The sequence below is a fragment of the Enterobacter sp. KB-280D8 genome (assembly GCF_041399405.1).
Classification (GTDB): domain Bacteria; phylum Pseudomonadota; class Gammaproteobacteria; order Enterobacterales; family Enterobacteriaceae; genus Enterobacter; species Enterobacter cloacae_N.
Map to the genome: position 1 here is coordinate 1020976 of NZ_JBGKEC010000001.1, position 57671 is coordinate 1078646.

At 56.1% G+C, this 57671-nt stretch carries 56 protein-coding genes (2 of these 56 only partly in view); 20 read left to right on the forward strand and 36 right to left on the reverse strand.

Annotation, left to right across the window (positions count from 1 at the left end; genetic code table 11):
- The 5 genes from AB8818_RS04960 to AB8818_RS04980 form a co-directional block, all read left to right on the forward strand.
- On the forward strand, positions 1–379 hold the 3' portion of the coding sequence (locus AB8818_RS04960; RefSeq protein WP_371199813.1) for a DNA cytosine methyltransferase. Its footprint begins 356 nt before the window's first position; only the last 379 of its 735 coding nucleotides appear in the window; its start codon lies beyond the left edge, outside the window; its stop codon occupies positions 377–379.
- 10 nt (positions 380–389) lie between these two features.
- The gene (locus tag AB8818_RS04965; RefSeq protein WP_371199814.1) at positions 390–941 is read left to right on the forward strand and encodes a phage N-6-adenine-methyltransferase; all 552 of its coding nucleotides are present in this window, start codon (positions 390–392) and stop codon (positions 939–941) included.
- 455 nt (positions 942–1396) lie between these two features.
- Complete coding sequence (locus AB8818_RS04970) at positions 1397–2836, forward strand: colicin-like pore-forming protein (RefSeq protein WP_371199815.1); 1440 nt, start codon at positions 1397–1399, stop codon at positions 2834–2836.
- Positions 2837–3594: 758 nt separating this feature from the next.
- The gene (locus tag AB8818_RS04975) at positions 3595–3867 is read left to right on the forward strand and encodes an excisionase (protein WP_023300430.1); all 273 of its coding nucleotides are present in this window, start codon (positions 3595–3597) and stop codon (positions 3865–3867) included.
- Positions 3836–4921 (forward strand): tyrosine-type recombinase/integrase, encoded by a 1086-nt coding sequence (locus AB8818_RS04980; RefSeq protein ID WP_371199816.1) that lies wholly within the window; start codon positions 3836–3838, stop codon positions 4919–4921. The genes AB8818_RS04975 and AB8818_RS04980 overlap by 32 nt, the downstream gene beginning before the upstream one ends.
- Before the next feature lie 319 nt (positions 4922–5240).
- On the opposite strand, the gene AB8818_RS04985 is transcribed toward AB8818_RS04980, so the two are convergent.
- Genes AB8818_RS04985 through yobA form a run of 3 tightly spaced genes read right to left on the reverse strand, consistent with a single transcriptional unit; the run spans position 5241 to position 6838 of the window.
- Positions 5241–5579 (reverse strand): YebY family protein, encoded by a 339-nt coding sequence (locus AB8818_RS04985; RefSeq protein ID WP_192984903.1) that lies wholly within the window; start codon positions 5577–5579, stop codon positions 5241–5243.
- Positions 5580–5595: 16 nt separating this feature from the next.
- On the reverse strand, positions 5596–6465 hold the full coding sequence (copD, locus tag AB8818_RS04990; RefSeq protein ID WP_116339112.1) for a copper homeostasis membrane protein CopD: 870 nt from the start codon (positions 6463–6465) through the stop codon (positions 5596–5598).
- Between the two features lies 1 nt (position 6466).
- Positions 6467–6838, reverse strand: coding sequence for a CopC domain-containing protein YobA (yobA, locus tag AB8818_RS04995; protein ID WP_116339110.1), 372 nt, complete (start codon positions 6836–6838; stop codon positions 6467–6469).
- 136 nt (positions 6839–6974) lie between these two features.
- Here yobA and AB8818_RS05000 point away from each other — a divergent pair, with 136 nt between their 5' ends.
- From AB8818_RS05000 to exoX, 3 genes are all read left to right on the forward strand, one after another.
- Positions 6975–7205 (forward strand): DNA polymerase III subunit theta, encoded by a 231-nt coding sequence (locus AB8818_RS05000; RefSeq protein WP_013096102.1) that lies wholly within the window; start codon positions 6975–6977, stop codon positions 7203–7205.
- A gap of 110 nt (positions 7206–7315) precedes the next feature.
- Positions 7316–7966: a carbon-nitrogen hydrolase family protein gene (locus tag AB8818_RS05005; RefSeq protein ID WP_163329873.1), complete on the forward strand. Its 651-nt coding sequence runs from the start codon at positions 7316–7318 to the stop codon at positions 7964–7966.
- A gap of 24 nt (positions 7967–7990) precedes the next feature.
- Complete coding sequence (exoX, locus tag AB8818_RS05010) at positions 7991–8653, forward strand: exodeoxyribonuclease X (RefSeq protein WP_116339107.1); 663 nt, start codon at positions 7991–7993, stop codon at positions 8651–8653.
- On the opposite strand, the gene ptrB is transcribed toward exoX, so the two are convergent.
- Together ptrB and AB8818_RS05020 are read right to left on the reverse strand one after the other, a co-directional pair.
- Positions 8650–10710, reverse strand: a complete 2061-nt coding sequence (ptrB, locus tag AB8818_RS05015) for an oligopeptidase B (RefSeq protein ID WP_116339105.1) — start codon at positions 10708–10710, stop codon at positions 8650–8652. The genes exoX and ptrB overlap by 4 nt on opposite strands.
- Before the next feature lie 85 nt (positions 10711–10795).
- Entirely contained in the window at positions 10796–11446 is a 651-nt protein-coding gene (locus AB8818_RS05020) for a tellurite resistance TerB family protein (RefSeq protein WP_192984905.1), read from the reverse strand.
- A 170-nt stretch (positions 11447–11616) separates the two neighbouring features.
- On the opposite strand from AB8818_RS05020, the gene purT reads away from it, so the two are divergent.
- The gene (gene purT, locus AB8818_RS05025) at positions 11617–12795 is read left to right on the forward strand and encodes a formate-dependent phosphoribosylglycinamide formyltransferase (RefSeq protein ID WP_192984907.1); all 1179 of its coding nucleotides are present in this window, start codon (positions 11617–11619) and stop codon (positions 12793–12795) included.
- Between the two features lie 42 nt (positions 12796–12837).
- Here purT and kdgA read toward each other — a convergent pair whose 3' ends face one another.
- The 3 genes from kdgA to zwf form a co-directional block, all read right to left on the reverse strand.
- Positions 12838–13479 (reverse strand): bifunctional 4-hydroxy-2-oxoglutarate aldolase/2-dehydro-3-deoxy-phosphogluconate aldolase, encoded by a 642-nt coding sequence (kdgA, locus tag AB8818_RS05030; RefSeq protein WP_192984909.1) that lies wholly within the window; start codon positions 13477–13479, stop codon positions 12838–12840.
- 39 nt (positions 13480–13518) lie between these two features.
- Positions 13519–15330, reverse strand: coding sequence for a phosphogluconate dehydratase (edd, locus tag AB8818_RS05035; RefSeq protein ID WP_192984911.1), 1812 nt, complete (start codon positions 15328–15330; stop codon positions 13519–13521).
- A 234-nt stretch (positions 15331–15564) separates the two neighbouring features.
- Positions 15565–17040, reverse strand: coding sequence for a glucose-6-phosphate dehydrogenase (gene zwf, locus AB8818_RS05040; RefSeq protein ID WP_116339100.1), 1476 nt, complete (start codon positions 17038–17040; stop codon positions 15565–15567).
- Between the two features lie 358 nt (positions 17041–17398).
- Here zwf and AB8818_RS05045 point away from each other — a divergent pair, with 358 nt between their 5' ends.
- Positions 17399–18268: a MurR/RpiR family transcriptional regulator gene (locus AB8818_RS05045; RefSeq protein ID WP_028013615.1), complete on the forward strand. Its 870-nt coding sequence runs from the start codon at positions 17399–17401 to the stop codon at positions 18266–18268.
- A gap of 139 nt (positions 18269–18407) precedes the next feature.
- A complete protein-coding gene (gene pyk / locus AB8818_RS05050; RefSeq protein ID WP_116339098.1) occupies positions 18408–19850 on the forward strand; it encodes a pyruvate kinase in 1443 nt (480 codons plus the stop codon).
- A gap of 43 nt (positions 19851–19893) precedes the next feature.
- On the opposite strand, the gene lpxM is transcribed toward pyk, so the two are convergent.
- From lpxM to znuA, 3 genes are all read right to left on the reverse strand, one after another.
- Entirely contained in the window at positions 19894–20865 is a 972-nt protein-coding gene (lpxM, locus tag AB8818_RS05055) for a lauroyl-Kdo(2)-lipid IV(A) myristoyltransferase (RefSeq protein WP_028013618.1), read from the reverse strand.
- A 119-nt stretch (positions 20866–20984) separates the two neighbouring features.
- Positions 20985–22304: a murein DD-endopeptidase MepM gene (gene mepM, locus AB8818_RS05060; RefSeq protein ID WP_116339096.1), complete on the reverse strand. Its 1320-nt coding sequence runs from the start codon at positions 22302–22304 to the stop codon at positions 20985–20987.
- 15 nt (positions 22305–22319) lie between these two features.
- Complete coding sequence (gene znuA / locus AB8818_RS05065) at positions 22320–23264, reverse strand: zinc ABC transporter substrate-binding protein ZnuA (RefSeq protein WP_192984934.1); 945 nt, start codon at positions 23262–23264, stop codon at positions 22320–22322.
- 77 nt (positions 23265–23341) lie between these two features.
- On the opposite strand from znuA, the gene znuC reads away from it, so the two are divergent.
- On the forward strand, positions 23342–24097 hold the full coding sequence (gene znuC / locus AB8818_RS05070; RefSeq protein ID WP_014884314.1) for a zinc ABC transporter ATP-binding protein ZnuC: 756 nt from the start codon (positions 23342–23344) through the stop codon (positions 24095–24097).
- A complete protein-coding gene (gene znuB / locus AB8818_RS05075; protein WP_116339092.1) occupies positions 24094–24882 on the forward strand; it encodes a zinc ABC transporter permease subunit ZnuB in 789 nt (262 codons plus the stop codon). The genes znuC and znuB overlap by 4 nt, the downstream gene beginning before the upstream one ends.
- Before the next feature lie 141 nt (positions 24883–25023).
- Here znuB and AB8818_RS05080 read toward each other — a convergent pair whose 3' ends face one another.
- The 7 genes from AB8818_RS05080 to aspS form a co-directional block, all read right to left on the reverse strand.
- A complete protein-coding gene (locus AB8818_RS05080) occupies positions 25024–25479 on the reverse strand; it encodes a hypothetical protein (protein ID WP_166711569.1) in 456 nt (151 codons plus the stop codon).
- A 196-nt stretch (positions 25480–25675) separates the two neighbouring features.
- Entirely contained in the window at positions 25676–26686 is a 1011-nt protein-coding gene (gene ruvB, locus AB8818_RS05085) for a Holliday junction branch migration DNA helicase RuvB (RefSeq protein WP_025756924.1), read from the reverse strand.
- 8 nt (positions 26687–26694) lie between these two features.
- Positions 26695–27309, reverse strand: coding sequence for a Holliday junction branch migration protein RuvA (ruvA, locus tag AB8818_RS05090; protein ID WP_163329867.1), 615 nt, complete (start codon positions 27307–27309; stop codon positions 26695–26697).
- Between the two features lie 80 nt (positions 27310–27389).
- Complete coding sequence (ruvC, locus tag AB8818_RS05095; protein ID WP_003859749.1) at positions 27390–27911, reverse strand: crossover junction endodeoxyribonuclease RuvC; 522 nt, start codon at positions 27909–27911, stop codon at positions 27390–27392.
- Positions 27912–27945: 34 nt separating this feature from the next.
- Complete coding sequence (locus AB8818_RS05100) at positions 27946–28686, reverse strand: YebC/PmpR family DNA-binding transcriptional regulator (RefSeq protein ID WP_003859747.1); 741 nt, start codon at positions 28684–28686, stop codon at positions 27946–27948.
- 27 nt (positions 28687–28713) lie between these two features.
- Positions 28714–29157: a dihydroneopterin triphosphate diphosphatase gene (gene nudB / locus AB8818_RS05105; protein ID WP_061097872.1), complete on the reverse strand. Its 444-nt coding sequence runs from the start codon at positions 29155–29157 to the stop codon at positions 28714–28716.
- A 1-nt stretch (position 29158) separates the two neighbouring features.
- Complete coding sequence (gene aspS, locus AB8818_RS05110) at positions 29159–30931, reverse strand: aspartate--tRNA ligase (protein ID WP_061097871.1); 1773 nt, start codon at positions 30929–30931, stop codon at positions 29159–29161.
- Between the two features lie 264 nt (positions 30932–31195).
- On the opposite strand from aspS, the gene AB8818_RS05115 reads away from it, so the two are divergent.
- From AB8818_RS05115 to cmoB, 5 genes are read left to right on the forward strand one after another with little or no spacing between them, the layout of a single operon-like run.
- Positions 31196–31762, forward strand: coding sequence for a hydrolase (locus tag AB8818_RS05115; protein WP_116339087.1), 567 nt, complete (start codon positions 31196–31198; stop codon positions 31760–31762).
- The gene (locus tag AB8818_RS05120) at positions 31759–32577 is read left to right on the forward strand and encodes a DUF72 domain-containing protein (RefSeq protein ID WP_192984913.1); all 819 of its coding nucleotides are present in this window, start codon (positions 31759–31761) and stop codon (positions 32575–32577) included. The genes AB8818_RS05115 and AB8818_RS05120 overlap by 4 nt, the downstream gene beginning before the upstream one ends.
- Before the next feature lie 51 nt (positions 32578–32628).
- Entirely contained in the window at positions 32629–33024 is a 396-nt protein-coding gene (locus tag AB8818_RS05125; protein ID WP_116339083.1) for an MAPEG family protein, read from the forward strand.
- Positions 33025–33064: 40 nt separating this feature from the next.
- On the forward strand, positions 33065–33808 hold the full coding sequence (gene cmoA, locus AB8818_RS05130) for a carboxy-S-adenosyl-L-methionine synthase CmoA (protein WP_163329865.1): 744 nt from the start codon (positions 33065–33067) through the stop codon (positions 33806–33808).
- On the forward strand, positions 33805–34776 hold the full coding sequence (gene cmoB / locus AB8818_RS05135) for a tRNA 5-methoxyuridine(34)/uridine 5-oxyacetic acid(34) synthase CmoB (RefSeq protein WP_116339079.1): 972 nt from the start codon (positions 33805–33807) through the stop codon (positions 34774–34776). The genes cmoA and cmoB overlap by 4 nt, the downstream gene beginning before the upstream one ends.
- Positions 34777–35038: 262 nt before the next feature.
- Here the strand turns inward: cmoB and cutC are convergent, their stop codons facing one another.
- Positions 35039–35782, reverse strand: a complete 744-nt coding sequence (gene cutC, locus AB8818_RS05140; RefSeq protein WP_192984915.1) for a copper homeostasis protein CutC — start codon at positions 35780–35782, stop codon at positions 35039–35041.
- Positions 35783–35859: 77 nt separating this feature from the next.
- On the reverse strand, positions 35860–36420 hold the full coding sequence (locus AB8818_RS05145; RefSeq protein ID WP_192984917.1) for a VOC family protein: 561 nt from the start codon (positions 36418–36420) through the stop codon (positions 35860–35862).
- A gap of 239 nt (positions 36421–36659) precedes the next feature.
- Here AB8818_RS05145 and argS point away from each other — a divergent pair, with 239 nt between their 5' ends.
- Positions 36660–38393, forward strand: a complete 1734-nt coding sequence (argS, locus tag AB8818_RS05150) for an arginine--tRNA ligase (protein ID WP_116339071.1) — start codon at positions 36660–36662, stop codon at positions 38391–38393.
- Between the two features lie 35 nt (positions 38394–38428).
- Here argS and AB8818_RS05155 read toward each other — a convergent pair whose 3' ends face one another.
- The 16 genes from AB8818_RS05155 to AB8818_RS05230 all read right to left on the reverse strand — a co-directional run bounded on the left by AB8818_RS05155 (position 38429) and on the right by AB8818_RS05230 (position 56798).
- Positions 38429–39568 carry a glycoside hydrolase family 105 protein gene (locus tag AB8818_RS05155; RefSeq protein WP_192984919.1) on the reverse strand — a complete coding sequence of 380 codons (1140 nt, stop codon included), beginning with the start codon at positions 39566–39568 and terminating at the stop codon, positions 38429–38431.
- Between the two features lie 4 nt (positions 39569–39572).
- Positions 39573–41156 carry an MFS transporter gene (locus tag AB8818_RS05160; RefSeq protein WP_163329860.1) on the reverse strand — a complete coding sequence of 528 codons (1584 nt, stop codon included), beginning with the start codon at positions 41154–41156 and terminating at the stop codon, positions 39573–39575.
- 262 nt (positions 41157–41418) lie between these two features.
- A complete protein-coding gene (locus tag AB8818_RS05165; protein ID WP_163329859.1) occupies positions 41419–41811 on the reverse strand; it encodes a flagellar protein FlhE in 393 nt (130 codons plus the stop codon).
- A complete protein-coding gene (gene flhA / locus AB8818_RS05170; RefSeq protein ID WP_116339063.1) occupies positions 41811–43889 on the reverse strand; it encodes a flagellar biosynthesis protein FlhA in 2079 nt (692 codons plus the stop codon). The genes AB8818_RS05165 and flhA overlap by 1 nt, the downstream gene beginning before the upstream one ends.
- Positions 43882–45030 carry a flagellar biosynthesis protein FlhB gene (gene flhB, locus AB8818_RS05175; protein ID WP_041909432.1) on the reverse strand — a complete coding sequence of 383 codons (1149 nt, stop codon included), beginning with the start codon at positions 45028–45030 and terminating at the stop codon, positions 43882–43884. Before flhB ends, flhA begins: the two co-directional genes overlap by 8 nt.
- A 148-nt stretch (positions 45031–45178) precedes the next feature.
- Positions 45179–45823: a protein phosphatase CheZ gene (cheZ, locus tag AB8818_RS05180; RefSeq protein WP_047345948.1), complete on the reverse strand. Its 645-nt coding sequence runs from the start codon at positions 45821–45823 to the stop codon at positions 45179–45181.
- A gap of 10 nt (positions 45824–45833) precedes the next feature.
- Positions 45834–46223: a chemotaxis response regulator CheY gene (gene cheY, locus AB8818_RS05185; protein ID WP_008500431.1), complete on the reverse strand. Its 390-nt coding sequence runs from the start codon at positions 46221–46223 to the stop codon at positions 45834–45836.
- A gap of 17 nt (positions 46224–46240) precedes the next feature.
- Positions 46241–47290 carry a chemotaxis response regulator protein-glutamate methylesterase gene (locus AB8818_RS05190; protein WP_014884341.1) on the reverse strand — a complete coding sequence of 350 codons (1050 nt, stop codon included), beginning with the start codon at positions 47288–47290 and terminating at the stop codon, positions 46241–46243.
- A complete protein-coding gene (cheR, locus tag AB8818_RS05195; protein WP_163329858.1) occupies positions 47287–48153 on the reverse strand; it encodes a protein-glutamate O-methyltransferase CheR in 867 nt (288 codons plus the stop codon). The genes AB8818_RS05190 and cheR overlap by 4 nt, the downstream gene beginning before the upstream one ends.
- 19 nt (positions 48154–48172) lie before the next feature.
- Positions 48173–49774: a methyl-accepting chemotaxis protein IV gene (gene tap, locus AB8818_RS05200; RefSeq protein ID WP_163329857.1), complete on the reverse strand. Its 1602-nt coding sequence runs from the start codon at positions 49772–49774 to the stop codon at positions 48173–48175.
- A 44-nt stretch (positions 49775–49818) separates the two neighbouring features.
- Positions 49819–51486 (reverse strand): methyl-accepting chemotaxis protein II, encoded by a 1668-nt coding sequence (gene tar, locus AB8818_RS05205; RefSeq protein ID WP_116339057.1) that lies wholly within the window; start codon positions 51484–51486, stop codon positions 49819–49821.
- A gap of 84 nt (positions 51487–51570) precedes the next feature.
- Positions 51571–52533, reverse strand: a complete 963-nt coding sequence (locus AB8818_RS05210; protein WP_371199818.1) for a spore coat protein U domain-containing protein — start codon at positions 52531–52533, stop codon at positions 51571–51573.
- Positions 52530–54914: a fimbria/pilus outer membrane usher protein gene (locus tag AB8818_RS05215; protein ID WP_371199819.1), complete on the reverse strand. Its 2385-nt coding sequence runs from the start codon at positions 54912–54914 to the stop codon at positions 52530–52532. Before AB8818_RS05215 ends, AB8818_RS05210 begins: the two co-directional genes overlap by 4 nt.
- Positions 54890–55648, reverse strand: coding sequence for a molecular chaperone (locus tag AB8818_RS05220; protein WP_163329854.1), 759 nt, complete (start codon positions 55646–55648; stop codon positions 54890–54892). Before AB8818_RS05220 ends, AB8818_RS05215 begins: the two co-directional genes overlap by 25 nt.
- Before the next feature lie 16 nt (positions 55649–55664).
- Complete coding sequence (locus AB8818_RS05225; RefSeq protein WP_166711589.1) at positions 55665–56213, reverse strand: spore coat U domain-containing protein; 549 nt, start codon at positions 56211–56213, stop codon at positions 55665–55667.
- A gap of 12 nt (positions 56214–56225) precedes the next feature.
- Positions 56226–56798, reverse strand: coding sequence for a spore coat protein U domain-containing protein (locus tag AB8818_RS05230; protein WP_116339047.1), 573 nt, complete (start codon positions 56796–56798; stop codon positions 56226–56228).
- A gap of 429 nt (positions 56799–57227) precedes the next feature.
- Between AB8818_RS05230 and AB8818_RS05235 the strand changes: the two genes are divergently transcribed.
- Positions 57228–57671 carry the 5' portion of a dicarboxylate/amino acid:cation symporter gene (locus AB8818_RS05235; RefSeq protein ID WP_163329853.1) on the forward strand. It continues 816 nt past the right edge of the window, so only the first 444 of its 1260 coding nucleotides appear in the window; the start codon lies at positions 57228–57230; its stop codon lies beyond the right edge, outside the window.

Below are 57671 nucleotides of genomic sequence, written 5' to 3' on the forward strand. Positions count from 1 at the left end.
ACTCAGAGTTAAAGGTCTTGCCTTGGTCATCGGTGACCTTGCCGAAATGGGGTATGGCTGCGAGTGGTTTCGTCTTTCAGCATCGAACTGCGGAGCGCCCCATGAAAGAGACAGGATGTGGATTGTGGCCTACAGCGAAGGCAACGATCCGCGGCGACTGTCCAAGCGAACGGCTGCGCAGAACTCCAGACTTGCCGAGTGCGATAAAGATGCGTCCGTTGCCGGATGGGTCGCAGCCACACCAAGATGGACAACTGAACCCGGAATGGGTCGAGTGGTTCATGGGCTGGCCCATAGGGTGGACCGAATTAAAGCCCTTGGCAATGGACAGGTTCCTCGAGTGGCAGCAACAGCATTCTCCATCCTCAAAAATTCATAGTGAGGTGAAGATGGATTACGTATACGAAACAAAAACACCAGCGGATCAGCGAGACCTCTGGCGCACTCCACCAGCCCTCTTCGCTGCCCTTAATGCTGAATTCTGCTTCCAGCTTGATGCCGCCGCAGCGCAGCATAACGCGCTGTGCCGGAAGTTCATCACCGCCGAGCAGAACACGCTGGAAACGCCCTGGGCTGATTACCTGAGCATTCCGGGCTACGTCTGGCTGAACCCGCCATACAGCGATATCACGCCATTCGTGAAGAAGGCCGCAGCCGAGAGCGCAAATCAGATCGGCACAGTAATGCTGGTGCCGGCAGATACTTCGGTTGGATGGTTCAAGGAAGCTATCCAGACCGCCAGCGAGGTTCGATTCATCACCGCCGGGCGGCTGGCATTTATCAACCCGATCACCGGTAAGCCCGTCAGCGGAAACAACAAGGGCTCAATGCTCATCATCTGGCGACCGTACCCGCGCACACACTGCCACTTCGCAACTGTGGACCGGGACGAGCTGATGGCTTTCGGGGCGAAACTTCTCGCCTGTCGGGAGGCCGCATGACGCCAGAAACAGAAAACGCCAGTATCAAGGCACTAATCACCAGGTCGCTGTCGCGGCCTTTTTTATTACTGGCGTTCACATTCAGCCGAATTAACCGACAGTTCCGTTAGCAGTAATTATGTCTAGTATTAACATTTTTAGTTGATGTACAGAACCAGTAGGGGAGCATACTTTTTGAATGTTCTCCGATAATTCCGCAACTGCAATTATCTTCGGCAGTCTTAGAATAAGCCAATCTCAATATGATTAGATACATATTCGGCAGCAACACCTTTGGACAGCTTTTAATTTATAATTACCTCATACTTTCGAAATCACATATCAACAACTACCATCACATTTTAGATATAAACATGCTACATAAGCGCAAGGAGAGAAATATACAGGCTTGACTAAAAAATACAGTTGATATAGTTTTTAATTGATTTAACCACAAACTTATAAGGGATATAAATATGGCTTGGACTGGTTTCGGTGGAAGTTGGTCAGATGGTGTTCACAGCGGTGGAGACAGCTCCGGAAGTATTGGAGGCAGTAGTGGAGGTATGCGAGCACCTTCACCTGCCGATATTGCTTCTCAATTTAATAGTTACGGTGGAACACAAATTACAGCATCGCAAGTCTCAAATATTAAAAGTGACGGATCTGGGGGTTATACAGCGAATATACAGGGACAGAATAACACTGTTTCTTCTGAAACTGGCAGTCGAACTTCTAACACCGTGGGCGGATTTTCAGGTGTATTAACCTCTGCGGGCAAAGGAAGCAATAGTAGCGGATCAACAAGTTCAAACGATTCTGTTGCTCCAGGAGGATGGAGTATCAAACCAGGGGATTGGAGAAAATTACCGGACGAATTCGATACGACAGTTGATCAATTCAAATATAAAGTGAAGTTAGATCAATTCGGTAAAGCTACTTCAGTTACGCAAACAGCACCCCGCCCATATACAAAAGCTGAAAATTTGAAAGTTGCAGTAGCAAAATCACAGAATAAAAAACCAAGTGATTTATATCCAGAACTTGATTTTTCTAAAGGAGAACCAGAACGACAGGCCAAGGCAAAAAAAGAAGCTGAAACATCTTGGAAAACATTGCCCCCGAACATTAGAACTTTTGATGTTTATGTTGAAGGCTTTAGATACGCGGTCAAATTAAACGAGCAAGGAACAGTAATCTCAACTACTAAAATAGCTGATCGTCCATACACAAAAGCTGAAAATCTCAAGGTAGCGGTGGCAAAAACAAATAATAAGACACCAGGAGAAATGTTCCCGGAGCTTGATTTTGCTAAATCAGATCCTGAGAGAAAGCAAAAAGCTTCACAAAGCGCACAGGATTTGTTCAGTTCTTTTCCAACTAATGCTATCAGCATAGCTTCCGATTTTTATAAAGCATTAACAGAAAAATTTGGGGATAAACTAACAAAGGAGGCTAAAGCGCTAGAGGCAATGGCAAAAGGTAAAAAATTACGAAATGCATCAGAAGCGATAGCTGCATATGATAAATACAAAGGTAACCTTAACAAAAAATTCAGCGTTGCTGACCGAAACGCAATTGCAAAAGCCCTAGAGTCATTAGACAAAGCCACTATGGCTGCACAGTTACAGAAAATGAGTAAAATGTTCGGTGTAGTTGGCGAAGCAATAGCTTGGGGAGCTTTTGTGAATGGGATCGTAAAAGGTTTTCGAACAGGAAACTGGAACGATGCGATCATTTCTGGTGAAAAGATTGCAGCAACAAAAATTGCATCTTTATTAGTTGTTACTGCATATGCCGTAATAGCAACAACTCCAATCGGAATTATAGGGTTTTCGGCAATCCTCGCTATAACAGCTGCTTTGATTACAGATAAAGCGCTTGAGGATTTAAATAAATTCATCCTTAGCCTTTAAATACGTAGAGCAAGAGATAATTTATCTCTTGCTCATTTTGTATAACACCAAAAAGAGCCCCAAAGGTAATGACAAAACTAAGCACAATGTGAAAACACCGTTATTCCAATACTGAAGAGGAATCTCACCCTTTTTAAACCCACGAAAAAAATTCGCAACGAAAGGGAAAAACAAACTGCTTAATGTACAATATGCAATCAATATTAGGCTTTCCTTTAAATTAAGGTTTGAGCTTGCAAGAACCAGCACAAATACAAGTATGTAGAAACATATGCATAAAAAAAAGTCAGCAAGGTATTTTTTCATTACCATCCTCCCTTTATCACAAAATCAATTATCCTTTCCACAATATTATCATACCCACTTATCAGGTAGCCAGATTAATTGATGGAGGCATGAACAGGATCTTTATAAAGATCGCTAGACATCACAAAACGCTTTCAATTCCAGACTAAGTATGGTCGCCGGTAAAGCGCTGACAGATTCTGGAAGTGGCTACTAGTTCCAAACTGCTGATATTACAAATTATGTAATGACGACAGCGAACATAACTGTGAAAGCCCTAATAGTTTTAACGACTTATCGTGTTTTTTACTTTGACGCACCCAATAGCCAGTTCATAACTGGCTATTGGGTGCGAAAGCACTGCTCCGTTTTCCCTTTTGCCCGGCCCGCGTCGGGCTTATTTTTACCTGATTTCGATTAATCAACACGTCAACGCGGCCTCGCTTATAATGCCTGGCGGCTAAGGAGTTCTCATGGCTAAGCTTCTCAACTTGCAGGAATGGGCTGCTGAGGTCTACACGACTCCCCCATCCCTTTCTACTCTGCGACGATGGACGCGGGAGGGGCGAATTTATCCCGCGCCTGAGCTGCACGGAAAGGAATATAAAGTTCAGCCTGACGCTATCTACGTGGATCCGCGCAAGAAGAATCTGCGCGCTAAACCGAAACACACCAAACTGCCGTCCGGCGGCACCTTACTGGAGAGACTGACTCATGGCGAAAAGGCCAGTACGTTACGACGCTAACCTGCCCCGTAACCTGACCTATCGTAAAAGAGACAGACTTTACAGCTGGCGCAATCCGGTGACCGGGCAGGAGATTTCTCTTGGCCGGATTGATCGCAAGGATGCTGTTGCCCAGGCCATTGAGGCCAACAACTACATCGACCAGAATTACCTTCCCTCTTCTCTCTTGGATCGCATAAAAGACGTGCCCACTTTCACCGTGGCCGCATGGCTGGAGCGTTACGAGGTAATTCTCGAACGGCGTGAGCTGAAACCAAACACGATGAAGGTCAGGCGAAACCAGATCGCCACCATTAAGGAAGAGTTCGGCAAAATTCCCCTCGCTTCTGTCACGACAAAGGACATCGCCTCATTCCTTGAAGCTTACATTCTCTGCGATAAAAAGAGCATGGCTTCCGGGCTCAGGTCTGTGCTGATGGACATCTTCAGGGAGGCGATTGTGGAAGGGCATGTCGAGAGGAACCCGGCAGAACCGACGCGAACGCCGACACCGAAAGTTAAGCGAGAACGCTTGCTGCTCGAACAATTCACGGTCATCCGCCAGGCTGCGTTAACTCATTCTGAATGGGCGCCAAACGCATGCGATCTGGCACTGGTCACCGGCCAGCGGCGGGAGGATATCTCACTGTTCAGGTTCAGTGACATTAAAGACGGGAGGCTTTTCGTTACTCAGGAGAAAACAGGTCACAAACTGGCGCTCCCCCTTGATTTGAGGCTGGACGTCGCCGGGCTTGTGTTGCAGGATGTCATTGAACGATGCCGGGTGAGTAACCCTTCCGACTTCCTGCTTTACTCGCCGGTTCGCCGCGGGGGGAGAAAGCCGGGGCCGCTAACTCCTGACGGACTCACCCAGGCTTTCGCAGAGATACGGGATTCGACCGGGTTAAAATTCGGACCTAACCCACCGCCTTTCCATGAGATCAGGAGTCTGGCGAGCAGGCTATATGAAAAGGAGCGCGGAGAAGAATTTGCTCAGCGTTTACTAGGCCACAAAAATTTAACAATGACCAAAAAATACCTGGACGCACGCGGTGCAGAGTATGTTATGGTTTAGACAGGATATGGAATATTCGAGTAATTTTCGGGGGATTTCGTGTTGAGACCGAAAAAAACCTTGAGAAACAAATAGATAAAAAGAGACCGAATACGATTCCTGTATTCGGTCCAGGGAAATGGCTCTTGGGAGAGAGCCGTGCGCTAAAAGTTGGCATTAATGCAGGCTAAGTCGCCTTGCCTTTTAAGAATAGATGACGACGCCAGGTTTTCCAGTCCACAGCAAAAGTGGACTGAAAAAAAGCGTCAGAGCATCATTAAAAGTGAAAAACCGCAGTGCTTTCGCGAGCATCTGCGGTTTTTTATTGGAAACCTGAACGTCAGCAGAGCTTGTCAGCGCGCTCGATAAACGGTGCCAGGCTCATCTTCTGTCCCGGGTGGGCCGGGTCATCAATCTGAATCACGCTGATTGGCTGACCGCTGCTCTTGCCGCTGGCGACCTGCTGCTCTGCGGTATCATTTAACGGATATTGCACCAGCGTACTCGGGTTGATTGCGTATAACGCATGCCCCGGACGACAGGTCAGCATCACCTCTTCGCGATTGAAGGCCCATTTGTCTTTGCCCACCTCAAAACGGCTGACGGTGATAACCTGCGGTGCCGCCAGAGCGCTTCCCGCGCAGGTCAGCAATAAGAGTGAAAGTACTGTCTTTTTCATTTAATAGTTAACCTTGTCAGAAGGGTTCCCAGGTAGCGAACAGGCTGACCGTTGCCAGAACCAGCGCGCCCAGCACCACCTCTGCCTGTGTCATCCTGATAAAAAGCCGTTGTGCGCGCCCGGAATCTGGACGGAACCGTGGCACCAGAAAATACCGATTTGCCAGCGCAATTGCCACCATCAACGCCACGAGAGCACATTTGAACAACAGAAACTGCACGTAGCCAGACTGCCAGGGAATATGGATGCCCATAATCAACAGCGCATTCACCACGCCGGTGAGCAGCACGCCCGCCACGGCATAATGCCCCACCCGCGAGAAACGCATCATGGTATAGATGGCCGCGTTCTGCCAGCGCCCTTTAGCCAGACGCATGCAGAACAGCAGCGGCAACAATCCCCCCACCCAGGTTGCGGCACACAGCAGGTGAACAGCATGATTGAGACGCTGTATCGCCCCCACCGGACCGTCGCTCATCGCCGCGTGCCCTACCCCTGCCAGAAGGATAAGCTGTCCCATAGCGAGCAGCAGCAGCCGCGAGCCTTTCAGCGGCGCGAGCCACGCGGCGGCAACGGTGATGGCGCCGAGGATGATTTGCCACAGCCAGACGCCGCCAAACCGAGTCCCCAGCACGCTGTGCCAAATTTGCGGGTTAAGTACATCGCCCCAGCCGTTGCCCATTAAGCCACCCTGAAGCATGAACATCAGGATCGCAGCGGCCAGGCTGACAATGGACGCCACTCTCTGCTGGAGCTGGAAACGCCGGGCCATCAGGCGGTGCAGCCCGGAAGGCGCAAACCAGACGCTGTAAAGCGCGTTGCCAAAAACGAGCATCAGCGCCGCAAAATGGATAAAGCGCAACCCCACGTATAACAGTGCCAGCATGCTATTTCACGCTGAAGTGATAGCTGCCTGTGGTTTTATGTCCGTCGACGGAGACCACATGCCAGTCCACCCGGTAAGCCCCCGGCGCCAGCGTCTGTTCCAGCGGAACGGTCAGCTGTGCCTTGTTCTTTTCGTCTCGCGTTGCGGTACCGGTTTTGATCACCTGCTTGTGTGCATCCGTCACCACGACGCCGCTAAATCCGGGCTCAATGCCTTCGGAGAAATTCAGCGTAAGCACCTGCGGTGCCGCCACCTGGCTGTCTGCTGCCGGGCTTTGCTGCTTAAGATGCGCATGCGCCAGTACAGAGGGCGAAAGTATCGTTGAGGCCAGAAAAACCAGCGTACATACCGCGCGGGAAGAGGAAAAACCCATCACAATCATTCCTTTTTGTTATGCCTGTATGCTAAAGAATAACGCTGTATAATAAACGAGTCGAGGATCATCCCGCTCTGCTTGTCATCGTCACGCAATCGCGGTAACGTTGCCGCCGCAAAATAAGGAGAAGGTAATGAAGATCAATCTGGCCGCCCTTCCTCAGGACGAGATGGATAAAGTGAATGTCGATCTCGCTGCCGCTGGCGTCGCCTTTAAAGAGCGTTACAACATGCCCATCGTGGCTGAAGTGGTCGAACGGGAACAACCCGCCCACCTGCGTGACTGGTTTCGCGAAAGGTTAATCGCCCACCGTCTCGCCTCGGTCAACCTCTCCCGCTTACCATACGAGCCGAAAGTTAAATAAGCTTAACGACTCGTTACACTTCCTTACGCGGAATCTGGCAGGATAAGAAAACCCTGGTTAAATTAGGATTATTCTTTAATCCCTGCGACTCAGTGTATAAGGAAGTCACGATGTCACATTGGAATATAGCGGCAGCACAGTATGGCGGGCAGCACCATAGCGTAGATGACCACGTTGCGCACCATCTCCACTTCATTGCCGAAGCAGCACAACATCGGTGCGATTTGCTGGTCTTCCCGGAACTCTCATTAACGGGCCCGGGCACCACGGCACTACCGCCCCCGCCCGGAGACGCTCAGCTACTGCCATTGCTAAACGCCGCCCATTTTTACCGCATTACCCTCATTGCAGGGCTTCCCGTTGAACGAAACGGTCGGCGCCAGAAAGGCCTCGCGCTGTTTGCCCCCTCTCGCGATCGCATTCTGCGTTACCCTCAGGGGAGCGGCGCCAGCCTGGTGCCGGGGGATAAACAGCTCACTATCATGGACGAGCAAGGCGATTCCCCGAATCTTGATCCGCAGGCAACGCTCTTCACCAGCTGCCAGTCGGTGAGGGATTACCGCTGGCGACAGTCTATCAACACCCTGCAGCGCTTTGCGCACAGGTATGCCATCGCGGTATTAATGGCGAATGCCAGCGCGGGCAGCGCGTTATGGGATGAAAAAGGCCAGCTGATCGTTCGGGCGGATAAAGGTGAGCTTCTGTTGACCGGCACGCGCAACGGACAGGGTTGGCAAGGCGATATCATTCCTTTAGGCTAAGCGTTTTAAGCTCAGGAGATTTTCATGCTGCGCGTCATTGATACCGAAACTTGCGATCTTCAGGGCGGAATTGTGGAAGTGGCCTCGGTCGACGTGGTTGATGGAAAAATAGTCAACCCGATGAGCCATCTGGTGCGTCCCGATCGCCCTATTAGCCCACAGGCCATGGCTATCCATCGCATTACAGAATCAATGGTGGCGGATAAACCCTGGATAGAGGACGTTATCCCGCACTACTACGGCAGCCCGTGGTACGTTGCCCACAACGCCAGCTTTGACCGCCGGGTACTCCCCGAAATGCCCGGGGAGTGGATTTGCACCATGAAGCTGGCGCGTCGCCTCTGGCCGGGGATCAAATACAGCAATATGGCGCTGTATAAATCCCGCAAGCTCAGCGTCAGAACCCCTGAAGGGCTGCACCATCACCGCGCCCTGTATGACTGCTATATCACCGCCGCGCTGCTCATCGACATTATGAATATCTCCGGCTGGACGCCGGATGATATGGCAACCATCACCGGCCGCCCTGCGCTGCTGACGACGTTTACCTTCGGCAAATACCGCGGGAGAGCGGTATCGGATATTGCGGATAAAGATCCGGGCTATCTGCGCTGGCTGTACAACAACCTCGACAAAATGAGCCCGGAACTGCGCTTAACCCTGAAACATTATCTGGGCGAAGCTTAACGCTGCGCGCGGCCTGGCAGCGTATCCTGCGCCAGGCCAATCAAAAAGGCATACTCCAGGGCCACCCCTTCGTAAGATTTGAATCGCCCCGATTTCCCCCCGTGCCCGGAGTCCATATCGGTACAGAGCAACAGCAGGTTGTCATCGGTTTTCAGTTCCCTCAGCTTTGCCACCCATTTTGCCGGTTCCCAGTATTGCACCTGTGAATCGTGCAAACCGGTCGTCACCAGCATGTGCGGGTACGCTTTCGCTTCCACGTTATCGTACGGGCTGTACTCTTTCATATAGCGATAATAGGCTTCATCCTGCGGGTTACCCCACTCCTCAAACTCCCCGGTCGTCAGCGGAATGGACTCATCGAGCATGGTTGTCACCACATCAACAAACGGAACCTGCGCAACAATGCCCTTAAAGCGATCGGGGCGCTGATTGATGACGGCACCCATCAACATTCCGCCCGCGCTGCCGCCCATGCCGAAGCAGAGCTGCGGATCGCCATAACCTTGTTCAATTAACGCATCGCAGACGTCGAGATAGTCGTTGAAGGTGTTTTTCTTTTTCAGGAATTTCCCGTCTTCATACCAGTGCTGCCCCAGCTCGCCGCCGCCGCGAATGTGGGCAATAGCGAAAACAAAGCCGCGATCGAGCAGGCTTAATCTGCTGCTGCTGAAGTCGGCATCCATGCTGGAGCCATAGGAGCCGTAGCCGTAGACCAGGATCGGATTTTTACCTTTCTGAAAATGCGCCTTGTGATAAACGAGCGAAACCGGGACCTCAACGCCGTCGCGCGCGGTGACCCACAGGTGTTCGCTGCGATAATTGTCGGAATCAAAGCCCTTCACTTCGGTTTGCTTAAGCACCTGGCGCTGTCCGGTATCCATATCCAGCTCGAAGAGCGTATCCGGAGTGGTCATGGATGAGTAGCCGTAGCGCAGCCGCGACGATTCGGGTTCAGGGTTGAAGCCGATCCACGTGACGTAGGCCGGATCGTCGAACGCAATCCCAATCACCTCACGCGTTTTACGGTTGATCTGCCGGATGCTGGTCAGCCCCCGCTGACGCTCTTCCACCACCAGCCAGTCGGTAAACAGCGTGAACCCTTCCAGCATCACCTGATCCCGCGCGGGGATAAGCACCTCCCACTTGCGCTCGTCGCGCACCTTGGTTTTGTACAGACCAAAGTTTTTGCCCTCGCGATTCGAACGCAGATAAAAGCTGTGCTGGAAGTGATCCAGGCTGTACTCGTGATCCTTGCGGCGCGGCAGGAAGCAGAGCGGCTGGGCATCAGGCAGTTCGGCATCCAGGAGCAGTACTTCCGAGGTGGTGGCGCTGGCCAGGAAGATAATCACATAGTGGCGCGAGGAGGTTTTATGCAGGCTGACATAAAACGTTTCGTCTTTCTCTTCATAGACCAGCTCGTCATCGGCTGAGTCCGTGCCTACGGTATGGCGCCACACCTGATAAGGCAGCAGCGTGGAAGCATGCTTTTTGACGTAGTAGACCGTCTCGGAATCGTTCGCCCAGACAAAATCCGGGGAGACATTTTCCAGCATTTCCGGATACCAGTTGCCGGTTTCCAGATTGCGAAAACGCAGGCCGTACTGGCGACGAGAGAGATAATCCTCCGCCAGCGCCATTATGGTGTTGTCCGGGGAGATGGACATGCCGCCCAGGGTATAAAACTCGCTGTGGGCGGCTCGCTGGTTCGCATCCAGCAGAATGTCCCATTCATCCCACTCGGCGCTTAATACCGACTGTCGCTGATAGATGGGATACTCGTTGCCGGGCTCGTAAATATGGCGATAGCGATAGCCGTTTTTGGTCCACGGCGCGGAGATATCGCGCTGGGGAATGCGCTGCACCATTTCGTTCAGCAGCTGGTCCTGAAGCGCCTGCTGGCTGGACATGACCTTGCGACCATAGTCGTTTTCTTCGTGCAGGTAGTCGAGCACCTCTGGCCGGGAACGCGAATCATCCCGGAGCCAGTAGTAATTATCTATACGCGTATCGCCATGCGTGACGATCGCATAAGGAGTACGTCGGGCTTTCGGTGGCATGTCATCATTCTTTTGAGTTTTACACCCTATAAGGTTGGCAAAACCCGCGCATGATGCAAGCGAAACATGACCACCGGGGCGAGAGTTAGCCCTGTAGCGTCTGTTTTTGCTCCCGGATATCTTTTTCTATCCCTTCGCGTACGTCCTGAGGGATTTTCAGCGCATCGCCGAGGGCGTTGAGATAACTGCGTTCCATAAAGTGATCGATATCGATGGCGGCACAGCTGAGGAAATAAAGTTCCAGCGCTTCTTCCTCATTTTTCACGTTCAGCGCCAGACGCTGCGGATCGAGCGGCTGCTCAATGGCCTGAGCCACCAGCGTTCTGCCCTGCTCTTCAACCCCGGCTTCGCGCAACTGCTGTTCGATAGCCGCTCTCTCTTTATCATCAATGTGCCCGTCGCTTTTGGCGGCAAACACCAGCGCGAGAATAAGCCGCTCCGTGCGCAAATCCAGCGGAGAAGTATGCTCGCCATAGTGAGGTTCATCGCGGTGCGCCGCCCGCACTTTATCCTTGTATTTGTTCCACAGCACGGTGCCAGCGATGGCACCACCACCGGCCAGCAGCGCGCCGGTACCGTACTTCGCCAGCAGCTTGCGTGAGGATTTATTGGCAACCAGCAGCCCTGCCAGCCCGCCGAGTGCCCCCGGTACCAGCAGCTTGCTCAGCCCCTGCTCGCCGGAACCTGACATTTTCTGTCCTAACATGGATTGCAGTTGATTTAACCAGCCTGACATGGATTCCCTCGCTTAACGGTTAACATTTTCCACAGCGTATGCGAGCAGGCGTCAGGAAATGTCCGCTAAGGCTAAAGAAGCGCAAATTTCTCATCTGCCTTTTTGCCCTGCGCAAGACAGACGCAAACGTTTTCGTTTATACTGCGCGCATCTTTTTCAGGGGGAATATTATGACTCGTTTAGGAACCGCGCTGCGGCCTGCGGCGACGCGCGTGATGCTGTTAGGATCGGGTGAACTGGGTAAAGAAGTCGCCATTGAGTGTCAGCGCTTAGGGGTGGAAGTGATTGCCGTAGACCGCTACGCTGACGCGCCCGCCATGCACGTCGCCCATCGTTCTTATGTGATTAACATGCTGGACGGCGATGCCCTGCGTACGCTCATCATGCAGGAGAAACCGGATTACGTCGTGCCGGAAATTGAAGCTATCGCAACCGATACGCTGATCGCGCTTGAGCAGGAAGGCCAGCGCGTGGTGCCCTGCGCCAGAGCGGCAAAACTGACCATGAACCGTGAAGGCATTCGCCGCCTGGCGGCGGAGGAGCTGGGGCTGCCGACCTCACGCTACCGTTTTGCGGGCGACAAAACCGCATTCCTGCAGGCCGTCGAGGAGATTGGCTACCCGTGCATCATTAAGCCGGTGATGAGCTCTTCCGGTAAAGGTCAGAGATTTATTCGCGACAGCAGCGCGCTGGATAGCGCGTGGGATTATGCGCAACAGGGTGGCCGTGCCGGTGCCGGTCGCGTCATTGTCGAAGGCGTGGTGAAGTTTGATTTCGAAATCACTCTGCTCACCGTCAGCGCCGTGGACGGCGTCCATTTCTGCGACCCGATAGGTCACCGTCAGGAAGATGGCGATTACCGCGAATCCTGGCAGCCGCAGCAGATGAGCCCCCTGGCGCTGGAGCGTGCCCGGGAGATTGCCCGTAAAACCGTTCTGGCCCTGGGCGGCTACGGCCTGTTCGGCGTGGAACTGTTCGTTTGCGGTGACGAGGTGATTTTCAGCGAAGTCTCCCCTCGCCCGCATGACACCGGGATGGTCACGCTCATTTCGCAGGATCTCTCAGAGTTCGCCCTGCACGTGCGCGCCTTCCTCGACCTGCCGGTTGGCGGCATCCGTCAGTACGGCCCGGCGGCCTCGGCGGTGATCCTGCCACAGTTGACCAGCCAGAATGTGACGTTTGATAACGTCGAAGGTGCGGTTGGCGCAGGCCTGCAGGTCCGTCTGTTCGGCAAGCCGGAGATCGACGGAACCCGCCGTCTTGGCGTGGCGTTAGCCACCGGGGATAGCGTTGACGAGGCCGTGGCGAGAGCGAAAGCGGCCGCTGCGAGCGTCAAGGTTGCAGGATAAAAAAAACGGGCCGTAAGGCCCGTTTTTCATGCGGCGAATGGCTTACTGCTTCGCGCCTTCAACCGCTTCGCGAGCCAGTTTGGTGATGCGATCCCAGTCGCCCGCTTCCAGCGCATCCGCCGGAACCAGCCATGAACCACCGATGCACAGCACGCTTTTCAGCGCCAGGTAGTCGCGGTAGTTCGCCGGAGAGATACCGCCAGTCGGGCAGAAACGTACCTGAGAGAAGGGACCCGCAATCGCCTGCAGCGCTTTAGTACCGCCATTAGCTTCTGCCGGGAAGAATTTGAACTCTTTCAGACCGTAGTCCATGCCCTGCATCAGTTCTGAAACGGTGCTGATGCCCGGGATCAAAGGAATCGTGCCTTCTGTCGCGGCCTTCAGCAGCGGCTCGGTCAGGCCCGGGCTGATGGCAAACTGTGCGCCAGCTTCAGTTACTTCCGCCAACTGCTGCGCGTTGAGAACGGTACCCGCACCGATTATGGCGTCCGGCACTTCTTTGGCGATAGCGCGGATAGCGTCCATCGCGCAGGCGGTACGCAGGGTCACTTCCAGAACGCGAACGCCGCCCGCAACCAGCGCTTTCGCCATCGGTACAGCGTGCTCCAGCTTGTTTACCACGATAACCGGCACGACAGGGCCAGTGGTCAGGATTGCTTCTGCACTTGTTTTCCAGTTTTTCATCAGAGTTCTCTCTCGCCAGATCGTTAAAATCAAGTCGTCTTAAAACGTAATACAGGTTGCGCCCTGCTCTGCACCGGAGAGTTTCTCACGCAGCGCGCTGAACATTTCGCGTCCGGTCCCCACGCGCGATGCGCTCAGGTCAGGAATATGAGGCTGACGTGCCGCCAGCTCGGCGTCATCCACCAGCAGGGTTAACTCGCCTGTCTGGCCGTTCACGCGGATCATGTCGCCGTCGCGCACTTTCGCCAGCAAGCCGCCGTCGTAGGCTTCAGGCGTGACGTGGATCGCGGAAGGCACTTTGCCGGATGCGCCTGAGAGGCGGCCATCGGTCACTAACGCAATTTTGAAACGGCGGTCCAATAATACACCAAGTGGTGGCATAAGTTTATGTAATTCTGGCATGCCGTTCGCTTTAGGCCCCTGGTGACGCACCACCACCACGCAGTCTTTATCAAGCAGACCGGCGTCAAAGGCAGGCAACACGTCGTGCTGGCTTTCAAACACCACCGCCGGGGCCTCGATAACCTGGTTCTCTTCCGGCACGGCAGACGTTTTCATTACCGCGCGACCGAGGTTGCCGCTCAGTACCTTGGTACCTCCGTGGTGGGAGAAAGGTTTGTCGATAGTGGCAATCACCTGCGGATCCAGAGACGCGGTTGCCCCGTCGCGCCAGTCCAGCTCGCCGTTGTTCAGCCACGGCTCCTGGGTGTAGCGCTGCAGGCCAAATCCGGCTACGGTGTTCACGTCTTCATGCAGCAGACCGCCTTTCAGCAGCTCGCGCATCAGCAGCGGGACGCCGCCAGCGGCCTGGAAGTGGTTGATGTCCGCCGGACCGTTCGGGTACAGGCGAGCCATCAGCGGCACCACGGAGGAAATGTCGGAGAAGTCATCCCAGTTAATCAGAATGCCCGCCGCGCGAGCCATGGCCACGAGGTGCATGGTGTGGTTGGTCGAACCGCCGGTGGCCAGCAGGGCGACGATGCCGTTGACGATGACTTTTTCGTCGACCATTTTGCCCATCGGCATCCATTCATTGCCGTTTCCGGTCAGACGCGTCACCTGACGGGCCGCGGCCTCGGTCAGCGCCTGACGCAGCGGCGCATCCGGCTGGATGAAGGACGACCCCGGAAGCTGCATCCCCATAAACTCCACCACCATCTGGTTGGTATTGGCTGTGCCGTAGAACGTACAGGTTCCCGGCGCATGGTAGGAGGCCGCTTCGGCCTCCAGCAGCGCCTGACGATCCGCTTTCCCTTCCGCATACAACTGGCGGATGCGCATTTTTTCTTTGTTCGGCAGACCGCTCGCCATCGGGCCGGATGGCACAAAGATGGCGGGCAGGTGACCAAATGACAGCGCCGCCATCACCAGGCCCGGGACGATTTTGTCGCAGACGCCGAGATAGAGCGCGCCATCAAACATGTTGTGTGACAGGCCCACCGCCGCGGACATTGCAATTACTTCGCGGCTCAGCAGTGACAGCTCCATACCGTCCTGCCCCTGCGTCACGCCGTCGCACATCGCCGGCACGCCGCCCGCGACCTGACCCACCGCGTTTACGCTGTGCAGCGCCTTGCGAATGATGTTGGGATAGACCTCATAGGGCTGGTGTGCGGAGAGCATATCGTTATAGGAAGTAATAATAGCGATATTGTTACGCAACATGCTTTTCAGGGAGGCTTTGTCATCGGGCTGGCAGGCGGCGAAGCCGTGCGCCAGGTTACCGCAGGCCAGCTGGGAGCGGTGAACGGTGTTGCTCTTCGCCTGTTCAATCCGGGCGAGGTAGGCCGAACGGGTCTCTTTCGAGCGCTCGATAATGCGTTGTGTTACGCGTAACAATACAGGATTCATAAAAGCTCCTTTAATTTATCTGTCCGGGCCCGGGAGTTTACAAAGTCGCTGGCAGTTGTTAACAACGCTGAAACGCTTGCTGTCCGGAGCTCAGGGGCAAAATCACTTCCGGCAGTGTAATAAAAAAAGCTCCGCGGGTGAATCCACGCGGAGCTTAAAAGTATAAAAATTGTGCCACGAGCTGTGTTAGATCATGTTACCGGTAAAATAACACTTTTGGGCTAGTGGATAATCCTACTCAAACTCGTTCCAGGAGCGACCATCGCGGGTGATCATCGCCACCGACGCGACCGGCCCCCAGGTACCCGCCTGATACGGTTTTGGTGCATCCTGATCGGCAGCCCAGGCTTCGGTGATGGAGTCGACCCATTTCCACGCCTCTTCCACTTCGTCGCGACGTACGAACAGCGCCTGGATACCGCGCATGGTTTCCAGCAGCAGACGCTCGTAAGCATCCGCCAGGTGCGTCTGGTTGAACGTTTCGGAGTAGCTCAGATCCAGCTTGGTGGTCTGCAGGTTGTGCTTATGATCCAGGCCCGGTACTTTGTTGAGGATCTGGATATCCACCCCTTCGTCCGGCTGCAGACGAATGGTCAGCTTATTCTGGGGCAGCTCCTGCCAGGACTCTTTGAACAGGTTCAGCTCAGGGTTTTTGAAGTAAACGACAACTTCGGAACATTTCGTCGGCAGACGTTTACCGGTACGCAGGTAGAACGGAACGCCCGCCCAGCGCCAGTCGTCGATATCCACGCGGATCGCCACAAAGGTCTCGGTGTTGCTGGTCTTGTTCGCGCCCTCTTCTTCCAGATAGCCCGGCACTTTTTTGCCTTGCGCAAACCCGGCGGTGTACTGGCCGCGCACGGTCTTCTCGCGCACGTTGGAACGATCGATGCGGCGCAGCGACTTCAGCACTTTAACTTTGGCGTCGCGGATGCTGTCAGCCGTCAGGTCAGACGGTGGAGACATGGCAATCATGCACAGAATTTGCAGCAGGTGGTTCTGGATCATGTCGCGCATCTGGCCGGCCTGGTCAAAGTAACCCCAGCGACCTTCAATCCCCACCTCTTCCGCCACGGTAATCTCCACGTGGTCGATGGTGCGGTTGTCCCAGTTGTTCACAAAGAGGGAGTTAGCGAAGCGCAGCGCCAGCAGGTTCAGTACCGTCTCTTTACCAAGATAGTGGTCGATACGGTAGACCTGGCACTCTTCAAAGAACTCGCCTACCTGGTCGTTGATTTCACGCGAGGTCGCCAGCGACGTACCCAGCGGCTTCTCCATCACCACGCGCGCCGGCTTGGCGTTCAGCTTCGCTTCGCCCAAACCTTTGCAGATAGCGCCAAAGGTGCTTGGCGGCATGGCGAAATAGTTAATGGTGACACGGTTTTTCTGATCCAGCATGGCACCCAGACGGGAAAACGCGCTAACGTCATTGACGTCCAGGTTGCAGAAATCGAGACGACCGCTCAGGGTATCCCACAAACTTTCATCAATTTTTTCCTTCATGAAAGTTTCGAGCGCCTCGCGGACGACTTTGGTATAAGCGTCCTTGTCCCAGTCGGCGCGCCCTACACCCAGGATACGCGTATCCGGATGAATTTGGCCCGCTTTCTCCAGTTGATACAGGGAAGGCAGCAATTTTCGGCGTGCAAGGTCGCCTTTCGCGCCGAAAATGACCAGGTCACATGCCTGGGCTGTTTGCGTTACCGCCATGTCATTCTCCTCAGTTGGATCACCTGGTGCTTCTGCCAGGTATCGTTGTAATTTTATTACAATGCACTGTACTGCTTTTACGTCATTCCCGAAACCATTAGCGCTTATCGTCTCGTGCGATACGGCGATTTTTAGCCATTCAGCCAATTACGGCGACGTAATGACGCAATAGCCGTCGATAATTTGCGCAACAGGGTCATAGCAAAACCCGACATCGATCAAGTAATGAAAAAAAACAACAACATTATCTTGTCGACTGTTACCCTTTATGGAAGCCACAGGGGTAATATCGGCTAATCGAATCAAGATTTCATCAATGCGTGAAATCGTTTCCACCCCCACGAGCGCCTTGTTAACAATGAACATGCTTGAAAAAATCCAGTATCAACTGGAACACCTTAGCAAATCCGAGCGAAAAGTGGCTGAAGTCATTCTGGCCGCGCCCGCTCAGGCAATTCATTCAAGCATCGCCGCTCTGGCTCAGGAAGCTGGCGTCAGTGAACCGACGGTCAACCGCTTCTGCCGGAGTTTGGAAACGCGCGGCTTTCCTGATTTTAAACTGCATCTGGCACAAAGTCTGGCGAACGGCACACCCTATGTTAATCGTAATGTGGATGAAGACGACAGCGTAGATGCCTACACGGCGAAAATATTTGAGTCGGCCATGGCCACGCTCGATCACGTTCGCCAAAGTCTGGATATGAGTTCAGTGAACCGCGCGGTGGATTTACTCACCCAGGCCAAGCGAATTGCGTTCTTCGGACTTGGCTCGTCAGCCGCCGTGGCGCACGACGCCATGAATAAATTCTTCCGCTTTAACGTACCGGTTATTTATTCCGATGACATTGTGCTGCAACGCATGAGCTGTATGAATTGCAGTGAGGATGACGTCGTGGTACTGATTTCGCACACTGGCCGCACCAAAAGCCAGGTTGAGCTAGCGCAGCTGGCCCGTGAAAACGATGCCATGGTGATCGCCCTCACCACCGCCGGCACGCCGCTGGCGCGCGAGGCGACGCTCGCCATTACGCTGGATGTCCCTGAGGATACCGACATGTATATGCCGATGGTGTCCCGTCTGGCGCAGCTCACGGTAATCGACGTGCTGGCGACCGGTTTTACCTTACGCCGGGGCGCAAAATTCCGGGATAACTTGAAGCGAGTCAAGGAAGCGCTGAAGGAATCGCGTTTTGATAAAGAATTGCTTATAAAGAGCGATGTTCCCTGAAGTAGATAACGAAGACGTAACCAATAATTACGATGTAATGATTTTCGGCATTCGGTCCCCTCTTTGCTGCCTTGCGGCAGATGAAGGCCGATTCTATGTTCACGCAACACCAAAGTTGTTTCAGTCAACGGAGTATTACATGTCCAGAAGGCTTCGCAGAACCAAGATCGTAACCACCTTAGGCCCGGCCACCGATCGCGATAATAATCTCGAAAAAATTATCGCCGCTGGCGCCAACGTGGTGCGTATGAACTTTTCTCACGGTACGCCAGAAGACCATAAATTGCGTGCCGATAAAGTGCGTGAGATCGCCGCTAAGCTGGGCCGCCACGTCGCAATCCTCGGCGACCTGCAGGGTCCAAAAATTCGTGTATCAACCTTTAAAGAAGGTAAAGTTTTCCTCAATATCGGCGACAAATTCCTGCTGGATGCCAACCTCGGCAAAGGCGAAGGCGATAAAGAGAGAGTCGGGATCGACTATAAAGGCCTGCCGGCTGACGTGGTGCCCGGCGATATCCTGCTGCTCGACGACGGTCGCGTCCAGCTGAAGGTTCTGGAAGTTCAGGGGATGAAGGTGTTCACCGAAGTCACCGTCGGCGGCCCGCTCTCCAACAATAAAGGCATCAACAAACTGGGCGGCGGCCTCTCTGCGGAAGCCCTGACCGAGAAAGACAAAGCGGACATCGTAACCGCGGCCCAGATCGGCGTTGACTACCTGGCGGTCTCTTTCCCACGCTGTGGCGAAGATCTGAACTATGCGCGCCGCCTGGCCCGCGACGCAGGCTGTGATGCCAAAATCGTCGCTAAGGTTGAACGCGCGGAAGCCGTGTGCGATCAGGATGCCATGGACGATGTGATCCTTGCCTCTGACGTGGTGATGGTTGCCCGTGGCGATCTGGGCGTGGAAATCGGCGACCCTGAGCTGGTCGGTATCCAGAAAGCACTGATTCGTCGCGCACGTCAGCTGAACCGCGCGGTGATCACCGCCACCCAGATGATGGAATCCATGATCACCAACCCAATGCCAACCCGTGCGGAAGTCATGGACGTGGCTAACGCCGTGCTGGACGGGACCGATGCGGTCATGCTCTCTGCGGAAACCGCGGCGGGCCAGTATCCGGCAGAAACCGTGGCCGCAATGGCGCGCGTCTGCCTGGGCGCGGAGAAGATCCCAAGCATTAACGTCTCCAAGCACCGTCTGGATATCCAGTTCGACAATGTGGAAGAAGCGATTGCAATGTCCGCCATGTACGCGGCCAACCATCTGAAAGGCGTTACGGCGATCATCACCATGACCGAATCTGGCCGCACCGCGCTGATGACCTCTCGCATCAGCTCTGGCCTGCCGATCTTCGCCATGTCACGCCACGAGCGTACGCTGAACCTGACGGCGCTCTACCGCGGTGTGACGCCGGTACATTTCGACAGCACCAATGACGGCGTAGCTGCCGCGCACGATGCCGTAAACCTGCTGCGCGATAAAGGTTACCTGGTGTCCGGTGATATCGTCATCGTGACCCAGGGTGACGTGATGAGCACCATCGGCTCAACCAACACCACTCGCGTACTGACCGTAGAGTAAGATCTGATCCCCTCTCCCCTATGGGGAGAGGGGTGACTGTATTTTATTTCCTCGGGTAGAGCTCTTTACGCTTATAGGGTTCCGTCTCTCCCGGCTTCCGCGTTTTCAGCAGCTTCAGTATCCACGTGTACTGTTCGGTATGCGGCCCCACCAGCAGTTCCACCTCTTCATTCATACGACGTGCGATGGTGCGATCGTCCGCGGTCAGCAAATCGTCCATCGGCGGACGGACTTCAATGCTCAGACGATGCGTTTTACCGTCGTAAACCGGGAAGAGCGGGATCACGCGAGCGCGACAGACCTTCATCAGGCGGCCAATCGCGGGGAGCGTTGCTTTGTAGGTAGCGAAGAAGTCGACAAACTCGCTATGCTCGGGTCCGTGGTCCTGATCCGGCAGATAGTAGCCCCAGTACCCCTGACGTACGGACTGAATAAACGGCTTAATACCATCGTTTCGCGCATGCAAACGTCCGCCAAAACGACGGCGTACGGTATTCCAGACAAAATCGTAGATTTTATTGCCCTGGTTATGGAACATGGCCGCCATCTTTTGGCCCTGAGAGGCCATCAGCATCGCCGGAATGTCGACGCCCCAGCCGTGAGGAACGAGGAAAATCACCTTTTCGTCATTGCGACGCATTTCGTCGATGATTTCCAGCCCTTTCCAGTCAACGCGATCGATGATTTTTTCCGGACCTTTCAGTGCCAGCTCCGCCATCATCGCCATGGCCTGCGGTGCGGTGGTGTACATCGCATCGATGATGGCCTCGCGCTCGGCATCGCTTTTTTCAGGAAAACAGTAATAGAGGTTGATCTGCGCACGACGACGCGCGCTTTTACCTAAACGTCCGGCCAGACGGCCAATTTTCCCCAGAACAGGATCGCGCAGCGCGGCAGGCAGCATAGCGATGCCCGCAAAGGTGTAAACCCCCAGCCAGGCGCCCCAGTTGCGCGGGTGGCGAAAGGATTTTTCAAACTCAGGAATGTATTCAATATTATTTTTTTTTGTTTCCATGCTGGTTCCAGGGTCTGGTGACGCAAAAAATTATTCAGATAGTGTAGCGAGGCAGTCGCCCACGCACAAAAGAAAAAGCCGGTGCATACTGACACCGGCTTTTTTCACACAACAAAGGCTTAGTTTAAGCTCAGCTGCGGTATCACCTCTTTCGCCTGCGCCAGGTAATCGGAGCGATCTTTACCTGTCAGGCCTTCGGTGCGCGGCAGTTTCGCCGTCAGCGGGTTCACGGCTTGCTGGTTGATCCACACTTCATAGTGCAGGTGTGGGCCGGTAGAGCGTCCGGTGTTGCCGGAAAGCGCGATACGGTCACCGCGTTTCACTTTCTGGCCCGGTTTGACCAGAAGTTTACGCAGGTGCATATAGCGGGTGGTATAGGTACGACCGTGACGTATAGCCACGTAGTAACCCGCTGCACCGCTGCGTTTTGCCATCACCACTTCGCCATCGCCCACCGACAGCACGGGCGTACCCTGCGGCATCGCGAAGTCTACCCCGCGGTGTGGCGCAACGCGCCCGGTAACCGGGTTCAGACGACGCGGGTTGAAGTTAGAAGAGACACGGAACTGTTTCGCCGTCGGGAAACGCAGGAAGCCCTTCGCAAGTCCCGTACCGCTGCGGTCATAGAACTTGCCGTCTTCAGCGCGAATAGCGTAGTAATCTTTGCCTTCAGAGCGCAAACGCACGCCCAGCAGCTGGCTTTGCTCGCGCTTGCCGTCCAGCATTTCGCGGGACATCAGGACGGAGAACTCATCGCCTTTCTTCAGCTTGCGGAAGTCCATCTGCCACTGCATGGCTTTGATCACCGCGCTGATTTCAGCGCTGGTCAGGCCGGCATCACGGGCGCTGGAAACAAAGCTTCCGCCCACAGTACCTTTCATCACGCTGTTCACCCAGTCGCCCTTCTGCAGTTCACTGGTCATTTTGAAACCGTTTGCAGTGCGATCGTAGGTGCGGGTTTCGCGGCGGGACATTTCCCAGGTCAAACGCTGGAGATCACCATCCGCCGTTAATGTCCAGGAGAGCTGTTGCCCGATTTTCAGGTTACGCAGGTCTTTATCCGCAGCCGCCAGCTGGCTGATATTGCCCATGTCGATACCGTACTGGTTGAGCACACTGCTCAGCGTGTCACCGGTAGAGACAACGTATTCGTGGATCCCCGCTTCGTTCTCGGTTTTATCGTCCAGCTCATCCTGCGGGATGGCTTCATCTTCCTGAGCGGCCTGGTCGATAGGCTCGCTGGCTTCAGGCAGCAAAGAACGAATTTCGCTCTTTTCAAGCTCGATGGTCTTAATGATAGGGGCAGAACTCGGGTGGTAAACATAGGGCCGCCAGACGGCGACCGCTAAAGTGAGAACTGTAAGCGACCCCAGCATAACGCGGTGGGGTCGAGGCAGATTGTTAAATGCCAGGGCGACAGAGCGGGCTATCTGTTGCACGTATTCACTTCCTCGTTAATCTCCTTTCAGGCAGCTCGCATACTGGTTCGCCAGTTGGCTGAGGAACTGCGAATAGCTCGCTTTGCTCAACTGGATGTTCGTACCTAGCGGGTCAAGGGTTCCCATGCGCACGGATGTTCCCCTGGCCACGGCTTCTACGACCGCTGGCCTGAACTGTGGCTCAGCAAAAACGCACGTTGCTTTTTGCTCAACCAGCTGTGTTCTGATTTCATGTAAACGCTGCGCACCAGGTTGAATTTCAGGGTTGACGGTAAAGTGCCCAAGCGGGGTCAAACCATAGTGTTTTTCGTAGTAGCCGTAGGCGTCATGAAAAACGAAATACCCTTTTCCTTTCAACGGTGCGAGCTCATTACCCACCTGCTTATCGGTTGCGGCTAATTGTGCCTCAAAATCCTTCAGGTTGGCGTCTAGTTTGGCTCGACTTTGCGGCATAAGTTCCACTAATTTGTCATGGATTGCAACCGCTGAAAGCCGCGCTATCTCTGGGGAAAGCCAGAGATGCATGTTGTACTCGCCGTGATGGTGATCGCCATCACCTTTTTCACCCTCTGCAGCGTGATGATCGTGTTCGTCACCGTCGTCATCCGCCCCTTTCATGAGCAGCGGTTTCACGCCGGAAAGCCCGGCAATCGCGACCTGTTTTTCGCCTGGAATCTGTTTGGCCGATTTCTGCATAAACGCTTCCATCTCCGGACCAATCCAGACAACTAAGTCCGCGTTTTGCAAGCGTTTTACATCTGACGGGCGTAAGGAATAGTCATGCTCGGATGCACCATCCGGGAGCAGAACCTGGGTTTCCGTTACGCCATCGGCAATGGCCAATGCGATGAATCCAAGCGGTTTAAGCGAAGCGACAACGGCAGCGTTAACATCTTGTGCGGTTGTTCCCCAAAGGGCAGCGGATAATGCTGCGAAAAGAAGCGTATTTTTATGTAACATAATGCGACTAATCATCGTAGTGAATGCGTGGAATGTGATATTATAACATCCGTTGACTTCTTCAAGCTTAAATTGACATGACGACACTGGTTTCTCTCGATAATATTTCGGTCTCATTCGGCCAGCGCCGCGTCCTCTCTGACGTATCGCTGGATCTCAAGCCCGGCAAAATTTTAACGCTGCTCGGCCCCAATGGCGCTGGTAAATCCACTCTGGTACGTGTGGTGCTGGGTCTGGTAACACCGGACGAAGGTGTGATTACGCGCGAGGAAAAATTGCGGATCGGCTACGTGCCGCAAAAATTACACCTGGACGCCACCCTGCCGCTGACGGTAAGTCGCTTTCTGCGCCTGCGCCCCGGCACGCGTAAAGCCGATATTCTCCCGGCGTTGAAACGCGTGCAGGCGGGCCATCTTATCGACGCACCGCTGCAAAAGCTGTCCGGCGGTGAGACGCAGCGCGTTTTGCTGGCCCGTGCGCTGCTGAGCAGCCCGCAGCTGCTGGTGCTTGATGAGCCAACCCAGGGTGTGGACGTTAATGGTCAGGTCGCGCTTTATGATTTGATCGACCAGCTGCGTCGCGAACTGAACTGCGCCGTGCTGATGGTCTCCCACGATCTCCATCTTGTGATGGCGAAAACGGACGAAGTGCTGTGCCTTAACCATCATATTTGCTGCTCCGGCACGCCTGAAGTGGTCTCGATGCACCCGGAATTTATCTCCATGTTTGGCCCTCGCGGCGCTGAACAGCTGGGTATTTACCGTCATCATCATAATCACCGCCATGATTTACAGGGACGAATTGTCCTGCGCCGGGGAAATGGACACTCATGATTGAACTATTACTGCCCGGCTGGCTGGCCGGGATTATGCTTGCCTGCGCCGCGGGTCCACTCGGCTCGTTTGTGGTATGGCGCAGAATGTCCTATTTCGGGGATACCCTCGCGCACGCCTCCCTGCTGGGCGTGGCTTTTGGTTTACTGCTGGACGTTAATCCCTTCTACGCGGTGATTGTTGTCACCCTGCTGCTGGCAGCCGGGCTGGTCTGGCTGGAGAAACGTCCGCACCTCGCCATTGATACGCTGCTTGGCATCATGGCCCACAGCGCGCTCTCGCTGGGTCTGGTGGTGGTAAGCCTGATGTCGAATATCCGCGTCGACCTGATGGCCTATCTGTTTGGCGATCTGCTTGCCGTGACGCCGGAAGATTTAATTTCCATCGCCATCGGGGTGGTGGTGGTACTCGGTATTCTGCTCTGGCAGTGGCGTAACCTGCTGGCAATGACCGTCAGCCCGGACCTGGCCTTCGTCGACGGCGTGAAGCTGCAGCGGGTTAAGCTGCTGCTGATGCTGGTGACGGCATTAACCATCGGCGTGGCGATGAAGTTCGTCGGGGCGCTGATTATTACGTCGCTGCTGATTATCCCTGCCGCCACGGCACGTCGTTTTGCCCGCACGCCGGAGCAGATGGCCGGTGTGGCCGTGATTATCGGGATGATTGCGGTAACGGGCGGGTTAACCTTTTCGGCATTCTATGACACGCCTGCGGGGCCGTCGGTGGTGTTGTGTGCGGCGGTGTTGTTTATTTTTAGTATGATGAAAAAACAACCGAATGCCTGAATAAGCGATTACCACCACCACAGAGGGTGGCGTTTCGCTTCATGTGCTGTGATCAACACATGGCGAAACTTCCACCCGCAGGAGTGCGCCCATGTCGGGCGCACACGTAAATAAGCACCGATGAAATTATCGGTGCTTATTTTATTTATTGGTACAAGTTGCTAAATACAATTTGGCGCCAGGGACGTTTATACCGCCTTCAATATCAAGACATTTCTCATGACCATCATAATCAGCTGTTATCATCTGTCCGTTAACATGGTTCCAATGAGGCGCGGAAGTGTCATTTTGGACTAAATATATTTTATTATCTATTGGTCCGAACGCATAATATGGATGTTCATCCAGTATCAGAGTCCCACCAAGAGCGAAATTGGCCTCACGTATATTCTGCATATCTGGATTAGAACCACACTCTTCCATCGTCGCCTGCTCCAGGCCAACGCCAGTCATACACAGTTTTTGTCCGTTACTGGTATTTTCAAGTCTCTGATCTACCATTTTCCATGTTTGGGTTCCTGAAATAGCGGCATTCGCTACGCCAGATATAGCCGCCATAGTCAGAGCGGCAATAGATATTGCCTTCATTAATTTCATTTTGTTATTCCTGATAGGGTAAATTAAATTCATTTATAGCTAGGGTATCGCTATAAATTCATAGTAGATAAAATGAGTGAATTATCTCAAATGATATGGATGATAAATTTATCCAAAATAATATTGATGGGAAAATCGGATGAGGTGAATAATCGGTCAGCGTCGCAGGCGGAATTTAACATCCGCCTGCTCATCGTTACGGCATTGCCGGTGGGGTGATACCAAAATGATTCCAAGCACGCACCGTCGCCATTCGACCACGCGGCGTGCGCTGCAGAAAGCCCTGCTGGATCAGATACGGCTCCAGCACATCTTCAATCGTCTCACGCTCTTCACCGATCGCCGCCGCCAGGTTATCCAGGCCAACCGGGCCACCAAAGAACTTATCCAGCACCGCCAGCAGCAACTTGCGGTCCATATAGTCAAAGCCTTCGGCATCGACGTTAAGCATATCCAGCGCCTGGGCGGCAATCTCTGCCGAAATGGTGCCATCATGCTTCACTTCGGCAAAGTCACGCACGCGACGCAGCAGGCGGTTGGCGATACGCGGCGTCCCGCGCGAACGCTTCGCCACTTCAAAAGCGCCCTCTTCGCTCATATCCAGCCCCATATAGCGCGCGCTACGGCCAACGATATGCTGCAGGTCCGGCACCTGATAAAACTCCAGACGCTGAACGATACCGAAGCGGTCACGCAGCGGAGAGGTTAACGACCCGGCACGGGTCGTTGCGCCAATCAGGGTAAACGGAGGGAGATCGATTTTGATAGAGCGCGCGGCCGGGCCTTCGCCAATCATGATATCCAGCTGATAATCTTCCATCGCCGGATAGAGCACCTCTTCCACTACCGGAGACAGGCGATGGATTTCGTCGATAAACAGCACGTCATGCGGTTCAAGGTTGGTCAGCATTGCCGCCAGATCGCCCGCTTTCTCCAGCACCGGGCCGGAGGTGGTGCGCAGATTAACGCCCATTTCGTTGGCGACGATATTCGCCAGGGTGGTTTTCCCTAACCCCGGCGGGCCAAAAATCAGCAGGTGATCGAGTGCATCGCCGCGCAGCTTTGCCGCCTGGATGAAAATCTCCATCTGGGAACGTACCTGCGGCTGGCCGATATACTCATCAAGCAGCTTAGGGCGGATCGCGCGATCCACCACGTCTTCTGCCTGAAGGGTGCCTGCCGATACCAGGCGATCTGCTTCAATCATCCTTTACCTCACAATGCAGCGCGCAGCGCTTCACGAATCAGGGTTTCACTGCTGGCATCCGGTTTGGCAATTTTGCTCACCATGCGGCTGGCCTCCTGAGGTTTATAGCCCAGCGCCACCAGCGCGGCAACCGCTTCCTGCTCGGCGTCATCATCAGAGGCAGGCGCGCCCGGGGAGGTCAGAACCAAATCGGCCGCCGGGGTGAACAGATCGCCGTGCAGACCTTTAAAGCGGTCTTTCATTTCGACTATCAAACGCTCTGCGGTTTTCTTACCGATGCCCGGAAGCTTAATCAGCGCCGCAGGATCTTCGCGCTCAACGGCATTCACAAACTGCTGGGCTGACATACCGGACAAAATCGCCAGCGCCAGCTTCGGCCCGACGCCGTTGGTTTTAATCAGCTCGCGGAACAGGGTGCGTTCCTGCTTGTTGTTGAAGCCGTAGAGCAGCTGAGCATCTTCACGCACCACAAACTGAGTAAAGACAACCGCCTCTTTGCCCGCGTCCGGCAGCTCGTAGAAGCAGGTCATCGGCATATGGACTTCATAGCCCACGCCACCCACTTCCAGCAGCACTAACGGGGGTTGTTTTTCAATAATGATGCCTCTGAGTCTGCCTATCACGTGACGCTCCTGCGTTCTGGAAGAAATTAACTGCCGACATAATAAAAAAAGGCTGGATAAACATCCAGCCTGATTTCTGATTATCGTAACCTGCCTCGCGCCAGGTTGAGCCGCGACTCGCTCATCTGCATCGCGTTCTGGCTGACGTGGCAGTGGGTAATCGCAATCGCCAGCGCATCGGCTGCGTCGGCCTGCGGGTTCGCGGGAAGCTTCAGCAGGGTACGCACCATGTGCTGCACCTGGCTTTTCTCCGCGCTACCAATCCCCACCACCGTCTGCTTAACCTGACGCGCGGCGTACTCGAACACCGGCAAATCCTGGTTTACGGCAGCGACGATGGCGACACCGCGCGCCTGACCCAGCTTTAGCGCTGAATCGGCGTTTTTCGCCATAAAGACCTGCTCGATGGCGAAATAGTCCGGCTGAAATTGGGTGATGATCTCCGACACGCCCGCGTAGATGAGCTTCAGGCGCGACGGCAGATCGTCCACTTTAGTACGAATACAGCCACTGCCGAGGTAGGTTAGCTGGCGTCCCACCTGACGGATAACGCCATAGCCGGTGACGCGCGAGCCGGGGTCAATCCCGAGGATAATCGACATCACGCGTCTCCCGTAAACGGTTTACAGGCTCTCATCAGAGAGTCGCTGCAACCTCATCAGAGATTTCACCGTTGTGGTACACTTCCTGCACGTCGTCGCAGTCTTCGAGCATGTCGATCAGACGCAGCAGTTTCGGTGCGGTTTCCGCATCCATGTCCGCTTTGGTAGACGGGATCATTGAGACTTCAGCGTTGTCCGCTTTCAGGCCCGCGGCTTCCAGCGCATCGCGCACGGCGCCCATCTCTTCCCAGGCGGTGTAAACGTCAATGGCGCCATCATCGTAGGTCACCACGTCTTCCGCACCCGCTTCCAGCGCCGCTTCCATGATCGCATCTTCGTCGCCTTTCTCGAAGGAGATGACGCCTTTTTTGCTGAACAGGTAAGCTACAGAACCGTCAGTGCCCAGGTTGCCACCGGTTTTGGTGAACGCATGGCGCACTTCCGCAACGGTACGGTTACGGTTGTCGGACAGACACTCAACCATCACCGCAGTACCGCCAGGGCCGTAACCTTCATAAATGATGGTTTCCATGTTCGCGTCTTCATCACCGCCGACGCCACGTGCGATAGCACGGTTCAGGGTGTCACGCGTCATGTTGTTAGACAGCGCTTTATCCACCGCCGCGCGCAGACGCGGGTTAGAAGCTGGATCGCCGCCGCCCAGACGCGCCGCTGTCACCAGCTCGCGAATAATTTTGGTAAAGATCTTACCGCGCTTGGCATCCTGTGCCGCTTTGCGGTGCTTGGTGTTGGCCCACTTACTATGACCTGCCATAAAAAGTTCTCCAAAAATCGCGCCTTCTCAGGCCGCGTTAATTACAAATTCTTCAATCGCCTGCCGGTTGCTCCACGACTTGGTCAGCGCGGCGGCATCCGCCGCATCTACCCAGCGGTAGTTCAGGTGTTCGGTAAACACGATCTCCCGCTCATGGGGGAGCGCGAGACAGAACCACGACTCCGTATTGCGCTCAATGCCCGGCGCATAGCGATGACGTAAATGGCTAAAAATTTCAAACTCCACCGTGCGCTGACAGTCCTTCAGGGTCAGTTGCTCATGAGCAACATCAATGGTGACCTCTTCCTTTACTTCACGCGCGGCGGCCTGCGGCGCGGTCTCCCCCTCTTCCAGGCTGCCGGTAACCGACTGCCAGAAATCAGGATCGTCACGCCGCTGCAACATCAGCACCCGCTTCGTGTCTTCTGCATAAATGACCACCAGGACAGAAACGGGAAGCTTATATGCCATATCAGTTTTTCTCTTCCTTCTTCACCACTTCAATGCCCAGCTCGGCCAGCGCAGCCGGGTTGGCAAAGCTTGGCGCTTCGGTCATCAGACACGCTGCGGCAGTGGTTTTCGGGAAGGCAATAACATCACGAATGTTATCGGTGCCGGTCAGCAGCATGGTCAGACGGTCGAGACCGAAGGCCAGGCCCGCGTGCGGCGGCGTGCCGTATTTCAGGGCGTCCAGCAGGAAGCCGAACTTCTCGCGCTGTTCCTGCTCGTTAATGCCCAGAATGCCGAACACGGTCTGCTGCATGTCACCGCTGTGAATACGCACGGAACCACCGCCCACTTCGTAGCCGTTGATAACCATGTCGTAGGCATTCGCAACCGCGTCTTCCGGTGCCGCTTTCAGCTCTGCCGCCGTCATGTCTTTCGGCGAGGTGAACGGGTGGTGCATCGCGGTCAGGCCGCCTTCACCGTCGTCTTCAAACATTGGGAAGTCGATAACCCACAGCGGCGCCCATTTAGTTTCGTCGGTCAGGTTCAGGTCTTTGCCGAGTTTCAGACGCAGCGCGCCCATCGCATCCGCAACGACTTTCTTGTTGTCTGCGCCGAAGAAGATCATGTCGCCATCCTGCGCGCCGGTGCGCTCAAGGATCGCTTCGACGATGTCCGCGTTCAGGAACTTCGCCACCGGGCTGGTGATCCCTTCCAGACCTTTCGCACGCTCGGTCACTTTAATATAGGCCAGACCTTTCGCGCCGTAGATCTTAATAAAGTTGCCGTAGTCATCAATCTGCTTACGGCTCAGCGCCGCACCGCCCGGTACGCGCAGGGCCGCCACGCGGCCTTTCGGATCGTTAGCCGGGCCCGCGAATACCGCGAACTCAACGGCTTTCACCAGATCAGCCACGTCCACCAACTCCATCGGGTTACGCAGGTCTGGTTTGTCGGAGCCGTAGCGACGTTCCGCTTCGGCGAAGGTCATAATCGGGAAATCGCCCAGCTCAACGCCTTTCACGTCGTTCCAGAGGCTACGCACCAGCGCTTCCATCACCTCACGCACCTGTTCGGCGGTCATGAAGGAGGTTTCCACGTCGATCTGGGTAAATTCGGGCTGACGGTCAGCGCGCAGGTCTTCGTCGCGGAAGCACTTAACGATTTGATAGTAGCGATCGAAGCCGGACATCATCAGCAGCTGTTTGAACAGCTGCGGTGACTGCGGCAGCGCGTAGAATTTGCCTTTATGAACGCGGGATGGCACCAGGTAATCGCGCGCGCCTTCCGGCGTGGCTTTGGTCAGCATCGGGGTTTCGATATCGAGGAAACCGTGGTCATCCATAAAGCGACGCACCAGGCTGGTAATTTTCGCACGGGTTTTCAGGCGCTGGGCCATTTCCGGACGACGCAGATCCAGGTAGCGGTATTTCAGACGCGCTTCTTCAGTGTTGACGTGGTTGGAATCCAGCGGCAGCGCTTCGGCACGGTTGATGATAACCAGATCGGACGCCAGCACTTCGATGGCCCCCGTCGCCATGTCTGCGTTAACATTTTTCTCGTCACGCGCACGCACGGTGCCGGTGACCTGAATGCAGAACTCATTACGCAGCTCGGAGGCCAGCTTCAGCGCTTCGGCGCGATCCGGGTCGAAGAACACCTGAACGATACCTTCACGGTCGCGCATATCGATGAAGATAAGGCTACCAAGATCACGACGACGGTTGACCCAACCACACAGGGTAACCTGCTGTCCGACGTGGGACTGACGCAGCTGCCCGCAATATTCTGTACGCATGAGATATCCCTTAATTAGCCGCAGGCTAAATGTCGCCTGGTATGCAGGCTACTATGTCGCAGCTTTCTGTATGTCACAACTGGATGAAAAAAGGCGGCTATTATACTGGAAATTCCGCCGGACGATAAGAGCGAACCACCGCCAGACGGTCGTTTGCTGCACTCTTATTGCGCATTCTCACAAAAATTAACAAAATTATCTGACCGATAACAGGTCATCACGTCGTAAGGTGTTACGGAAGTGATTAATTTACCTGGAGTGACGATGTTAACACTTGATGCCCGCAAAACCGCGCTTGTGGTGATTGATTTACAGGAAGGGATCCTCCCCTTTGCCGGTGGCCCGCACGCTGCGGATGATGTGGTCAACCGCGCCGCTCGCCTGGCCGAGAAATGCCGCGCCAGCGGTGCCCCTGTAGTCATGGTGCGCGTCGGCTGGTCCGCTGATTTCGCCGAGGCGTTAAAACAGCCCGTTGATGCCCAGGCGCCCGCGCATGCCCTGCCGGATAACTGGTGGACGTACCCGGTGTCGCTGGGCAAACGCGACAGCGATATCGAAGTGACCAAACGTCAGTGGGGCGCCTTCTACGGGACCGATCTGGAGCTGCAGCTCCGCCGTCGCGGTATCGACACCATTATTCTGTGCGGCATTTCCACCAACATCGGCGTGGAATCGACCGCCCGTAACGCCTGGGAGCTGGGCTTTAACCTGGTGATTGCCGAAGATGCCTGCAGCGCGGCCTCCGCAGAACAGCATCGGGGCAGCATGACCCACATCTTCCCGCGCATCGGACGCGTGCGCAGTACGGATGAGATTTTAAGCGCGCTATGATGTACGTGGGCCTTCCCCAGTGGTCGCACCCGAAATGGGTGCGCCTGGGCATCACCAGCCTTGAAGAGTATGCCCGACACTTCAACTGCGTCGAGGGTAATACCACCCTGTATGCGCTTCCCAAAGCCGAGATTGTCGAACGCTGGCGAGAGCAAACGACCGACGATTTCCGTTTCTGTTTTAAGTTTCCGGCGACCATTTCCCACCAGGCCGCGCTGCGAAACTGTGGGGACTTAACGGAAGAGTTTTTCACGCGCATGTCGCCGCTGGCGAACCGCATTGGGCAATACTGGCTCCAGCTTCCCGCCACGTTTGCCCCGCGCGACCTGCCTGCGCTCTGGCAGTTCCTGGATGCCCTGCCCGGTGAATTCACCTATGGCGTGGAAGTCCGACACCAGGACTTCTTTGCGAAGGGCGAAGCAGAAAGAGCACTCAACCGCGGCCTGCTTGAACGTTCCGTTAACCGGGTGATCCTCGATAGCCGCCCGGTGCACAGCGCGGTACCGCATAACGAGGCGATCGTTGAAGCTCAGCGTAAAAAACCGAAAGTACCGGTCCACGCCATCGTGACCGCGCAAAATCCGATGGTTCGGTTCATCGGCAGCGATAACATGGAGCAAAATCAGGCGATGTTCGCCGTCTGGCTGCAAAAACTCGCAAACTGGGAACACACCACCACGCCGTACCTCTTTTTACACACGCCGGATATCGCTCAGGCGCCCGAACTGGTCGATGCTCTGTGGCAGGCCTTGCAGGCTGCGGTGCCGTCCGTGGGCAGCGCGCCGTCCATCCCACAACAATCTTCTCTTTTCTGATATCACCCCCTATCATAGTGAAGTGCCATCTGCCAAAAACAGGGAGTTAGTATGGTCAGCGCGCTGTATGCGGTGTTAGGTGCATTACTGCTGATTAAATTTTCATTTGATGTTGTGCGCCTGAGAATGCAGTACCGCGTCTCTTATGGCGACGGCGGTTTCTCCGAACTGCAAAGCGCTATCCGCATTCACGGTAATGCGGTTGAATATATTCCCGTGGCCCTCATCCTGCTGCTGTTTATGGAGATGAATGGCGCGGAAACCTGGATGGTGCATATTTGCGGTCTGCTGCTGATAGCTGGCCGGCTAATGCACTATTATGGCTTTCACCACCGCTTATTCCGCTGGCGTCGTTCCGGCATGAGCGCGACATGGTGTTCGCTTTTGCTGATGGTGCTGGCTAACCTGTGGTATATGCCGTGGGAGTTGGTTTTCTCCCTCCGTTAGCGCACAATACGCCACTTTATTTTTCCCGGATTTTTACGTTATGTCAGATCGCGACACGCTTTTTTCCGCGCCTATCGCCAGCCTGGGCGACTGGACCTTCGATGAACGGGTAGCCGAAGTCTTCCCGGATATGATCCAGCGCTCTGTTCCCGGTTATTCCAATATTATCTCTATGATCGGCATGCTGGCTGAGCGCTTCGTTCAACCCGGCACGCAGGTCTACGACCTGGGCTGCTCGCTCGGCGCGGCAACGCTGTCGGTACGTCGTAACGTTCATCACGAAGGCTGCCGCATAATTGCCGTGGATAACTCCCCGGCCATGGTGGAGCGCTGCCGTCGCCATATTGACGCGTATAAAGCCCCCGTACCGGTGGACGTGGTGGAAGGCGATATCCGTGAGATCGAGATTAACAACGCCTCGATGGTGGTACTGAATTTTACCCTGCAGTTCCTGGTGCCTGAAGACCGTCAGCTGCTGCTGGACAAAATTTATCAAGGGCTGAATCCCGGCGGCGCGCTGGTGCTTTCTGAGAAATTCAGCTTTGAGGATGCCAAAGTAGGCGAGCTGCTGTTCAACATGCACCACGATTTCAAACGGGCGAACGGCTACAGCGAGCTGGAGATCAGCCAGAAGCGCAGCATGCTGGAAAACGTGATGCTGACGGACTCCGTGGAAACCCACAAAGCGCGCCTGCAGAAAGCCGGGTTTGAGCACAGCGAACTGTGGTTCCAGTGCTTTAACTTTGGTTCGCTGGTGGCGCTGAAAGCGGGAGATGCGGCATGATTGAATTCAGCAACTTCTATCAGCTGATTGCTAAAAACCATCTTTCCCACTGGCTGGAGACCCTGCCGGCGCAGATTGCCGCCTGGCAGCGCGATCAGCAGCACGGCCTGTTAAAGCAGTGGTCAAATGCCGTGGAGTATCTGCCGGAACTGACGCCGCATCGACTGGATCTTCTGCACAGCGTAACCGCCGAGAGCGAAGAGCCGCTCCCGGCCGGGCAGATCAACCGCATCGAAACGCTGATGCGTAATTTAATGCCGTGGCGCAAAGGGCCATTCTCGCTGTACGGCGTGAACATTAATACCGAGTGGCGCTCAGACTGGAAGTGGGATCGCGTACTGCCGCACCTTTCCGACCTGACCGGGCGCACCATTCTGGACGTAGGCTGCGGCAGCGGTTACCACATGTGGCGCATGATTGGCGCGGGAGCCCATCTGGCGGTCGGCATCGACCCGATGCAGCTCTTCCTGTGCCAGTTTGAGGCGGTGCGAAAACTGCTCGGCAACGACCAGCGCGCGCACCTGCTGCCGCTGGGTATAGAACAGCTGCCGGCCCTGAAAGCCTTTGATACCGTTTTTTCCATGGGCGTGCTGTATCACCGTCGTTCCCCGCTTGAACACCTGTGGCAGCTCAAAGATCAGCTGGTCAGCGGCGGCGAGCTGGTGCTGGAAACGCTGGTGATCGAAGGTGATGAACATGCCGTTCTGGTGCCGGGCGATCGCTACGCGCAGATGCGCAACGTTTACTTCATCCCGTCCGCACTGGCGCTGAAAAACTGGCTGGAGAAGTGCGGATTTGTGGATGTGCGCATTGCCGATGTTTGCGTGACGTCTATCGAAGAGCAGCGCCGCACCGACTGGATGATCACCGAATCGCTGGAGCAGTTCCTCGACCCGACCGACCACAGCAAAACCATCGAAGGTTATCCGGCCCCGATGCGTGCGGTGTTGATTGCGACCAAGCCGTAGCCTTTTAGCCGGGTGGTGGCTACGCCTTACCCGGCCTACTCGTAGCACTTTTTCTCCAAAATAGTTCAAGTTGCAGCAAGGCGGCAACGCAGCGAATCCCCGGGAGCTTACATCAGTAAGTGACCGGGGTGAGCGAGGCGGCCAACGCAGTTGCGGCTTGAAATATGAAGGAGAAAAAAAGGCCCCTGTGTAATTGGCAGGGGCCTGGTACAAGCAAGCATCATATTGGGCGACATGATGCGCGGTAAAAATCGGTACGTTGCTACACGTGATGACGCTCAATCAGCGACTTCATTTCCGCAACCGACTCTCCCTCTACGCCGTAGCGTGAATACTCATCCGCTTCAGCATCCGTCGACATTGACAGCCCTGTATTGCGATAACGCATGGGTGAAGGTATCCATTTCCCCGCAGAGCTGTGAAGCTCTTCCACCCCGGCGTTTAAAAACCGTTCCAGATTGCTGGCACGGACTCCCGCACCCGCCATTATTATTGGAACACCGGAATGTGCTTTTAGTTCCGTAATTAATTGCAGTCCTTTTTCAGCCGAAGACTGCTGTCCCGATGTCAGAACGCGCGCCACGCCAAGTTCTCCAAGCGTTTCAAAGGCCTGAAGCGGATCTTTACACATATCAAACGCGCGATGAAAAGTGACGGCCATCCCTTTAGCGGCGTCCATCACCTGGCGCATCCGCGGCAGATCGACGTGACCGTCTTCATCAAGCAGGCCGGTCACCAGACCGGGGAACCCCAGGTCACGAACAAGGGCGATATCTTCAAGCATGGCACTGAACTCGCCCGGCGTGTAACAAAAATCGCCGCCGCGAGGACGAATAATCGGGTGGACCGGAATGGTGACGGCCTGGCGGGCAGACTTCAACACGCCGTATGAAGGCGTTAACCCCCCTTCTTTCGGGGCCGCGCACAATTCGATACGGTCAGCTCCCATCTGTTGCGCCGTAACGGCACACTCCACGCTGTAACAACAAATCTCCAGCAGCGCCATCTACTCCTCCTTAAATCAGCTTAACGCGCCATCATGGCACGCCTCTCGTTTCAGGTCTCAGCGGCGAATCACAACTCTCAGGCTTCGCTGGCAACGATCTGCTCAATGGTCCATGGATGAAATTTCACGGTCACCTGCCCGTCCGTCACGGCCAGCGTCGGGTTAGGAAGACGCTCGCGCTCACCTTTCGGTGAGCTCGTCTTCACAAAAACCCCCGGCTTGCTTAACCCGTCGTCTGACAGCAGGGCAAGGGCGCGCGCGTTCAACGTTTCCGGCTCACCCGGCAGGACGATTTCAATATGCTCCCAGCCTTCGTGCGGATAGCGTTTTTCACCCGGCCACGGCAGTTCAACCACGGTGAACTGCCAGTGCGCCACGTTCACCGGCTCATGCAGTTTGAACAGACAAATGGGGCGTCCATTGATGATGTTCTCAGAGAGCAACTCGCCGCACTGTTCAAACCCGCGGCGCCAGCGTTCAGCCGTCGCATTCTGGTGACAGCGCAAAGAGATGTGATCTGCCTCAAGCGGCGCGATATCCAGACCAAGACGGGTGGCAAGTTCTGTGAACGCCTTTGTGAAGCGCGGTAAATCTGCGGAAATATCATGCAGTTCGTCAATGGATTGCCAGTTTGCCATAAGTCAGTCTCTTTTCATGTCGCAAAGCCGCTAATTTACTCTGTTGCCCTGTTTTGACCAACCGCAGAATCCGGCTTTTTGCGACTGCATGATTATGCACACCTTCACCGCCTGGATTCTGAGCAATCTTCAGGCCCCGCAATGCTGACGCCAGAAGGCATTTGCAGTATACTCCCGCCCTAAATTCTTTAACTGGCGCGGGCGGTTGTAAGCCCGCATCAAAAACGTAAGGTATCCAGGTGAATATTCAGGCTCTTCTCTCCGAAAAAGTCAGTCAGGCACTGATTGCCGCAGGCGCGCCTGCGGATTGCGAACCGCAGGTTCGTCAGTCAGCAAAAGTACAGTTTGGCGACTATCAGGCTAATGGCGTGATGGCAGTGGCTAAAAAACTGGGCATGCCGCCGCGACAGCTCGCTGAGCAGGTACTGACGCATCTGGATCTCTCCGGCATTGCCAGCAAAACCGAAATTGCCGGTCCGGGCTTTATCAATATTTTCCTTGAGCCTGCATTCCTGGCGAGCCACGTTGACGCGGCGCTGAAGTCTGACCGTCTGGGCGTTTCCCAGCCGGAAGCGCAGACCGTGGTTGTCGACTATTCTGCCCCGAACGTGGCGAAAGAGATGCACGTAGGTCACCTGCGCTCCACCATCATCGGTGACGCCGCGGTGCGCACGCTCGAGTTCCTCGGTCACAAGGTGATCCGCGCGAACCACGTGGGCGACTGGGGCACCCAGTTCGGCATGCTGATTGCTTACCTGGAAAAACAGCAGCAGGAAAACGCGGGTGAAATGGCGCTGGCGGACCTGGAAGGATTCTACCGCGAAGCCAAAAAGCACTACGACGAAGACGAAGCCTTCGCCGAGCGCGCGCGCAGCTACGTGGTGAAGCTGCAGGGCGGCGATCGATACTTCCTTGAAATGTGGCGCAAGCTGGTTGACATCACCATGTCCCAGAACCAGCTGACCTACAACCGTCTGAACGTGACGCTGACCCGCGACGACGTGATGGGTGAAAGCCTCTACAATCCGATGCTGCCCGGCATCGTGGCGGATCTGAAAGCCAAAAACCTCGCGGTGGAGAGCGAAGGCGCAACGGTTGTGTTCCTTGATGAGTACAAAAACAAGGAAGGTGAACCGATGGGCGTGATCATCCAGAAAAAGGATGGCGGCTATCTCTACACCACCACCGATATCGCCTGCGCGAAATACCGCTACGAAACCCTTCACGCTGACCGCGTGCTGTACTACATCGACTCCCGCCAGCACCAGCACCTGATGCAGGCGTGGACTATCGTGCGTAAAGCCGGTTACGTACCTGACTGCGTTCCGCTGGAACACCACATGTTCGGCATGATGCTGGGTAAAGACGGCAAGCCGTTCAAAACCCGCGCGGGCGGTACTGTGAAGCTTTCCGATCTGCTGGACGAAGCGCTGGAGCGCGCACGTCGCCTGGTGGCCGAGAAGAACCCGGACATGCCTGCTGATGAACTGGAAAAACTGGCTAACGCCGTGGGTATCGGCGCGGTGAAATACGCGGATCTTTCCAAGAACCGCACCACCGACTATATCTTCGACTGGGACAACATGCTGGCGTTTGAAGGCAACACGGCGCCGTACATGCAGTATGCCTATACCCGCGTGCTCTCCGTGTTCCGAAAGGCGAACATTGATGAAAGCGTGCTGGCGAATACGACAGTAACCATTACGGAAGATCGTGAAGCGCAGCTGGCGGCGCGTCTGCTGCAGTTCGAAGAGACGCTGACGGTTGTCGCGCGTGACGGCACGCCGCACGTAATGTGTGCATACCTGTACGATCTGGCGGGTCTGTTCTCCGGCTTCTACGAGCACTGCCCTATTCTGTCTGCGGAAAATGAATCGGTACGCAACAGCCGCCTGAAGCTGGCGCAGCTGACGGCGAAGACCCTGAAGCTGGGTCTGGATACCCTGGGTATCGAAACCGTAGAACGTATGTAATACAAAAAACCCGGCAGGCGCCGGGTTTTTTATTATCAGAAATACTTCCGCAGATACTCCGTCAAACAGAGTATCGCCATCGCCTGTCCGTACGGCATCGACGTCAGCGGGATCTGGCGATAAAACTCAAGATCGCTCCCCATCCCCGTACCGAACGAGGTTTGCAGCAGCTCGCCTTCCGGCGAAATATTTTTGACGATACCGCCAATCGCTTTTTCTGCCACTTCGGCATACTCCGCGCCAACGTAGCGCTTGCGCACGGCTTTCAGAATGCCGTAGGCAAACCCTGCCGTGGCGGACGCCTCAAGATAAGAATGTGGATCGTCGAGCAGCGTATGCCACAGCCCGCTGTCGTCCTGACACTTTGCCAGCGCGGAAATCTGCGCATTCAATACCTGCACCAGGTAGCGGCGCACGGCGTTGTTTTCCGGCAGATCAACCAGCTCGAGGAAGTCCGGGATCACGATGGTGAGCCAGCTGTTGCCGCGCGCCCAGCGGGCATTGGCAAAGTTATGATTACCGTCATAGCTCCAGCCGTGGAACCACAACCCGGTCTTCCGGTCCATCAGGTTCTGTACGTGCAGCAGGAACTGATACACCGCCTCTTCAACATACTCCGGTTTGTTGAGCAGCTTGCCGATTTTTGCCAGCGGCAGCACCGTCATCATCAGCGTGTCATCCCACATCTGCTGGTGGTTCTCTTCTGCCAGGGTGATGTGCTGCATCCCGCCGTAATCGGTGCGCGGCATCTCGACCATCGCCCACTCCGCCCAGCTTTCCAGCCACGGCAGCCAGGCCGGGTTTTTGGTCTCTTCGTAGCGATAGGCCAACGTCAGGAATGGCGACATGGTATTGACGTTTTTGGTCGTGGCGCCTTCCGCAAAGCGGTCTGTAAACCAGCTGTCGATAATGTTGCGCATCTCTTCGTCGCCGGTCTGGCAGTAGTACTGCCAGATGCCATACAAACCGACGCCGTGCGTCCACTCCCATCCGGCCCAGCCTTTGGTGTCGATTACGCGTCCGTCGTCCAGCCGCAGCAAAAACTCACCCGTTTTGTCGTGGATATTGACCAGGTTATACGTCACCTTTTGAATCAGCGATTTCAGCTCGTCCCTGGCTATAAAACGTTCAGGCTGACGCAATAACGGGCTATGTTTGACAGGCCAAACTTTCATTATCTTAACCTCCGTTGTATGTCGAATTGAGTACCGCGCGATCCTTCAGCGAAGGTGCCGCTGGCTTGTTACGATTCAGATAACCGATGTTGTTATTGCCCCAGAGTGACTCATAAGGCATACCGGCCAGCATCTCGACGGTAGCGCGGGCGTGTGGCGTCGCTGACTCCGGCATCGCATGACCACACTCGCGCATTTTCGCGGTCTCCTCGCGCAGCGTGCTGTGGGTCTGCAAGTTAAGCTTGAAGCGCAGGGAGACAAGAAAACCGCAGAACAGCACCAGGACGGTGCCCACGCTCAGGATCGTCAAAATGGTGTGGCTCACTTCCGCAGGCTGGACTTTCTGACCGCTGACAAAGCCGGACATCTGCATCACAATGCCTACCAGCATCACCGCACCGGCCTGAGACGCCTTGCGGGTCAGGGTCATGATGCCGGCGAAAATCCCTTCGCGGCGCTGGCCGGTGATTACTTCATCCACGTCAGCAATGTAGGTGTAGGTATTCCATGGCACGTAGTTGATACCGCCGCGGCCCAGCCCAGCCACCGCAGAGATCAGCAACAGCAGAGCGTAGACGTCGCTCAGGCCCGCATAATAGAGCATGGCGTAAGAGAGAGACGCCAGGCCAAACAGCACCACGACCATGCGGTAGGACGGAGCAGGTCCGAAGCGAATACACAGCGGGATCATCCCGATCACGGCGAGGAACTGGAAGATAGCCATCGTGCCCAGCAGATTGGACGCCATTGAGGCTTCCTGCATCAGCACAAACACCACGTAGTAAGTGAACACCGCATTAAACACGTCCTGCGCGATATAGCCGCCGAGGTACATGCCCAGATGCTGACGGAAAATCTTGATGCGCAGCGTGGAGCTTAACTCAACGATCAGGCGATTGAGACTCTGCCCCAGCGTCAGCTTCTTCTTCTCTTCTTCAGCACGCAGCGCCGCTTCAGACCACTCCTCACGCGGGCGCTCCCAGGTAAAGAACCAGACAAAGGTCAGCATCAGCGCGCACAGTACGGAGAAGACCAGGCTTGCGTAGAAGAAGGAAATGGCGTTGTCTTTCCCGAATTGCGTGAGCAGGATCCCCGGCAGGAAGGAGGCCAGAATGGCGGACATCTGCGCCATAGAGATACGCGCCCCGGAGAACTTGGTTTTCTGTTTGAAGTCATCGGTCATTTCCGGCACCAGCGTTTCGTAAGGCACCAGAATCATGGTGTAGACAATATCAAACACCAGATAGGTCAGCAGGTAGTACCAGAAATTCATGTCCCCCACCCACATCAACGAGTAGCTGAACACGCATGGAATACCCAGCAGGATAAAGAACTTACGGCGACCAAAGCGCTTCCCAAGCCAGGTCGTACCGAAGTTATCCGTCAAAAAGCCCATTAACGGGCTGACAACAGCATCCAGCACCCTCGCAGCGGCAAAGATGAAGGTTGCCTCAATCGGTGTGAGTCCACAGAAGGTGGTATAAAAATACAAAAGCCAGGCCGCCGTCAGGGCGGTAGTACCTGCCCCAAGAAAATCGCCTGCTCCGTAGGCAAGATAATTTGCGAGTCCAATTTTACGTGTTTTCATTGCCGTCAACCCTAATCAAATTTGGGAGACTCCCTGCAGGTAAGGCTCATCGGGGAGTTTTTACACGGCTACAGTAAATGCAACGACGTCCTGATACCTTTCTGTTTCTGCCATCACGAGCAGGGTGAATGGCAAAAATGCAAAGGGTCGCGTCACGCGTGTCACTAATTTATAAAACAGCGTTTCTGTTGCATCAAAAGAGGAGGTCAATTTTGCGAGACAGCCATCAGAATTGACTGATGGCTGGCGAAAAGGCAGGCAGCTAGCGGTAGTTGACGATGACAGAATTACTCTGCACCTTCAGCGCCGGGATCAAACGTCCCCCGCCCGGCACTTCCCAGATAAAACGCAAGGGTTCAATGGCCGGCACGCCGTTGAATGCCTGGGTTGTGCCATTTTCTCCGTCGATCTCCGTACAGCGAGTCTGAGAACAGAGACGCACCCGAAGCCCGGCAGGGGTTGGGCCAATCAGCCGGTAGTTCCAGACCACCATCCCCATCTGACCAGAAACCGTTTCAGAAGGCGACAGCGGGTTAGAGGACATGGCGACCCCCCGGTTGCTGAGGGTCACCCCCATGCTGCTTGCCTGCCAGGAGCCTTCCCCGGCAGCCTGAACCGCCAGCGGGAAGAACAAAATCCATAACCATTTACCCATTATTTTCCTCCAATCGTCGCCGTCATGCGGATATGGCGGTTGTCCGACAGCTCCATATTCGACAGCACAACCAGCTGGTTCAGGCTGCGACGCAGGAAGCGCGACAGTAGCGGGCGCAGCGCGTGGTTGACCAGCAGCACCGGCGGTGCCCCCAGCATCTCCTGACGCGCCAGCGCTTCCTGGGTCTGCTCCAGCAGGCGATCCGCCAGCCCAGGCTCCAGGCCGCCTCCGCCCTGCAGGGCCTGCAGCAGAAGGCGTTCAAGCGGCGTATCGAGGCCAATAACCTGGACTTCACCGGTTCCCGGGAACCACTGTTGGGTGATCGCGCGCCCCAGCGCCACGCGCACCACCGCCGTCAGCTCGTGCGGATCGCTTTGCAGCGGCGCATGCTCAGCAAGGGTTTCCAGAATGGTACGCATATCGCGGATCGGCACTTTTTCCTCAAGCAGGTTCTGCAGCACCTTGTGCAGCGTGGTTAACGTCAGCACGCCCGGCACCAGGTCTTCCGTCAGCTTCGGCATCTCCTGCGTCACGCGGTCGAGAAGCTGCTGCGCTTCCTGACGGCCAAACAGTTCAGCCGAGAATTGGCCAATCAGATGATTAAGGTGGGTTGCCACCACGGTACTGGCTTCGACAACTGTATATCCCTGAATTTGCGCCTGCTCTTTCAGCGCGCTTTCAATCCAGATTGCCGCCAGGCCAAAGGCCGGATCGACGGTTTGCTCGCCCGGGAGCGTGCCTGCTGCGGTGCCGGGGTTAATGGCCAGCCAGCGGCCCGGGTAGGCATCACCGCTGCCAATTTCGACCCCTTTCATCAGAATGCGGTAGCGCGCGGGCGGCAGGTCCATGTTGTCCTTGATGTGAACCACCGGCGGCAGAAAGCCCATGTCCTGGGCGAATTTTTTACGGATACTCCGGATGCGGCCAAGCAGCTCGCCATCCTGCTGGAAATCCACCATCGGGATCAGGCGATACCCCACTTCCATTCCCAGGGAATCTTCCAGTTGAACGTCGTTCCAGGTCGCCTCTACAGCCTGGGTGTTCTCCGGCATTTTCACCGGAACCGGTTCCGCAGCCGGCCTGGTCTCGCGGCCACGCATCCACCAGGCCAGGCCCAGCAGCCCCGCCGTAAACAGCAGGAATACGAGGTTTGGCATCCCCGGCACCAGGCCGAGCAGTCCCAGCACCGCAGCCGCCAGCAGCATCACGCGCGGGTTACTGAAGAGCTGGCCAACCATCTGCTCGCCAACGTCCTGGTCGGTACTGACGCGCGTCACGATAACACCCGCCGCAGTGGATATGACCAGCGCCGGGATCTGTGCAACAAGACCGTCACCAATGGTCAGCAGCGTATAGCTTTCCGCCGCGTGGCCCATGTCCATCCCGTGCTGCAATACCCCCACCAGCAGGCCGCCGACCACGTTAATCACCATGATCAGGATGCCCGCGATGGCATCACCGCGAACAAACTTACTCGCACCGTCCATGGAGCCGTAGAAGTCCGCTTCTTGCGTCACTTCCGCGCGGCGCTTTTTCGCTTCATCTTCGGCAATAAGCCCGGCGTTCAGGTCGGCGTCTATAGCCATCTGCTTGCCCGGCATCCCGTCCAGCACAAAACGTGCGCCTACTTCCGCGATACGCCCCGCGCCTTTGGTGATAACCATAAAGTTGATGATAACGAGGATAACGAACACCACGATACCGATAGCGAAGTTCCCGCCCACCAGGAAGTGGCCGAAGGCTTCGACCACCTTCCCTGCCGCTGCCGCGCCGGTGTGGCCTTCCATCAGGATGATACGCGTGGAGGCCACGTTCAGCGCCAGCCGCAGCAAGGTGGTAAACAGCAGAATGGTCGGGAACGCGGCGAACTCCAGGGTGCGCTGGGTGAACATCGCCACCAGCAGCACCATAATGGACAGCGCAATATTGAAGGTAAAAAGCAGATCGAGGATGAATGCCGGGAGCGGCAGTACCATCATCGACAGAATCAACAGGATGAGGATCGGCCCGGCAAGGATCTGCCATTGAGTCGATTTCAGGTTGCCGGGCAGGCGCAACATTGCCACCAGATTAGCCATCAGTGTCCTTCTCGTTCATAAAATCCAGCGCGGCAGGCACCGGAAGGTTCTCAGGTTTGACAGGCCGTTGACCGCCGGCCAGACGCCAGCGCTTCAACTGCCATACCCAGGCCAACACTTCCGCCACCGCGGCGTAGAGCTGTCCAGGGATCTGTTGTCCGATATCCGCGTGGCGGTAGAGGGCTCGCGCCAGCGGAGGTGCTTCCAGGATCGGCACGCGGTTTTCGGTGCCAATTTCCCGGATGCGCAACGCAATCAGCCCCGCCCCTTTCGCCACCACTTTCGGCGCGCTCATTTTGTTTTCGTCATAGCGCAGCGCCACGGAATAGTGTGTCGGGTTGGTAACGATGACGTCCGCCTTCGGCACATCTTCCATCATGCGGCGACGGGCGGCGGCACGCTGCATCTGGCGGATGCGCCCCTTCACGTGCGGGTCACCTTCCATCTGCTTATACTCGTCGCGGATGTCCTGACGTGACATCCGCAGTTTCTTGAAGTGGGAATAAAGCTGGAAGATCACGTCAAAACCCACCATCGGAATAATGCTGAGCACCACCAGCAGCGCGCAAAGCCCGACCAGATTCAGCGCGTTGCTCATCGCGGTAAGGGGCGACTCGCTGATGAGGCGCATCATTTCGGGCCAGTGGTACCAGAGAAAAAATCCCGCGGAACTGCCCATCAGCACAGATTTGAGAATAGCCTTGAGCAGCTCGGCCCCGGTCTGCGCCGAGAACATTTTCGCAATGCCCGGCAGCGGGTTGAGTTTCGAAAATTTGGGTTGCAGCGATTTTCCGCTAAAGACCAGGCCGCCCAGCATCACCGGCGAGACCAGCGCCACCAGCACTACGCCGGTAATCAGAGGCAGCAGCGCAACCATGGCCCCTTTTATCAACTGAATAATCTGGCTGAGGATCAGATTCGGGTCGTTGACCATGCTGTGGTCAAAACGTAAGCCGGTGGAGAGCATCCCCGCCAGCTTGCGGGCGAGCGACTCCCCGCCCCACCAGATAATGCACACCCCGACGATAAGGATCAGCAGGGAGGTCAATTCTCGGGATCGGGGTATCTGCCCTTCCTCACGCGCCTTTTCTAGTCGGTGGGGTGTGGGGGCTTCCGTTTTGTCGTCGTTCTCTTCTGCCACAGTACATGCTCAGCCCATTACGTCACGGGTATCATGCCAGCGCAGCGGAAATCCAATGGCGGGAAAAGCCCGTTTATTCGGGCTCTTTTCGGTGATTTTGTCGCAAACCGCCCCAGGCGGCGTTATCCCCCTGAGGCGGAATGGACCATCAGAAGCCGAGGCTGTCGAGAAGGTCGTCCACCTGGTCCTGGCTTGCCACCACGCCCGCCTTGCTGGCGTCGAGCTGTGGACCATTGAGCAGGCTTTCGTTCTCGCGTTTTGGACGGGCTGCCGGTTCCGGGATGTTCTCCAGCAGAACCATCAGCAGCTGACGCTCAATCTCCTGGATCACATCCATCATGCGCTTGATCACCTGACCGGTCAGGTCCTGGAAATCCTGCGCCATCATGATATCCAGCAGCTGAGCGTTGGTAAAGCTGGTGTGGCCCGGCACATCACCCAGGTACTGACGGGTATCCGTCACCAGCTCGCGGGCATCCGCCAGCTCGATAGGGTTCTCAAACCACTCGTCCCAGCGTTTGCTCAGCGCTTTTGCGCCCTTTTCCATCGCATCCTGATGCGGCTGCGACGCTTCAACGCTGTTCAGCGCACGCTCAGCCGCCTGAGCGGTCATCTGCACAACGTAGTCCAGACGATCGCGGGCGTCCGGAATTGCTTCCGCCGCTTCGGCAATGGCCTGATCCAGCCCCAGTTCACGCAGGCTGTCACGCAGCATGCGCGTCAGGCTGCCGATGCGCACGATGATGTCGCTCGGCGAGTGTTCTTCAACGGGTTTCATTGCAGGTTGCATCATCACCAACACCTCACATGCCGAGTTTCTCGAAGATCTTACCGAGCTTCTCTTCCAGGGTCGCCGCGGTGAATGGCTTCACCACGTAGCCGCTTGCGCCCGCCTGTGCTGCAGCAATGATGTTCTCTTTTTTCGCTTCTGCAGTGACCATCAGCACCGGCATAGACGCCATTCCCGCGTCTGCACGAATCGTTTTCAACAACTCCAGACCGTCCATGTTTGGCATGTTCCAGTCGGAGATGACAAAACCAAACCCGCCGGCCTGCAGTTTGTTCAGCGCATCAACGCCGTCTTCCGCCTCTTCAACGTTGTTGAAGCCCAGCTCTTTCAGCAGGTTGCGCACGATGCGACGCATGGTGGAAAAGTCATCCACAACCAAAAACTTAAGCTCTTTATCCGCCATAAAATAATACTCCTGAGTCAAATACGTATTGCCTGTCCGGCACTGATTTTTGCCAGCATCTGCTGGCTTACCTGGCTAAGATCGACCACTTCGCTCACGCCACCCATATTGATGGCCTCGCGCGGCATGCCGAACACCACACAACTTGCTTCATTCTGCGCAATCGTCCAGGCGCCAGCCTGGTGCATTGCAAGCATTCCGGCGGCACCGTCGTTGCCCATCCCCGTCAGGATCACCCCGACGGCGTTGCGCCCCGCATGTTTCGCCACCGAATGAAACAGCACATCCACTGACGGACGGTGCCGGTTGACCGGCGGTCCGTCATGAATTTTGATTTGATAGTTAGCGCCGCTGCGCGCCAGCTCCATATGCTTGTCGCCCGGGGCGATATACGCATGTCCCGGCAGCACGCGCTCGCCGTCTTCTGCCTCTTTCACGCTGATCTGGCACAGCTTGTTCAGGCGTTCGGCGAACGAGCGGGTAAAGCCTGGCGGCATATGCTGAGTAATCAGAATACCCGGACTTGAAAGCGGCAATGGCTGGAGTACATGGCGAATTGCCTCTGTTCCTCCGGTTGACGCTCCAATAACCAGCAGTTTTTCCGAGCTGAGTAACGGACCGGCCTTGAGGGTTGCCGGCGCGGCCATCGGCTTGTGGGCCGCGAGCTTCGCGCGCGATGCGGTGCGAATTTTCTCCGCAATCATCTCGCTGTACGCCAGCATCCCCTCGCGAATGCCGAGCTGCGGTTTGGTGACAAAATCCACCGCCCCTAGCTCCAGCGCGCGCAAGGTGATCTCCGATCCTTTCCCGGTCAGGGAGGAGACCATCACCACCGGCATGGGCCGCAGCCGCATCAATTTTTCCAGGAAATCTATGCCATCCATGCGCGGCATCTCGACATCCAGCGTTAGCACGTCGGGGTTATATTTTTTAATTAAATCCCGCGCTACCAGCGGATCTGGCGCTGTGGCCACCATCTCCATGTCGCTGTGGCTATTGATTATTTCAGTCATGATCTGGCGCATCAGCGCTGAATCATCGACGGACAATACCCTGATTTTACTCATGCTTTTTCCTTACTCAGCGCATACACCGTTTGCCCACGCAGGCTAAACTCACGCGCGAGGTTGCTGAAGTTTTCCGAGTGCCCGGCAAACAGTAAACCGTCAGGCTTGAGCAACGGAACAAACCGACGCAGAATGTCCTGTTGCGTCGTTTTATCAAAATAGATCATGACGTTACGGCAAAAAATGGCGTCGAAAGGCCCCGGCACGTTGTACTGCTTATCGAGCAGGTTAACGGGCGCGAATTCGACGAGGTTCGCCAGCTCCTGGCGTACGCGAACCAGGCCTTCATGCGGCCCCGTACCGCGCATGAAGTAACGCTGCAGCTGCTGCGGTGACAGCGTTTTCAGCTCGTCCTGGCGATAAACGCCGTTGCGCGCCTTCTCCAGCACCTCGGTGTCGATATCGCTGGCATAGACCTTCCAGCGCCCGGGCGCCATCCCCAGGGTATCGGCCAGGGTAATCGCCAGCGAATACGGCTCTTCACCCGTCGAGGCGGCCGCACTCCAGACGCGATACTCCCCGGTGCGACGGCGCGCGTGCTCGGCCAGGACCGGGAAGTGGTGAGCTTCGCGGAAAAAAGCCGTCAGGTTGGTGGTTAATGAGTTAATAAAAGCCTGCCACTCTGCGCTGTTTTGGTTGGCCTCAAGCATGCTCAGATAGCGGCCAAAATCATCCAGCCCCAGCGTACGCAAGCGCCGCACCAGTCGGTTGTAGACCATGTCCCGCTTATGATCCGCAAGCACGATCCCCGCACGCTGGTAGATTAACTGACATATCCGACGAAAATGCGCGTCGGACAGCGCGAGGCGCTGTGTCATCTGCAACAATAATGACGTTTGCCCAGGGGGCATTGGTGATGTCATAGCGCCTTCTTAATTACATTCAGGATACAACTGGCACGGCCTGCGACCGCCCGACTTCTGTTACTGCTTCAACGTGCTCTTTCACATTAAATACCGCGACCAGACCGGTCAGACGATCCGCCTGGCTGGCCAGCTGATCGGTTGCCGCTGCCGCTTCCTCAACTAACGAGGCGTTCTGTTGCGTTACCCGATCCATCTGGCTGACGGCCTGGGCAACCTGCTCAATCCCGCGACGCTGTTCATCCGACGCGGAGGCAATTTCGCCCATGATGTCGTTAACCCGCGTCACGGAGGTGACGATCTCGTGCATGGTTTGCGCCGCTGTATCCACAAGGGTTGAGCCCTGCTGAACGCGCGAGACCGACTCTTCGATCAGCACCTTAATCTCTTTCGCCGCGTTGGCGCTGCGGCTCGCCAGGTTACGCACTTCCCCGGCTACCACCGCAAACCCACGCCCCTGCTCGCCGGCGCGCGCCGCTTCCACGGCAGCGTTCAGCGCCAGAATGTTGGTCTGGAACGCGATACCGTCGATCACGCTGATGATGTCGCCAATCTTCTGCGAGCTGGTGGCAATCTCCTGCATGGTGCTGGCGACATGGGACGCCTGGTCGCCGCCTTTCTTCGCCGTCATCGCCGCCTGTTTTGACAGATCAGACGCCTGACGCGCGTTATCGGCGTTCTGGCTAACCGTTGCGGTCAGCTGCTCCATGCTGGCCGCCGTCTGCGCCAGCGAGGCCGCCTGCTGCTCGGTGCGGGACGAGAGATCGTTATTGCCTGCCGCAATCTCAGAGATCCCGGTGTGCATGGCATAACTGCCCTGACGCACGTCGGATACCGTTTCCCGCAGAGCGCCCTGCATCGCCTTCAGGCTGGCAAAGATCGCCGATATTTCGTTATTGCCGAACACCGCCACCGGACGCGCCAGGTCCCCCTTCGCAATACTGTCGAAGTGGCTGCTGACGATCGCCAGCGGCTGCACAATCATTCTGCGCACCCAGAGCAGCGCCCCGCCGGTCAGCAGCCCCGCCAGGATCACGACGACGGCAAAGATAACGCCGGACATGTGATAGCTGATACGGCTCGCTTCACCTGCACGCTGAACAGACCGGTTAATATCCTGCTGCCACGCGTTAAAGCTGCCGTCAAACGCGGCCTGAGACGCCTGAACCGGTGCGCTCATAAAGTCCGAAAGCTGGTTGTTCTCAAGCCAGGTCGCCTGGTGGTCCAGATCGCTGAACCACTGCTCAAAGTTCTTTTTCATGGCTGCCTTCAGCGCTTTCTCTTTCTCACTGTCGGCTGCCTGCGCCGTGAAGGCCTTAAACTGTGCGTCTGCCTGCTTCAGGCTGTCGCGCGCCGTTGCCATCAGCGCTTTAATGTCATCCGGCGGATAGCTGAGCGCGGTTAAGGTTCCTGCCTTGTTCAGCGCAGTGCTTGCCTGCAACAGCACGGCACGCGTTTGTGCCAGTGCGGAGCGCTGCTGATTACTCGCCTCAACGTCCTGCAAATTCTGATAGCCATCGCGAAACGCCCAAAAAGACAACCCGTTACTGCCAACCTGCAACACACCGCAAAGGATCAGAATCAAAAACAGTGTGGTCGAGATACGAATACGATTTAACATCCACGCTCCCATCAAGCGGCAAGCAGCCGCGGTCTAATTGTCAGTCAAAATGTTTCCCAGTTTTCATCTTGTCCGGCCGTTGCAGCACGCATGCGGGTGACCGCCGGGTCGGCGGCTGGCGCGCGGTACGTCGACTGCGAAGTGACCGTATTTCCAGCGAGTGAAGCGAGACGAAACGCCGAGACGGCCATCTTCAGACGGCTCGCCTGGTCTTCCAGGGCAGCGGCCGCCGCAGCGGACTCCTGCACCAGGGCGGCGTTTTGCTGTGTCACGCGATCCATTTCCGATACCGCCAGGGCAACCTGGTCGATACCACGACTCTGCTCATCGGATGCAGAGGCGATTTCACCCATGATGTCCGTTACGCGGGTAACGGCATTCACGATGTCATTCATGGTCTCCCCGGCGCTTTCCACCAGCACCGAGCCGGTATCCACGCGGGAGACGGAGTCTTCAATAAGGGCTTTGATCTCTTTCGCCGCGTTGGCGCTGCGGCTGGCCAGGTTGCGCACTTCCCCGGCCACCACGGCAAACCCGCGGCCCTGCTCGCCCGCGCGCGCCGCTTCCACGGCGGCGTTGAGCGCGAGGATGTTTGTCTGGAAGGCAATGCCGTCGATGACGCTGATAATGTCAGCGATTTTCTTCGAGCTGTCGGCGATTTCGTGCATGGTTTTCACCACGCCATCCACCACGCGACCGCCGCGCTGCGCCGTCTCGGAGGCGCTTTCCGCCAGCTGAGACGCCTGGCGAGCGTTATCGGCGTTCTGCTTCACAGTTGCCGTGAGCTGCTCCATGCTGGCGGCCGTCTCTTCCAGAGCGGAAGCCTGCTGCTCGGTACGGGATGAAAGGTCGTTATTGCCCATCGCGATTTCGCTGGTGCCGGTATAGATAGCCTCTGACCCGTTACGCACGTTGGCGACGGTCTCGATCAATGAACGCTGCATATGGTCGACGCTGTTGGCCAACTCGGTGATCTCATTGCGCCCGGACACGGTCAGCGTTTTAGTCAGGTCACCGCTGGCAATATCGCGGATATGGGCAATCACGCGACCGAGCGGGTTCAGCAGGATGTGGCGAATGCCGTACCAGACCGCGATCAGCACAATGACCAGCGCCAGCGCCAGCACCGCCATCTGCCATTTCGCAAAGCGGTAGTCATTCTGGCTTTCAGTAAAGGCCGAGTGATACAAATCGCCGCTGGCCTTCGCGTATTCCCCCAGCGCCGCGCCGAGTGCGTTTTGCATCCCCTGCGTCGGCTGTGCGAAGTAGGCGTCCATGTTGCCACTCTCCAGGAACTGAATCAGCTCCGTCAGCCCGGCATAGTAGGCGTTATATTTTTCATCAATATTCTGGCTCACCTGCGCCATAGCGGGCTGCGGGGCGATCTGTTTGAAGGTGGCGTAGTGTTTTGCCGCGTCAGCCAGCGTGGCCCGGGCATTTTTTAGCAGATCGGTTTTCGCGCTGCTCTGCTGATTGTTGGGATCCATCATCATGCGCGCGGACGAGCGGCTCAGGTTGATGCGCGTTTGCAGCATCAGATCCCACGTTGACGTAAGCTCGCTCTGCTGAAGGCGGAGATCGTTCGAGGCGGCGAAGCTGTCCTGGTTCTGTTTTAACGATGAGAAAAAAAGCCCGCCGGAGATAAGCTGAAGTAGTGCGAAAATGACCAGCACCATCATGAGCATTGTGACAACGCGGATACGGTTCAACATACAACACCTTCTCATAGATTTATTAACGGTGTTATCGGCACAGGCCACAGGAACTTTACATTTGCGAAAGGGAAAAGCGCGGGGTTAAAACGCGACGTCAACAATCAGCGTATCGGTGTAGGTGCCGGCGGGTGGCGTGGCCTGATTGGTCAGCACCTTTGCGGTGTAGTTGTAGGTACGCAGCAACCCGTCGCTACTGACCTGGGACGACGTCGCGCTGGACCAGCGCTCGGCACCGCTGCCGCCCCAGCGGTTACCGCTGGCTTCTTTATAGATGTCGTAGCTCAGGGCGTTACTGCCGCTCACCATACGCCGCACGTTGTTCAGCGCGTTGGCACCATTATTAATGCCAATGGTGTAGGTGCTGCCTTTGGTACAGGTCACGGCAATAGCCTGCGAAACGGTGGGAAAACTTTGCACCAGCGGTGCGCTGTTAAAGTTCACGTCCGGCGTGGTCATGGCGCTGCAGTCGTTGGTGACGGTCATGTTAAGCAGAATACTGGTCGTTGCGGTTCCCGACTGGGGAGATGTACACAGGCTTCCCAGACCGACGGCGCAGACGTTGTAGTTGATGCTGAAGGTCAGCAGCACCTGATAAGGCCCGGCAGTCACGTTTTGTCCGGGGACGGTGCGAAAATAGAGCGGTATGTTGTACCGTTTTGACCCGAGTAGCCCCAGCAGTGTGTTCCCGCTCCAGGTATACGAATTACTTATCTGCACCTCGCTGCAGCTCGCGCAGCCCGATAATCCGCACAGCCGGGTGGGGATCACGTCCGTGATGGCCGCGTTATCCGTGCGTTTCATGGTGGCGCGGCTGTTGCCCGATACCGACGCTGCGGTGTAGTTCAGGGTCACCGAGTCGTTGGTCAGCACATTGAGCACGGCGTCACACGCCACCACCAGCGTGCCGGTGGTTTCCACTTCCCCGTTTCCGCTCAACGCAAACGACGTGACGCTGCCAAACGACGCATTGACCGTACTGACGGTGCACGCCGCCCAGCCGCCGCCGGAGAAAAGCAACAGCAACAGCAGCAGCAGGCGCGTCATGGCCCCTCCCGACAAACCAGCGGACCGTAGGTTTGCAGCTTGTGCTCCGGATTGGCCCCCACGGTCAGGGTCGCCGTGCAGCGTTTTCCGGCAGGGGTGATCACCTCAAGCGGGTTCACATCGCTGAGGTTCTCCAGCCACGCGATGCCGTCATACCCCACCACCGCATTGCTGCGCGAGGCACGTCGGACCTGGCTTCCCACCGGGATCGCCTGCCCCTGCGCATCGTGCAGAATGACGCTTGCCACCCGCTCCTGCTCCATCGGGAAGTCCACCAGATAGCCGCTGTGACGACGAATGGCGATCCGCCGCTCAGTCTCCTTCAGCCGGGTATCCGCCGGCAGATTCAGCGTATCGATCCGGTAGCTTGCCGGATAGTACGCCGACACCCCGCTGACCAGCAGGTAGCCGTTGTTATTCGTTTTGCCGACGGGCTGGTTTTCATAGCTGACGGGCACGTCCGGATGGCCGTCGGTGCTGATCACCACAAACGCATCGTTGATTTTGTTCGCCGCGAACAGCTCGCCGTCCATCAGGACAATGGCGCCCATCGCCTCGCCCCACCAGGTCATGGTGTCCCTCTCGCCATAGCCGCCGCCCTGCAGTTCGATATTGTTATTGCGCCAGCCCAGCGTACCCTGCTGATAATCACTGGATTTTGACTGGTTGGCCCAGGCCATGTTCCAGCTAAACCCGCCGTCAGAAGGCATAGAGTGGTTGTAGTTAATGCGCTGCGAGCTGCCTGCATCCGGGGTGTTTTCGAAGGTGACGGCAGCGCTGTCGCGTTCCCCCAGCGGCACCTGCAGCGACAGCGCGACCGTCCAGTCCCCACGCTGCTGGTCCCGACTGCCGGCCAGGTAAATGCTGCTCGCCCCCCAGAGATTGCGGCTCCAGGAGAGATTCAGCAGTTCCGTTTTCTGGCTGTCAAAGCTTTCCACGCCGATCCAGGCCGCGCCAATATTGCCGTACTGCCCCAGATTGAAGGTCAGAGAATACTGGTCCGTATTGCGGCTAAAGCTGGCGATGGGCCTGTCATTTTCGTCATATACCGTCGGTTGGTCATAGAGAGCGAGATTGCCAAAGCCGCGATCGCGACGGGTGTGCTGGCTCGCGACGCTAAACTCGCTGGTGCTGTACTGATAGCCCCAGCTGATTTGCCCGCCGTCGTCCCCGCGCATGCGGCTTTGTGAGTAAGAGGAATTCACCACGCCAAACTGGCCGAGCTTTATCACCGTCCCCGCCCCGCCCAGCGCCAGCTCTTCTGCCCCTTCCGCGTGGCCCTCCAGCGTCAGCCAGTCCGTCAACCCGTAGCGATACGAGCCGCTGCCTGCCGCAGGGCCGTAGTCAAAATTCCTGATGCCGTAATTCCGGCGCAGGCTGCCGAGCGTCACGGCCCCGTCGCTCAGCCCTGTTTTAAGCAAATCGCTGGTGACATAAAACGGGAGCGTGGTGCTCACCTGGCGTCCCAGCGCATCGGTGGTGACCAGCACCGCATCCCCCGCCCCGTTGATATAGGGCAGATTGGTCAGAGTGAAGGGGCCCGGCTGAAGCTGAGTTGAGCCGGACCGATAGCCGTTGATAAAGAGATCCACCGAGGTGGGGACCGCGGCCTCCCCCGAAAATTCGGGCAGCGGCCATGTCACCAGGTCCGGGCGCAGGGAGAAATCGCGTCCGTAGCTGATACCGCCCATCCGCACGCTGGAGGTCCAGCTCAGGGCATCGCTGATAACGTCTCCGGCGCTCCAGGTGGTCGCGTCATCCTCATTCGTTATCAGCAGCGTGGTGTCATAGCGAACATACCCTTCCTGCTGACCGTCGTTTCCGGTGAAATTTTTCCGGGCGTACCCGGTGGTGGAAAACGAGCCGTTCTCGTCGAAGTAGCGGAGTTCATGCCAGAGCGACGCCTGGCCGCCAGTATGCTCCGTGTGGTTGGTGTAGAGATCGTAATTCAACAGCGCGCCACGCCCGTAGTGCGGTTTGGACTGCGCCGTTTGCGCGCTAAAGGGTGTCACCCGGGCGGCGATCCAGTCCCGGGGAAGGGTCAGCAGCAGGCGCTGCGCGGCGCTGTCGTACTCCACACGAACCTGGCTCAGTGAGGAGAGATTCACCTCTCCTGCGGGCACATGTTCCGGGGGCAGCCCGGCGCGCAGCAAATCGGCGCTGGAAATAAAGAAAGCGCCGTTGCGCTGCGTCACGGGGACCACCAGACCGGTGTCATAGTGGTTGACCACGAGGGCAAGCTGAAAGACCGCTTCATCATTTACCGCCTGTGCCTGGGGAGGCGGCGGCAAACTATCGTCGCCGTGTTCGCCCCAGGCTGTGGTACTGACGCAAAGCAGCATCATCATTGCCGGCTTCAGTTGACGGGCGTCGACTGCCATTGTGCGTCCCTGGCATTAATCTGCGCGCTCATCCGGTCTGGCTGACGAACGCCAGCGGGTATCGGCCAGCTACGGGTACTGCCCGGCAGGACGTATCCCAGTAATCCCTCCGCTACGGTGCGTTTTTGCCCCCCCTGCACCAGCGACACCTGGCTAAGCCTGACGTGCACATCCCCCTGATTACGCACCTGTAATGCAGGTTGTCCTCCCTCCTGCGTCACCCGCCAGCTCAGGTTTCGGGTCTCCACCAGCGCGTGATGCGCTCCCTCTTTCAGGGTCGGGATCCCCTGTCCGTAAACAAACAGCGGAATGGAGTAACGCATCTGTAATTTGAGACCGATGGCGGGTGCAGCTTTGGCGTCAGGCTGCGGGATTTCATCCACGATAATGCGGTACGCCTGTTCAACGCCTGCAGGAACCGTGCCCTGTTTAATAAGACGAATCAGCTGCTTATTGCCTTTCTGGATGGTGACAATGGGCGGGCTGGCGACCACGTCCTGCTGCGCGCTGTAGCGTTCGTATCCGCCCTCCTGCTTCCAGCGCACAATCCGCACCTGCATGGTCGTTGCGCTGTTCCCCTGGTTCTGGATCCACAACTCCGTGGCGTTAGCATCGGCGGCAAGCCAGGGATCGATGGGCCAGAGCAGAATGGTGGCCGCCGCCTGCGCCTGTCCGGCCGCCGCGACGCATGACAACACACCCGCCAGACACATATGCCTGATAATTGGCTTCATTGCCTCTCTCCCTTTATTACCATGACAAGGTCACGGTGAGCTGATCGGAATAGGTTCCTGCCGGGCTAAACCCGGTCAATAGCGCCACGCCAAAAAGGGGCAGCGCGATATTATTGCTGTTGGTATAGGTCACCGGTATCGCCTGGTTAACGCCGATTTCGCTGTTCGCGGCCAGCGAACTGCTGCTGTACAGCCGGTACGGGACCATTTCCGTCCCGTTCGTACGTTTCATTCGGCGAACGGATGAATAATTCTGACCGCCATTAATACTCATAGTCAGCGCCACGCCCGGTGTGCAGGCGATGGACAAGGCCCCGTTTGGTACAAAGCTGGTGCTCACCGGCGCACTTTCCACGCCGTTATGGGTGCCAAAATCCAGCGTACCGAGAATTCCCCCGCTGCCGGTAGCCACTGCGCATCCCGGTACAATGGTCGCGCTGACCTTAAAGGATTGTGATGTTACCGCCCCCGCAGTGGGGAGCAGCAACAACCCGACGATTAGCGCGAAAAAAGGCTGCACGTGTCCCTCTGCGCTTTTGCGCAGACCTATAAAAAGTGCCTTCATGGCAGTGCAGATCTAATAGGTCACGCTGACGTTAATCGTGTCGGTATAGGTGCCCGGTACCACCGTAACGCTGTTACCGCCGCCGGTAATGCGTCCGTAGAGGGTGTAACTGTCAACGCCCCCCGCCGTGGACGCGATCGGCAACGCGGCGTTATTAGCTACCACCGTGTTGAATCCGCTGTCGCTGTACAGGCTGTAAGCCACCCCCTGCGCCGTATTGGTCGTGTTTACCAGATAGCGCGCGGGCGTTCCCGGCGAGCCGACAACGGTGCCAGGTGCCGTGGAGTTGGTGTTGCCGGTGATCGCCACCGAATAGCTGGCGGTCGTGCATTGAATGGTGAAGGTATTTCCGCCGCTGGCGCCGGTTAGCTGCGTGGTCAGAGTGGAAAACGTTGCGGGATGGGTGCCGAAATCAAGTATCCCGAAATTAATGCCGCTTTGGGCGGGCGATCCGTTAATCAGACAACCGTTTGTTAGCGTCAGCGTGGCGCCAATGGTGCCGTTGCTGGTGACGGCCAGGGCCTGATGGGCCGTTGTCGCAGTCAGCAACGTGCCTGCGCAGATCAAAAGGAGTTTTCTTTTCATTTACCACCCTCCAGAAGACGTCTCTGTTCCCTTGCGACATTTTATTTTTAACGTTCAAGATGTTAGCCCCGCTAAACCTTCCTCTGAGGGGGTTATTGAGAATTTAGTTTACGGATATCGCTTCGACCACCCGACGTGGGGCAGGCAAAACCCATGCCCTGACCGGATCATATGTAGATATAAAACAAGGGGTTAAATAATAATAAAGGAATATTCCTGCACTTTGACTGAGGATATATCCATAAAAGTGTGATTAGCGTCACAATATATCGTTCAGGGATTAACAACAAAATTAATAAAAATTAAAAAGGAGTTGTATCCCCCTACGCTTTGCGTCAATTTATGTGCCGAATAATTTCCCGCGCCACAATAAAAAATTTATATGTATCGGCGCGGGCTACAACCGAAGCGCATAGAGGGTCTTTTTTCGTGGCAAGTGCAAACAAACTCACACTCTTCATCGTGATATTCATGCTGGCGGGTATTCTTTCAGGGGCGGCAATTCACGAGTACGCATCTGCGGATGCCATCAAAGCCTGGTCGGATAATATTACCCTTCTGACCGATATTTTCCTCCGTCTGATCAAAATGGTTATTGCGCCGCTGGTCTTCAGCACGCTTACCGTGGGCATTATGAAGCTGGGAGAAACCTCCACCATTGGCCGCGTGGGCGGCAAAGCGATGGTGTGGTTTATCAGCTCATCCGTGCTCTCCATTCTGGTCGGACTGTTTATCGTCACGCTGGAGCGTCCGGGAAGCGGTCTGAACCTGACGGTCCCAACCGAGGCGGTAGATACAGGCCTGGCCGTGGGCGGGATGACGCTGAAAGCGTTCCTGTCTCACACCATTCCAACCAGTATCGCAGGGGCGATG

Coding starts and splice junctions, on each gene's coding strand:
- tap (WP_163329857.1), bottom strand. CDS start 49,774: ATGTTAAATCGTATTCGTATCTCGACCACACTGTTTTTGATTCTGATC.
- AB8818_RS05000 (WP_013096102.1), top strand. CDS start 6,975: ATGAAGATCAATCTGGCCGCCCTTCCTCAGGACGAGATGGATAAAGTG.
- cheR (WP_163329858.1), bottom strand. CDS start 48,153: ATGACATCACCAATGCCCCCTGGGCAAACGTCATTATTGTTGCAGATG.
- yobA (WP_116339110.1), bottom strand. CDS start 6,838: ATGGGTTTTTCCTCTTCCCGCGCGGTATGTACGCTGGTTTTTCTGGCC.
- AB8818_RS04975 (WP_023300430.1), top strand. CDS start 3,595: ATGGCTAAGCTTCTCAACTTGCAGGAATGGGCTGCTGAGGTCTACACG.
- AB8818_RS05190 (WP_014884341.1), bottom strand. CDS start 47,290: ATGAGTAAAATCAGGGTATTGTCCGTCGATGATTCAGCGCTGATGCGC.
- tar (WP_116339057.1), bottom strand. CDS start 51,486: ATGTTGAACCGTATCCGCGTTGTCACAATGCTCATGATGGTGCTGGTC.
- cmoB (WP_116339079.1), top strand. CDS start 33,805: ATGATTGAATTCAGCAACTTCTATCAGCTGATTGCTAAAAACCATCTT.
- AB8818_RS05210 (WP_371199818.1), bottom strand. CDS start 52,533: ATGACGCGCCTGCTGCTGCTGTTGCTGTTGCTTTTCTCCGGCGGCGGC.
- copD (WP_116339112.1), bottom strand. CDS start 6,465: ATGCTGGCACTGTTATACGTGGGGTTGCGCTTTATCCATTTTGCGGCG.
- ptrB (WP_116339105.1), bottom strand. CDS start 10,710: ATGCCACCGAAAGCCCGACGTACTCCTTATGCGATCGTCACGCATGGC.
- AB8818_RS05125 (WP_116339083.1), top strand. CDS start 32,629: ATGGTCAGCGCGCTGTATGCGGTGTTAGGTGCATTACTGCTGATTAAA.
- exoX (WP_116339107.1), top strand. CDS start 7,991: ATGCTGCGCGTCATTGATACCGAAACTTGCGATCTTCAGGGCGGAATT.
- cheZ (WP_047345948.1), bottom strand. CDS start 45,823: ATGATGCAACCTGCAATGAAACCCGTTGAAGAACACTCGCCGAGCGAC.
- lpxM (WP_028013618.1), bottom strand. CDS start 20,865: ATGGAAACAAAAAAAAATAATATTGAATACATTCCTGAGTTTGAAAAA.
- znuB (WP_116339092.1), top strand. CDS start 24,094: ATGATTGAACTATTACTGCCCGGCTGGCTGGCCGGGATTATGCTTGCC.
- AB8818_RS05160 (WP_163329860.1), bottom strand. CDS start 41,156: ATGAAAACACGTAAAATTGGACTCGCAAATTATCTTGCCTACGGAGCA.
- AB8818_RS04985 (WP_192984903.1), bottom strand. CDS start 5,579: ATGAAAAAGACAGTACTTTCACTCTTATTGCTGACCTGCGCGGGAAGC.
- AB8818_RS05230 (WP_116339047.1), bottom strand. CDS start 56,798: ATGAAAAGAAAACTCCTTTTGATCTGCGCAGGCACGTTGCTGACTGCG.
- AB8818_RS05220 (WP_163329854.1), bottom strand. CDS start 55,648: ATGAAGCCAATTATCAGGCATATGTGTCTGGCGGGTGTGTTGTCATGC.
- kdgA (WP_192984909.1), bottom strand. CDS start 13,479: ATGAAAAACTGGAAAACAAGTGCAGAAGCAATCCTGACCACTGGCCCT.
- znuC (WP_014884314.1), top strand. CDS start 23,342: ATGACGACACTGGTTTCTCTCGATAATATTTCGGTCTCATTCGGCCAG.
- edd (WP_192984911.1), bottom strand. CDS start 15,330: ATGAATCCTGTATTGTTACGCGTAACACAACGCATTATCGAGCGCTCG.
- pyk (WP_116339098.1), top strand. CDS start 18,408: ATGTCCAGAAGGCTTCGCAGAACCAAGATCGTAACCACCTTAGGCCCG.
- AB8818_RS04965 (WP_371199814.1), top strand. CDS start 390: ATGGATTACGTATACGAAACAAAAACACCAGCGGATCAGCGAGACCTC.
- AB8818_RS05215 (WP_371199819.1), bottom strand. CDS start 54,914: ATGGCAGTCGACGCCCGTCAACTGAAGCCGGCAATGATGATGCTGCTT.
- AB8818_RS05165 (WP_163329859.1), bottom strand. CDS start 41,811: ATGGGTAAATGGTTATGGATTTTGTTCTTCCCGCTGGCGGTTCAGGCT.
- nudB (WP_061097872.1), bottom strand. CDS start 29,157: ATGGCATATAAGCTTCCCGTTTCTGTCCTGGTGGTCATTTATGCAGAA.
- AB8818_RS05145 (WP_192984917.1), bottom strand. CDS start 36,420: ATGGCAAACTGGCAATCCATTGACGAACTGCATGATATTTCCGCAGAT.
- AB8818_RS05080 (WP_166711569.1), bottom strand. CDS start 25,479: ATGAAATTAATGAAGGCAATATCTATTGCCGCTCTGACTATGGCGGCT.
- AB8818_RS04980 (WP_371199816.1), top strand. CDS start 3,836: ATGGCGAAAAGGCCAGTACGTTACGACGCTAACCTGCCCCGTAACCTG.
- flhA (WP_116339063.1), bottom strand. CDS start 43,889: ATGGCTAATCTGGTGGCAATGTTGCGCCTGCCCGGCAACCTGAAATCG.
- AB8818_RS05045 (WP_028013615.1), top strand. CDS start 17,399: ATGAACATGCTTGAAAAAATCCAGTATCAACTGGAACACCTTAGCAAA.
- purT (WP_192984907.1), top strand. CDS start 11,617: ATGACTCGTTTAGGAACCGCGCTGCGGCCTGCGGCGACGCGCGTGATG.
- ruvB (WP_025756924.1), bottom strand. CDS start 26,686: ATGATTGAAGCAGATCGCCTGGTATCGGCAGGCACCCTTCAGGCAGAA.
- AB8818_RS05005 (WP_163329873.1), top strand. CDS start 7,316: ATGTCACATTGGAATATAGCGGCAGCACAGTATGGCGGGCAGCACCAT.
- AB8818_RS05120 (WP_192984913.1), top strand. CDS start 31,759: ATGATGTACGTGGGCCTTCCCCAGTGGTCGCACCCGAAATGGGTGCGC.
- cmoA (WP_163329865.1), top strand. CDS start 33,065: ATGTCAGATCGCGACACGCTTTTTTCCGCGCCTATCGCCAGCCTGGGC.
- AB8818_RS04970 (WP_371199815.1), top strand. CDS start 1,397: ATGGCTTGGACTGGTTTCGGTGGAAGTTGGTCAGATGGTGTTCACAGC.
- zwf (WP_116339100.1), bottom strand. CDS start 17,040: ATGGCGGTAACGCAAACAGCCCAGGCATGTGACCTGGTCATTTTCGGC.
- AB8818_RS05020 (WP_192984905.1), bottom strand. CDS start 11,446: ATGTCAGGCTGGTTAAATCAACTGCAATCCATGTTAGGACAGAAAATG.
- AB8818_RS05115 (WP_116339087.1), top strand. CDS start 31,196: ATGTTAACACTTGATGCCCGCAAAACCGCGCTTGTGGTGATTGATTTA.
- AB8818_RS05155 (WP_192984919.1), bottom strand. CDS start 39,568: ATGAAAGTTTGGCCTGTCAAACATAGCCCGTTATTGCGTCAGCCTGAA.
- ruvC (WP_003859749.1), bottom strand. CDS start 27,911: ATGTCGATTATCCTCGGGATTGACCCCGGCTCGCGCGTCACCGGCTAT.
- AB8818_RS05100 (WP_003859747.1), bottom strand. CDS start 28,686: ATGGCAGGTCATAGTAAGTGGGCCAACACCAAGCACCGCAAAGCGGCA.
- cutC (WP_192984915.1), bottom strand. CDS start 35,782: ATGGCGCTGCTGGAGATTTGTTGTTACAGCGTGGAGTGTGCCGTTACG.
- AB8818_RS05225 (WP_166711589.1), bottom strand. CDS start 56,213: ATGAAGGCACTTTTTATAGGTCTGCGCAAAAGCGCAGAGGGACACGTG.
- cheY (WP_008500431.1), bottom strand. CDS start 46,223: ATGGCGGATAAAGAGCTTAAGTTTTTGGTTGTGGATGACTTTTCCACC.
- znuA (WP_192984934.1), bottom strand. CDS start 23,264: ATGTTACATAAAAATACGCTTCTTTTCGCAGCATTATCCGCTGCCCTT.
- aspS (WP_061097871.1), bottom strand. CDS start 30,931: ATGCGTACAGAATATTGCGGGCAGCTGCGTCAGTCCCACGTCGGACAG.